The following is a 40664-nucleotide window of genomic DNA, read 5'->3' as shown; positions in this document are numbered from 1 at the left end:
TAGTTTATACGTTGAACCGGAAATGCATGATATCGCCATCCGCCACCACGTATTCTTTGCCTTCAACGCCCATTTTACCGGCTTCCTTAATGGCCGCTTCGGTTTTGTACTGGATATAATCCGGCAACTTGATAACTTCCGCCCGGATGAACCCGCGTTCAAAGTCCGTGTGAATCACGCCGGCTGCCTGCGGGGCTTTCCAACCCCGCTGGATGGTCCAGGCGCGAACTTCCTTCACACCCGCCGTAAAATACGTGATCAGGTTGAGGAGGCGGTAAGACGCTTTGATGAGTTTATCCAGACCTGATTCGTCCAAACCATATTCGCCCAGGAACATCTGGCGTTCTTCGGGATCTTCCATTTCGGCAATCTGGGATTCAATCGCCGCGCAAACGACAATCACCTCAGCGCCTTCGGCTTTGGCGGTCTCTTTTAACTGGTCGGAGAACTGATTTCCGTTGGGCAGGGAATTTTCGTCGACGTTCGCTACGTAAATAACCGGCTTAATGGTGAGCAGGTGCAGTTCACCAACAGCTGCCTGGCGATCTTCAGGCGAAGCCTCCACGCTACGGGCGTTTTGCCCCGCTTCCAAAGCCGTTTTGTATTTCAGCAGCACGTCTAGTTCGGCTTTCGCCTTGGCGTCGCCGCTCGACCGGACAGCTTTCTCGATCCGTTGCAGTTTTTTGTCAACCGATTCAAGATCTTTCAGTTGCAGTTCGGTATCGATGATATCTTTGTCGAAAATCGGGTTCACGCGGCCTTCAACGTGAACAATGTTTTCGTCTTCGAAACACCGGATGACGTGCACCACGGCGTCAACTTCCCGGATATTGGCTAAAAACTTGTTCCCCAGGCCCTGGCCCTGGCTGGCTCCCTTCACCAGACCGGCAATGTCGACAAACTCAATGATGGTTGGAACAACCTTTTGGGGCTTGACCAGGGTTTCGAGGGTATCCAGCCGCTCGTCTGGAACGGTGACCACCCCGACGTTGGGATCTATGGTACAGAACGGGTAGTTGGCCGCTTCGGCTTTCCCGCTCGAGATGGCATTAAATAAAGTGGATTTACCGACGTTTGGCAACCCTACGATTCCACATTGCAGACTCATGAATGGTTAAATTTGAATAAGGGAATGAGCGAATGAGCGATTTTGGCCGGGTTGCTAAGCCGCTGATTGATGGAATCATGCCTGACTTCAACCCTACTAACTATACGCATCGGCTCATTCAGAATTGTTCCGCAAAGTTCGGACATTCAGGGACGAAAAACAAAAAAGCCTCTGATGTTGATCAGAGGCGGACAAAAGAGAGAAGGTTATTGACTTAATCCCACTTAAGTTCACTGCCACCTATATCTTCTAGCTCGTCTTTCACCGTAAATTGGGCGAAGTCAAATTCAGGCATCAGATCAGCTTTGATGTATTGAATTGTCTCCTGAAGAGCATCTGCGAACTTATCGAAATCTTCTTTGTACAAAAACATTTTGTGTTTCTCATACACAAAGCCATCACCCTGCGGGTGGCGGCGGCTTTCGGTAATCGTTAGGTAATAGTCGCTTGCCCGGGTGGATTTAACGTCAAAGAAGTAGGTTCTTTTTCCAGCACGAACGCGCTTGGAAAAGATTTTTTCTTTCTCTTTTTCTTCCACAATCCTGATGGTTTAGAGTGTTTCAAACGCTAAAATAGCGGGATTAGTATAACAAGCAAAAGGAAGCGGGAAAAATATCTTTCAATCATATTTAAGACCGTTGAATGGAAAAACTGAACAAGATCAGTAGGAGAAAAGGGGCGTATACTCTTGTTCCTGAACTTTATCCTGTTATATTTGCAATAAGGGAATTGTGTTTTTCCTATGCGGAGGTGGCGTAAGTGTCTAACGTTCACCTCTTTTTTATTGTTCAACCAAACCAGCCCTGTATGAGTTTAATCATGTCCCTGATGTTGCTTTTCAACAGCATCCAACCGACGGAGATCCACAAGGGTCTCATACAGCGAGGCAAGGCCTCTTTCTACTCCAAGAAGTTCAATGGCCGTAAAACCGCCTATGGTGAGCGCATCAAACCTACCGACTTAACCGCTGCTCACCGCTCTCTACCGCATAATACCATGGTAGAAGTAACCAATCTAGATAATCACAAGTCTGTCGTTGTACGTATTAATGATCGCGGCCCGCATACGAAAGGCCGGATTATTGACTTGGGATATTCAGCCGCTAAAACCCTGGGAATGATCCAGCGCGGTGTTGCAAATGTAGCCATCCGTGTTGTCGGAGCCGACCGTTTTGCCAAGGCAGACTCCGCGCAGCAAGACTCTCTCTATTTGGCTAGTTCTCAATTGATGTTGCAAACAGCAGAGCCTGTTGGCAACAATTAAACGCAGTATGCGTTCTTAACCCAGACATGAGGTGACAGACACTTCAGCCTCATGTCTGATTTTTTTCGCCGGGGCTTTATGAAAAATCAGGTTGATTTACGGAAAATCAGAGAATTTGGTAGCGTCGAATTTCTGGCCCGTCAGTTGGTTGAAGGGTTCATTACCGGGCTGCATAAATCGCCATTCCACGGCTTTTCGGTCGAGTTTGCCGAACACCGGCTGTACAACACGGGCGAAAGTACCCGCCACATCGACTGGAAAGTATACGCCAAGTCGGAAAAAGTATTCGTCAAACGCTACGAAGAAGAAACCAACCTCCGCTGCCACTTATTAATCGACACATCGTCAACGATGTATTACCCCGATCTGGGAAAAGGCACCTACGGCAAAATTACGTTTAGTGTGATGGCTGCTGCCTGTGTGGCTTATTTGCTCCAACGTCAGAAGGATGCCGTTAGCCTTTGCACCTTCTCGGAAGATATCGAGCTTCAAACACCGGTCAAATCGACGCCCTCGCACGTTCACAAAATGTTCATTCAACTGAATGACCTGTTGGAACAGCCACCGCAGCCTAAAAAAACATCAGCCGCGTCGGTGATTCACCAATTAGCCGAAAAAATTAATAAGCGTTCGCTGGTGGTGATTTTTAGCGATATGTTTGAAAATGTCTCAGAGGCTGAGCACCTGTTTTCGGCGCTTCAGCATTTGCGGCACAACCTGCACGAGGTCTTGCTATTTCATGTCACGGATAAAAAAACCGAGCAGGATTTCTCCTTCGACGAGCGCCCGTATGAATTCATCGACCTGGAAACCGGCGAAAAAGTAAAAGTACAGCCTAATCAGGTGCGCGACTCCTACCAGCAGGCCATTCAAAACTTTTACCAGGAACTGAAACTGCGCTGTGGCCAGTACCGCATTGACTTCATTGAGGCCGATATTGCGCAGGGCTTCGATCAGATCCTGTCGGCGTATCTGGTGAAACGAGGCAAAATGAAATAATTTCGTGCCTTTATTGTAACGAGATATGATTCATGCGTCGTTTAGTCGGTTATTTATAAAATAATCAACAATCTTTTCGAAAAGTAGTTTGTGCTAGTGTAAGCTCTCGAGTTCCACTTAAAACTTTTATTAGTATGCACAAATTATTCCAGCGTTATGCACTGGCTTCCACAGTTGTGGTTGCGGCCTTTTTTGCTTCTTGTAGCCGTCCTTATGCCACTTATCAGCGTATGCCAGTTGAGCGGTTCTCCGCGGAAACTCCCAAGCCAGCTACGCAGCCCGTTGTTGCTGAAGCGGTAACGGCTCCCGTCGAAAAAGTAGAAGAGCCTACGCTCGTTGCTGCGGCTGCTCCTGTCGTTAAGACACAGGACATCCAGCAACTGAACGACGCTATTGCCAAAAATAGCGCCGCGTTGGAAGACAAGCGGGTTCAAAAGCGCATGGCTCGTGTGCAAGAGTTACTGACTTCTGCCGCTGCCAAAAGCAACGTAGCCGCTGCTCCGGCTGCTCCTAAAAAAATGAACATGGTTGAGCGGATGATGCTTAAGCGGCTCGACAAAAAGATTCAGAAGCACCTGGCTCCTGAGTCGCCACAAAAGCCAATGCTCAATTCTGGGCTGCTAGCCGCTGGTGCCGTTTTCGTCATTGTCGGTTTATTGTTAACCTTGTTTGCCACAGGAACTGCGGCAACTGTTGGGGTTGTAGGCTTGATTGTCGGGGCAATTATCCTCTTGATAGGCCTTATTTAAAAACATTTTCTCTCTAAAAGCGAGGGCCGGAAAACTCCGGCCCTCGCTTTTATTTTTTAGTACTTGCGGCACTGCCCGCTTTGGCTGTTGGGGTAGGTGCCTTTGGCTTGGCGGGCTGCTGCCGCTGCATAAACTGGAAGTAACTTTCCAGCTCTTCAACGGGTAGACGACGCGCCAGAATTTTTTTGTTTTTGTCCAGAAAATAGACTGTTGGGGTTGAATAAACGTCGTATTTCTGTTCAAAATTGATGCCGGAGCTAGGGCCATACACATGAACCATGCCCTGTAATTTCTGCTCCCGAACAAATTGCCGCCACTTCTCGGGGGTGTTGTTGATCGCTACGGCATATACCTGCATGCCTTTGGCGCGGTGATCTTCAAAAAATTTCTTCAGCTTGGGCGCCGATTCCTTGCAGTGTCCACAATCGGGGTCGTACATAAAAGCAACCACATACTCGCCTTTAACGCTGTGCAGAGCCTGGGGACGGCCCAGGGAATCCTGGGCGCTCATGTTCGGAATGATTTTTCCGGCCAGTAGAGGCTTCAGGATCTGTGCCCGTTTGCGAATGCTGCTCAGCGATGCCGTGTCCGAAAGCGGCATGACACCCGTCAGGTAATATTTCTCCGCCATGTGCACGAAAACGCCGTCCAGTCCAATCACTTTCGACTGCTCGTATTGATTGGTAATGTACCAAATCGTGTACGAAAGCATCTCTTTATTTGCCTTGGCCCGACCAACCAGGTAATCCGCTTCTTTGATCAGTGAATCGACCGTTTGCACGGTTAGTTCTTTCAGGTAACGATCCAGTTTTTGTTGGACAAAGGGAGAGCGGAGCAAGCGTTCGTCCGAGAAATCAAATCCGTCGAAAAAGTGCGATTTGTAGTAATTAAACACAAAAAGCGAGTCGGGGCGGCCATTGGCAAGCTTTGGCGCCGGTGGAACCTCGGGTTCGGCAACCGCTTGCAGCAATTTCACCGTCAGAGACTTGGGGTTTTTCTTAATAAAATCCGTGCGGTAAGTGTTAGACTCTTTCTGAAGGGCGGCAATCTGTGTCTGATTATTTGCTCCGTTCTGATTCCGAATGGCCGTAATTTGCTTATATTGCTTTTGCAGAAATTTCTGATAATCGTAGAAAAGAGCGCTTTCGCCGGGAGCTGCAAACTTGATTGTTCCAACGATGTCGGCTGTGTCGGCTTCAAACGAGAAATTCTGCTCACCAATAACCAACTGCATCACGGGCTTGGCGTCAACCACAATCATGTAAAGACCTTCCGGCAATGTGTTGGCTCCATCGAACAGGAGGCGTCCTTCGGCATCCGACTGGGCCGTGTCGCGTGGGATGTACTGCGTAGGGCCAAAGTAATTCGCCAGGTAAGCGGTCTTATTGGAGAGTCCTTTCAGATGGGCACTAATGCGGTGACTGGCGGCAGGAGCCTGCGCCATCGTCAAGGCGGAGTAACCGATAAAGAAGACTGTTAAACAAATTCGATGAAAGTTTGACATCCTGACTAGTTGATGTAAGATTTTACGTACAAATTTACCCTTTTTAAACGATAGAATTCCCGATTACTGCATTTCTCATGTTCTTCTTTTTGTCTAAAGTTCTGTATTACATCATCATGCCCGCTGGGCTGCTAACCATTACCTTACTGGCTGCGTTGTTGGTGAAGAATCCGCGGTATCGCCGCCGCTGGCTACAGCTTGGGATTGGACTCTGGTTTTTATTGGGGAATGGATTTCTGAGTAATGAAATTGCCCTGTGGTGGGAGGTGCCGCCCACCACGCTGGCGAAGACCACAAAGCCTCGAATTGGTATTGTGCTGACGGGAGGAATTATGCGCTCGGATATTAAACCGTTCAACCGGATTTTTTTAGCCGATCACGCCGATCGGATGGGGCAGGCGCTCTTGTTGTACAAAGCGGGACTAATCCAGAAAATCCTGATTAGCGGCGGCGGAGATCCAATTATTCCGCGTGAGATCGCTAATGAGGGAAAATTAACCGCGCAATTTCTACAGGCAGGCGGCATTCCGGCGAATGCCATTATTCTGGAGAATAAATCCCTGAATACCTACGAAAATGCCCGTTTTACAGCGGCAATTCTCCGTCAAAAGTTCTCTGATAATGAATATGTTCTGATCACGTCCGCCTTTCATATGCAACGAGCGGTGGCTTGTTTTCAGAAACAGCAAATCCAGGTTGTACCTTACTCCGCCGATATAATGGGCCAACAGCGGCTTTATACGCCGGATAACCTTATTCTACCTTCTGAAGGGGCCTTCCGGGACAGCTACCAGCTCTTACGTGAGCTAGTCGGGTACGTCGTTTACAAGCTAATGGGCTACGCCTGAGCTATACGCTCAGGATACGCACCATCCGCAGCATGTCCTCACTGATTGGTTTGGGCAAACGAATGGTATCGCGGAAAGGCGTGTAAACCAACTCGTTGTTGACGACGCCCGCCATTACGTTCTTTTCCCCATTCATCAAGCCTTCCAGCGCGCCCAGACCAAGCCGGCTCGCCAGAATGCGGTCATAGGCCGTAGGAACACCACCCCGCTGGATGTGTCCGAGCGTCGTTACCCGCATATCGACTCCTGAGCCAACGTGCAAACGGATTTTTTCCGCAACCTCGGCGGCGTTTCCTTCTTCGTCGCCTTCGGCCACAATGATGATCGACGAAGACTTGGAGCGGCTCCAGCCTTGTTTGAGCGTTTCAATAACTTCGGGAATGGGAGTTAGTACTTCCGGAACCATCACCATCTCAGCGCCCCCGGCAATACCGGACTGAATTGCGATGTAACCGGAGTCGCGGCCCATTACCTCGATGAAAAATACGCGGTCGTGGGAATCGGCTGTATCCCGAATTTTGTCGATGGCTTCCAGGGCGGTATTGACGGCGGTATCGAAGCCAATGGTGTGATCGGTTCCGTACAGGTCATTGTCAATGGTTCCCGGCGCACCAACGGTTGGAATGCCAAATTCGTCGTAGAAAATGGTGGCACCTGTAAACGTACCGTTTCCACCAATCGCTACCAGCCCTTCAATATTATTTTTTTGCAGTTGTTCAAATGCTTTGCGGCGACCTTCGGGTGTCATAAACTCCTTGCTTCGGGCCGATTTCAGAATCGTACCGCCCCGTTGAACAATGTTGCTAACCGAATGAGAGGTCATCTGGAAAATATCGCCGTTTATCATTCCGTTGTAGCCCCGCCGAACGCCGAACACTTCGATTCCATGGTAAACTGCCCCCCGAACAACTGCCCGGATGCAGGCATTCATACCAGGTGCGTCACCGCCGGAAGTAAAAACAGCTATACGCTTCATGATTTAATTCTATTTTAAGTTCAGGATATACAAAAGAAGAATCGTTGGTTTCTCCTAAATGAGCCGCAAATTTATTTTCATTTTGGTATTAATCGACAAATCTCTTCAAGGAAATGGAAAATTCATCGAAGATTAATCTTTAACACGTTGCTTCCTGTGTCGGCTAAACTGCTTTTTTACGAGTGGATAAGCAAGATAAGTTAGTTTAACAGAAGCAATTCCGATTCCGGCGCCGGCTAATACGTCGCCCCAGTGGTGATGTAGATTGGCTACTCGTAAAACGCTGGTTGCCGTTGCTAAGGTATACCCGGCCACGCTAATCCAGGGACTTTTATGCCGATAAGCCTGGTGCAGCAGCTCCGCACCGGTAAATGAAATGGCAGCGTGGCCAGAAGGAAACGATTTTCGGTCTTCGCCATTCGGGCGGAGGGAGCCAACCGTTCGCTTCAGCCCTTCGGTAACGCCGCCTGCCAGCACGTTTGCCACAATCGTAACGGCAATTTCATCGCCCAGCTTGATATTGGGTTTGACGCCGGCAACCTGCAAACCTACTCGCAAAGCATACGGACTAACAACCAGATAATCGTCGAGGTGGGTGACAACATTCATGGTCTGGAAAGGCTCGCGGGTGCGGCTATCCAGCAAGGCTACACCACCACCAATCAGGACGGAAGGAATAATGAACGCCTTTAATGGAATACGGTGCTGAAGACTATTTCGTTCAAAAGCAGTCGTATCAGTGGCAATGGGTTGGGCAAACGTGCGAAGCAACGTGAGCCAGAACAGAAGAAGAAGCGGAAACTTAAGATGAATGTTTTGTAGGGACATAAATAACGTTGGTAAAAGAATCAGGTATTCAGTCGTTTACGAGCCGCTCTGATCACGATCCGGGCGTGATTCCACAAAGTGGGAACGGTGCCAAAATGCGTGGCCAGTACCTTAAAGCGATCAATGAGCGATTGGCGATGCCGCTGCACCGAGAGTCCGCCGGTCAGGTACTTACAGAGGATGAAAGGTAGATAAACAATTTTATTAGCCGCTTTCAGACAGCGAATTTCCCAGTCAATATCAGCGCTGAGATTATCGATGGGGTATTGGGGTGCTATGATTCGTCGGGCAATAAACGCCTGATGACATACTTTCATACCCATGTCCATGTCCCGCCAGGTTAGGTTTTTAGGCAAGCGATGCGGGGTTATTTCGGAGCGAAGGCCAACGGGCTGTCCTGACTCATTCACGAAAAGGGCGTCGCTGTAATACACGTCGGCCTGCTGCGTATCGATAGCCCGGAGTAGCTGTGGAATAACCTGGCTGTCGTGGACTTCATCGCCCGCGTTCAAAAACCAGACATACTCCCCCGTGGCAGCCTGCAATCCTTTGTTCATGGCATCGTACAAACCCCGGTCAGATTCAGAAATCCAGCGTTGAATGACAACTTCATATTGTCGGATAATCCCTAAGGTTCCGTCTTTCGAGGCCCCGTCGATCACCAGATATTCAACCTCTGGTCTCTGACCATTGGCCAGGATGCTTCGGATGGTCCGTTCCAGATAGCGCTCGGCGTTGTACGTGACGGTGATAATGGAAAGTTTGGGCATATCAGGCTTTAAGCAGGTTTTGGTAAAGCTCCGTAAACTCAGAAGCCATCGCTTCGTAGCTTAACCACGAATGGATGTGGCGCGCCGCATTTTGCCGCATGATGGGCAGATCGGCCTGGGTTAGGAGCCAGTGCAACCCCTGCGCCAAATCCTCGGCAGAGGCAAGCTGCGCCAGATAGCCGGTCTGCCGATGCATAATCTGCTCTGGAATCCCGCCCGTCCGAAATCCCAGAACCGGCGTACCGCAGGCCAGCGATTCGATGATGGTATTTGGAAAATTATCTTCCAACGAGGGAATGAGCAAGACGTCGGCGGCCTGATAGACAGCAATCATTTTTTCTTCCGAAGTAATCGAACCCAGGTTCGTGACGGGCAGCGGCAGGGCATTGACTATTTCTGGATTTGATTTGCCAAAAATAACAATTTCTGTGTCTGGTAATCGATCTTTCTGTAATTGCAGCGCCTCCTGGATGTAACGAAATCCCTTGCGCGGGTCCTGCGTGTTGAAGCTGCCAAACAAAAGTAGTTTTTTGTCGAGGGGCAAACCCAGTTGCCGCCGAACTACCTGCCGATCCTGCGCCGGTTGGAACCGGTTAGAATCAATGGGGTTCGGTAAGACATGCACCGGAAAGGGTTGACCAAGATGGCTAACTTTTAATGACTTAGAAAGCCATTTACTAGGGGTTACAAACGTCAGGGGTGCGTTGTGGTAAAGCTCGACCTTCTTCTCGAAGAGGCGATACGACAAGTCATGCGCTCCCGGATTGCGAAGAAAAGGGCAGTGGTGACAGTGGGTTTGGTAATGCGCACAACCCCGACTATAATGGCAACCGCCCGTAAACGCCCACATATCATGCAAGGTCCAGACAACGGGTTTACCAAGTCGGAAGAGCTTGCTCATGTCTGACAAGCCAAGAAAACCAAACTGTGTCCAGTGCAGGTGCAGAATGTCGGCCTGCTGTACCAGCGGATGGCGGCTAATGTCCGTACCGACCCGCGCTGGCGAAAAGGCAAACCGCTCGGCTTTGCTTTTTTCGTAAGGCCAGAAGCTCAGGCGATCCAGTGCAAAGCGCGCAAAGGCCATTTTTCGTTCTAGCGTTGTTTCGGCCAGTCCGGCCACGTGAGGCTCGGGACGGTCCGTTTGCGGAACCAGCATCCAGGAATTCTGACCCGCCCGCACAAGCGCTTCGTTAAGCCGTCTAGCCGCAATGCCTGCGCCACCCGATGTATGATAGGTGCTTAGTTGCAGGATATTCAGTTTTCGCGCCATGCATGGATATTTAGCTGTAAATCCATCACGGCACTACCCGGATAGCGAAAATCAATGAACGGCGAACGGCGGCGGTGCTGGTTGGTGTCCAGATAATACCGGAAACCCGCTTCCTCCAGAATCGTCATGACGGTCGCCAGCGTTTGCGGATGACCGATGTACGAATGAAATTCCACAAAAAGGTGGTTAACTCGATTGAGCACGTCGCGGCAGTCTTCCAGCACGGCGGTTTCGGCACCTTCAATGTCAATTTTTAATAAATCAATGCGAGATTCGCGGAGCAGGTAATCCCGCAATCGAACTGAAGGAACAATATTTTTGGTTTCGGTCGAAAAAATAGACGAAGAATCAGCCGCTTCGCTACCAAACGAAACGCCTTGATCGTCGGTCCAGACCGCTTTGTTCACGACTTCAACGCCCGAAATGCCGTTCGTTTGCAGGTTTTGTTGCAGGATTTTCCCAATCACCGGGTCCGCCTCAAACGTGATGATGCGGGCTTGTGGGTAACGTTCACGGAAATAAGTCACGCTCATGCCAATGTTAGCTCCGCAGTCGATGATTACAGGCTGGCTGCTGCCCGGCTTGAAATAGTAGAGTTCGTCGGTATAAATTTCTTTGTACTGCCAGACAAAAGACAGCGCGTCAGGCACTTCGAGCTGATAGCGGCTAAAGCGAACAAGCTGGCGGGAGAAGCGTTTACGACCTCCATAAACCAGCAACAGCCAAAGAAAAGTGCGGCCAGTCGGTGAAATGAGTGCCCGGAAAGCATCTTTAAACAAAAAGCGAAATAAGAGCATGGCGCAAAAGTACGGAAACCGCCGCACTTGCCCTACTGGGAAAATAGCGGTGCGGATGGCTAAAAAGTCGGCTGAATCGTAAATACGTCGCAACTCCGTTCTACCTTTGTATCCTTGCACGTTGTGTTGGACATGATTACAAACGATAGTTACAAAGCCCATGAAGACCACATCAAGCGCGTATCGGCGGGTCTGGAAGCGGGCGGTGCCGATTATTCCCTGTTTCAGGAAGGAACGGTAGGACATTTCATTCACCAGCAATTCTGGCAACTGACGCAGCCGCTGATTCAGCCGGGAACGTCGGTGCTAACGGTCGGCGATCTCTACGGCGCCGATGCGGCCTATTTTCTGCGCCAGCGTTGTGAGGCGGTTGCCAGCGACTTGACCGATTCCATTCTGGAGCGGGTGAAAGAGGCGGGGCTAATCCGGCAGTATTCGGTTGAAAACGTGGAAAAGCTGTCGTTTGCGGATAATTCGTTCGATTACGTGTTTTGCAAGGAAGCCTACCATCATTTTCCGCGCCCGGCCATTGGTTTCTACGAAATGTTGCGCGTATGTCGAGAAGCGGTTGTTATCCAGGAACCGGTGGACCCCGTGATTCAGATGCCGATTCTGCTCTTTATACGGAATATTCTGGACCGAATCGATACGGGTTTGCTGCGAAAAATCTGGAAAAACCAGTATTCGTTTGAGGTCGTAGGCAACTACGTGCACAAAATTTCCATCCGGGAATTTGAAAAAATGGCGTGTTCGCTGGGCCTGCCGATGATGGCGTATAAAGGGTTCAATCCCGGCAACGTCGGGGCCGCTGCAACCATTGAGAAACAACAGCGTAAGATCCAAATCAGAAATTTATTAACGGCTACTACGCTTGTTCCGCCGGAGGCGTATTCAGTGGTTATTTTCAAGAAAACGCCAACTTCCGGCGTCCTGCAAAAGCTAGAGGAACAGGGTTATAAGCTGCTGAGATTTCCGCCTAATCCGTATTTGCGCTAAAAGCGCCGTTAGACCTGGGCTGATCGCCCGAAAAAGGAAAAGGCAAGGTGGGGTAAATTTTGTACCTTTGCAAAATTCAATTTTGGGCAACTAGATAAAATGAAAGTTTGCTTCTTAATGGCTGGGTTGCCGCACTACTTCACGCTGGTTTTAAATAAACTGGTGACGGAGTATGGCGTCGAGGTGGCTTTAATCAAACCGGGCCAGCGAAGCGCGAGCCTTGGGTCGGGCGTACACGAAGACACATCGAGCCGCCAATTCCGGTTGTATGAATTGGAAGAATACAAAACTTGGTATAAAAAACCATTTCTGCGCGGGATTCAGGAAGTTCTGGAAAAAGAAAAGCCGGACGTACTAATTGTCAACTGGCCGTATATTCTGCATTTCGCGATGAGTACCGAGTTCTGGGGCTGGTTCAAAGCGACCGGCATCAAGCTGATCAACCGCGATATTCCGTTCAATATTCCGACCTGGGGCAAAGTCAAAGAGTACTACTACGGCGGCCACAACCTGAACGAAGATTTCAGCCTGAGTACCAACATGAGCCTGAAAGGCTACCTTTGGTTTCTGGGCGTAACCGCTGTCCGTCGGGTGTATCTGCGCCGGGCGGCGGCTCATATTTATTACACCGACGAAGCGCGGCAAATCATTGGCAGCTACGGCATTCCGCAGGAAAAAATCTTCATTACGTCAAATTCGCCCGACACCGACGAACTGCTGAAAGCCTACGAGCAGGTTCGATACGAAGACCTGATTCTGCCGCCCAATCCCTATCGGCTGGTCCACGTGGGTCGGCTGGTGAAGTGGAAACGCGTTGATTTGATCATCGACACAGTACAGCGCTTACAGGCCAAATACCCCGGCATCGAACTGGTGGTGGTTGGATACGGACCGGAGGAGGAGAAGCTGAAGCAACACGCGGAAAAGCGGGGCGTAGCTGACCGGGTGAAGTTTGTCGGCGGCGTTTACGATGCCGTGTCGCTGGGTCGTTATCTGCACGCGTCGGCCATTTATGTGCTGGCGGGGATGGGCGGGCTGTCGATCAACGACGCCATGTGTTTTGCCAAACCCGTGGTTTGTTCGGTGGCTGATGGAACCGAAAAACGGCTGGTGCGTGAGGGCCAGAACGGCTATTATTTCCAGAATGGCGACGCTGATAGCTTGACTCAAACCATCGATTCGCTGCTGGCTGATCCAAAAAAAGTGAAGGCGTTCGGCGAACGGTCGTTACAAATTATTCGCGACGAAGTAAATATCCATAAAGTGCTGCAAGAATACGTACGGGCGTTTGAGTACGCCACGGGGCGGAAACACCAGCCTAACGTAACAACCTGAGATGAAAATTTTAAATATTGTGGGTGCGCGGCCCAACTTCATGAAAGTCGCACCGCTGCACCGGGCTTTTCAGCAATACCCGCAAATTCAGTCGAAAATCGTTCATACCGGCCAGCATTACGACGCCAAGATGAGCGATGTGTTTTTCAACCAGCTCGAATTGCCTAAGCCAGACTATTTTCTCGGCATTGGGGGCGGCTCGCACGCGCAGCAAACGGCACGGATCATGCTGGAATTTGAGCAGGTGGTGGAAACGGAAAAACCCGATGTCATTCTGGTGGTGGGCGACGTGACCTCGACGATTGCCTGTGCGTTGGTCGCCGTGAAAATGCACATTCCGGTGGTTCACGTGGAGGCGGGTTTACGCAGTGGTGACCGTCGGATGCCCGAAGAAATCAACCGCATTCTGACCGACAGCATTTCGGATCATCTTTTTGTGACGGAACAGGCCGGACTGGACAATCTGAAACGGGAAGGTGTGAACGATCAGAAAGTACATTTTGTCGGTAACGTCATGATCGATTCGCTCGTGCACTACCGCAAAAAAGCCGCCGAATTGAACACCGTTGGGCAGATGGGTCTGGAGCCGAAAAGCTACGTGGTTATGACCATGCACCGGCCCGCCAACGTAGATGCCGAAGGCGGCTTGCAAAGCATTGTGCAGATTGTGGAAGATACTGCGGTCTACAAAACGGTGCTTTTCCCGATTCACCCACGTACCGAAAACAACCTGAAACGCTTCGAACTTTGGGAGCGCTTAACGGCCATTCCGAACCTGCGTTTGCTGGAACCACAAGGCTACTTGGAATTCCTGAACCTGATGGAAAATGCCGCCATTATCGTGACCGATTCGGGCGGGATTCAGGAAGAAACGACTTACCTGCAAGTGCCTTGTCTGACCTTCCGCGACAGCACCGAACGCCCCGTGACGGTAGAGGTTGGAACAAACCAGTTGCTGGCTGATCTGAATTCAGTAACGGTGCACGAAAAAGTCTTGGAAATCCTGGATGGTAAAGCCAAGCAAGGCCAGATTCCGCAATTGTGGGACGGCCAGGCGGCCGGACGAATTGCGGCCTTTATTAACGAGACTTATCAGGAACCGGCATGAGTGACACCAGCGTTCGCACCGAAGCCCTGCCCGACAATCCGGAAGAACATTACCGGATCAAACCCGGTCTGGCCAATCCCCGGCGGTATTACCTGACAAAACTGCGCGAACTGGTGCAATACGCCAAAACGTCGTTTGTGGACCCATTGACTCGCTCGGGTCGCATTACGCTGGCTGATTTTGGGTGCGGGACGAAGCCGTATGTATCCTTGTTTCCGCCGGAAAATGTCAACTATCTGGGCATTGATCTGGCCTGGAACCCGCACGCCGAAGTACACATTGGCTCCGACAGCCGGATTCAAATGGCCGATAATCAGGTTGATGTGGTGTTGTCGACGCAAGTGTTGGAACACGTTGAAGACCCCGAAGGCTATCTGCGGGAAGCTTGCCGCATTCTGAAACCGGGTGGAACGCTGTTGCTCACAACGCATGGTTACTGGATGTATCATCCCGATCCAACGGATTTTTGGCGCTGGACTTCGGCGGGTTTGCAGAAAATTGTGGCTAGAAATGGGTTTGAGGTGGTTGCTTTTCGGGGAATTATTGGCCGCTCGGCGATGGGTTTGCAACTGTTTCAGGACGGTTTCTTGTTTAAGATACCAAAATGGGCCTGGCCGCCTTTTACGTTTCTGATGCAGTTATTGATTCAGTTATTCGATAAAACGACTTCGCAGGAAACGCGCGATAAAGACGCTTGTACGTACCTGGTTGTTGGAAGGAAAATATAAGCGTATGAAACTTTGCATTGCCTATCCAAACGCGAATAACTACCCGGAGACTTTCATCTATAACCACCTGAAATACCTGGATCCGGCCCTGACGCTGACGGGTGGCTGGCGACCGTATCAAAATAAAGAAGGCGAAAGCATTATTCATATGCCGCTGGCCGAGCCGGTGCGGGTTGGGATAAAACGGGTGATTCCAGCCCTGTATCCCGCTTTTTACACCCGGGCGCTGACGGCATATCTGAACGAGCAGAAACCCGACGTGCTGCTGGCTGAATACGGGCCGACGGGTTGTGGCGTGATGGATGCCTGCCGCAAAGCCAATGTACCTTTGGTGGTTCATTTTCACGGTTTTGATGCTTCGTATCGACCAACAATTGAGGAAAACAAAGACGATTATAAAAAACTGTTCGCGCAGGCCAAAGCGATTATAGCTGTTTCGGGCGATATGGCCGAGCAGTTGATTCAGTTGGGAGCCAGTGCCGAAAAGGTGAAGCTCAATCCATACGGCGTTGACGTTGAGAAATTTTACGGGGCGGCACCCGAAAAAGCCGATAAAATTGTGCTGGCCGTTGGGCGTTTTGCAGGTAAAAAAGCGCCGCATTTAACGATCCAGGCTTTCGATAAAGTACTGGAAACGCACCCCGACGCCCAGCTGGTCATGATTGGCAGCGGCGAACTGCTGGAGACCTGTAAAAAGCTGGTGGACAAATTGCAACTGCGTCATGCCGTGCAGTTTCTGGGCGTGAAGACCGCGGATGAAATTGCCGAATGGCACCGCAAAGCGCGGCTGTTTGTTCAGCACTCGGTCGTCAATCCCGAAAACGGTGATTCAGAAGGGACACCCAACACGGTTCTGGAAGCCTCCGCCGCCGGACTGCCAATTGTCAGTACGCGACACGCTGGAATTAAAGAAGCCGTTGAACACGAAAAAACGGGCTATTTGGTTGAGGAAGGCGATGTTGATGGCATGGCAAAATACATCATTGAGTTGCTTGGTAATCCGAACCGGGCGGCTGAAATGGGGCAGGAGGCCCGCCGAAAAATGGAACGGGACTACGAAATGCACCAGCAGATTGACAAGTTAAAGGCGATTCTTTTTTAAAATAGAATGACAAAAGGTCTTAGAAAAAGCATCATCAGTCTCGCCAACCGCTTCGGCTACGGCGTTACCCGCTTGAAAGATGAGCAGTTGAAACAAGCCGACATGACGGGCGAAAAAGCGTTTATGCGCTTGTATGAGCAGTGTCGCCCCTATACCATGACTTCGCAGGAGCGGCTGTTCGCGCTGCATCAGGCGGTGCAATACGTGCTGAAAGCCAGAATCGAGGGGGATTTTGTCGAATGTGGTGTCTGGCGGGGTGGTAGTTCGATGATGAGTGCCTTGACGCTACTAGCCGAAAAGCAAACCAACCGGAAATTGTATCTGTACGATACGTTCGAGGGCATGAGCGAGCCAACCGAAAATGACGTCAACTTTGTGGGCGACCAGGCGTTCGAAACCTGGGATGGTCGCGATAAATGCCTGGCCGACTTGCCCGACGTGCAGCAGAATATGGGTCGGACGGCTTACCCGGCAGCGCAGATTCAGTACGTCAAAGGGAAAGTGGAGGACACAATTCCGCAGGTATTACCCGAAACAATCGCCTTGCTGCGACTGGACACCGACTGGTACGAATCGACTTATCATGAATTGGTGCACTTGTACCCGCGTTTGGCCAAAGGTGGTGTCTTGATTATTGACGACTACGGCCACTGGCATGGAGCGCGCAAAGCGGTTGATCAGTACTTTGCCGAAAACAACATTCCGTTGCTGCTCAACCGGATCGACTATACGGGCCGCATGGCTGTAAAACTGTAAAATGGGAATCATTATTCGCCAGAGCCTCAAAGCCAGTCTGGGGGCCTACATTGGCGTTGCGATTGGCATTGTAAACCAGCTTCTGGTTTCGCCCGAATTCCTGGAGCCCCACCAGTTGGCTATTTCGCGTATCCTGCTGGAAAACAGCCTGGTTTTTGCAGCTTTTGCGCACTTGGGAACGCCCTTTATCGGCGACCGGTTTTTCAGTTATTTCCGGGATGACAAAACCAAACACAATGGTTTTCTGGGCTTTCTGCTGTCGTTTCCTCTGATTGGCGTTGCCCTGTTTACGCTTGCCTACTTCCTGTTTGAAGAACAAATCCAGAATTATTTCTCCGCCAAATCACCGGAGTTGATTCCGTACCATGCTTTGGTCGTTCCGCTGACTATTTTCTGGATTTATCTGGTCGTGCTGGAAGCCTATTGCCGAAACAATGCCCGCATTGCCATTCCAACTTTTGTGCGGGAGGTGTATTTAAAGCTGGCGAACGTATTTATTGTCCTGCTATTTGGGCTGGGTTGGTACAGTTTTGACCTGATGATCTATCTGCTGGTAGCGTCTTATGGATCAGCGGTTATTATTCTACTATTTTATATTGCGCACCTCGGGCGGTTTTCACTGCGCTTTGACTTCGGCCAGCTACGTAACGGCATGTTTCGGCAAATGGTCTATTACGGCCTATTTATCGTGATGGGCGGGGTTGGAATTAATCTGGTGATGCTGATTGACCGGACTATGCTGTCGCACGGTGAAGGGCTGAAAGAAACGGCTATTTTCATCATTGCGACCTACATCGCCGGGATCATCGAAATTCCCCGTAAATCCATTACCCAGATTTCAACGCCTTTGCTGGCGAACTCCATCCGGGAAGAAAACTGGACGCACGTGCTCGAGTTGTACCGCAAATCATCCTTGAACCAGCTTTTGGTAGGCGGTTTGGCCTTTTTGCTGGTTTTTACCAACATCGACGGCATTCTCGGCGTCTTGCCCAAAGCCGATTTATACAGCCAGGGGAAATGGGTGGTTTTGTTTATTTCGCTCTCGAAGCTGATCGATATGGCGATGGGCCTGAACGCCGAAATGATTACTTATTCCAAGCATTTTCGCTATTCGACCTACCTGGTTATTGTGATGGCGCTGGTAGCCATCGCCGCCAATTCCTACCTGATTCCGCTGTATGGGTTTAACGGCGCGGCCCTGGCGACGGCACTGACCACGTTGCTGTATACTGTAAGCCGGGTGTCACTGGTCTGGGTTTTTTACAAGATGTTGCCATTCACCACGGCGGCGCTGAAAGCTTTATTTGTGCTAATTGTAACGTACCTCGTGTCGCTGATTTTACCGGAGTGGCAGGGCGATTTATTTTTCACGCTAACCAGTATTGTCTTTCGCTCGGCCGTTTTAACGGGCTTGTTTGTGGGCCTCATTTTACTGCTGCGGGTTTCTGAAGACATCAATCACATTGTGGCTTCTTTCTGGGCGATGGTCACGAAGCGAAAGCCAGTCAATTAAAACGCCAGCTCGTAGGCGTATTTAGGACTTTCCAGGCCCCCCAGAAGTCGTTTAAAGAAAGCTAAGCCTTCGTTTCGGACGCCGTAGCTGCTGGCAGTACCCAGATCAAGAAGTGTAATGTTATTTTCCTGGCAATAATTGTATAAAGTTTCGACGAGCAAAACTGTAGGGCTATACGCCAGAAAATCACCGTGATCAGCTCCCATAAAATGGTACAGAATGCCGGGGGCCACGCGAATACCTACGGAAGTTGCAGCCAGCCGATCTTGCTGCCAGACCGCGAATACGTGGCAGACGTCGGGAAAATCCTGGATGAGGCTCCCTAGTTTTTCTTCTGAAATGGTAAGGGGAATGCCCCGCCGCTCACGGGCTTGCCGAATAAATTCAAACAACTGATGAATGTCAGGTTGTTGCCAGATCGCTCCGTGAAATCCCGCCCGTTTACTTTTCCGAAGTGTATTGCGCTTGAAAGACGACAACGATTTCAGCAATGGCTGGCTGGTGACGGGAAGGTGATAATTGAGATCGTCGTAGCTGACGCAATAACCAGACGCCAGAAGTGCTTCGTGCAGGAGCTGCGCGTTTTTGGGCACGTAACAAAACGGATAAGAAAGCAGGCGAATCCCTTTCAACGAGTTGGCCCGGCAGAAGGAAATCATTGCCTGAATGAAATCCGTTAAGACCTTGGTGGGTAAATTGTCCCGAAATTCAATTCCACCGAACGAAGCCGCCGAAGGACTTATCGCCCAACCATTCCGTTCGTATAAAATTCCGTGTAGTTCTGCCAGTCCGGTATGCTGGTTGACAGCGGCAAAATAATGGAGTGGACAGTCCGGTTGATTAAGAAAATGACGGGGCTGAAAAAATAAAAAGTTTTTTTCTATAAATTTTGGAATCTGATCAGCTTGAGGATTAGTCAGTTGTATAATTTTGTGCATTAAATGACGAAAATATTCAGATCAGATGTGACCAAATTTTTTTGTGGGTGTCTAAACCGCACAAGAAACTTAGTAAATAGATAGAGAATATGCTAAAGGAAACCCCAGTAATATTATTTTACTGGGGTTTTTTATTGACTAATCGAAGAAGGATTATTTTTTTGACTGCTTCTTGAGCAAGCGATTATAGACAAGCTGGATAATCCCATCCCGCAATCCTAAGTCTGGAACAATGATGTTGGCGGCCCCCGCCCACTGCATTACCGAGATGTAAATATCAGACGCCGGGATAATCACATCAGCCCGGTCGGCATTCAGACGAAGCTTGTTGATCCGGTCATCCAGACTAAAGCCAGCGATGTAATTTTTCATCCGGATAATCTCGTCCAGCGTGGTGGTATTGTCGGAAAATTTAGTGACCAGATTAAAGATTTTGTTGATGTTTCCGCCGGTACCGACCGCCATGATTTTCTGGCTTTTATCAACATTTTCGTTAATCCAGCTTTCCATTTTTTGCCACGCGCCTTTGGTTTCTTTTCCTTCCAGGAGCCGTACTGAACCAATTTTAAAGGATTTAGAAGCAACTTTCTGGCGATTCAGGTATACGTTTAGTTCGGTGCTGCCACCGCCTACATCGATGTGCAGATACTGCCGCTCGTCCAGCGCCTGGACGACCACGTTGTTGATGATTTCCGCTTCTTTCTGGCCGTCAATAATGTGAATATCGATGCCGGTTGCTTGCTTGATGCGGGCGCTTACCTCGTGTCCGTTCTGGGATTCACGCATGGCCGACGTGGCGCAGGCCATGTAGTCTTCGACTTCGTGTAATTCCATCAAGAGCCGATAAACTTCCATCAGCTTGGTGGTTCGGGCTTCGCTCTCGGGAGTAAGTTTGCCAAATGTAAAAACATCATGCCCCAAACGCAGCGGGAAGCGGACATACTCGACGCGCTTAAAACTAATCACATCGTCGACGTGCAGAACGGTTGAAATCTGCAAACGGGCGGCGTTGGAGCCGATATCAATGGCTGCTAGTTTCAAAATAATGTAAACGAAAAAGTAAATGAAAACGGCCAAATATAGTGTTTTTGCGGTTGAACAGCCTAATAGGCCAACCGCATTCTTCGTAGCAATCCAAAAAATAAAGGTAAAGAATCGTCAGCCTTTCCCTCAAGCAATTGCTCGGTTTCTGAAGACAACATTTGAATAGCGCCACTTTGTTTGTACTTTTCCGGTAATTTATCAAGGCGCCCTAAGAATACCTGCTTTTTCCACCAATTTAAAATACAATGACCTCCAAATTAGTTACTAGCCTGCTGCGACTTGTTTTAATAAGCATGCTGGCAGTTTTGCTGTTTTTTCCCGAGCGACTCAAAATTTCATTTTCCTATCCATTTCATGGCCTGTTCGACAACGCCTACATCCGCTTCGCCAAAGGTGTTGTTTTATTTCTCTTCCTCTACGATTTACTGAGAATTTTTTACTACAACATTGTCAAGAATCCCAAAGCACCGAAATGGCTGATTAACGTGGCCACGCTGTTTGTGCCGCTGCTGGTGTTGCTGGTTTTTCTGGAGATGGTATTTATGACCATTTCGCAGAGCCACGAGGGAAACAGCACGCTGGCCTCAAAAATCTGGTTTGAACGCTATTGGAGCCCGGTTAATGAAAAAGGATACCGGGATGAAGACCATGCCGATTCGCTGGGAAAAACAAAAGTAATGGTCATTGGGGACTCCTTTGCGGCGGGCCACGGAATCAAGAATGTAGAGGATCGCTTTTCCAATGTCCTGGCCCAAAAGCTGGGGGATAAGTACGAAGTCTATAATTTAGGGGTTTCGGGATCAGATACGCGGGATGAATACGAACGCTTTGAAAAATACGGCGTTAAGCCCGATTGGATGGTGTTGCAGTACTTTCCGAATGATATTGAGAAAGCCGCCCGGGACGGAGGCGTTGTCCCCCAGGGCTTTGAGCCTTACTCCGATGTTCCTGGCCCGACCCGGCCTTTATTTGCCCGCTCTTATCTCCTGAACTACATTTACTGGCAACTGCCGCACGGAAACTTCGCGCCTTATCAGGATTACGCCAAACGTGTTTACACCGACACAACGATTCTGAACAGCCACATCCGCGATCTGAGTCGTTTTGTGGATTATAGCAAGAAAAATAACGTTCGTCTGTTCGTGGTTATCTTTCCGTTCTCGCACAATTTCGAGAAAACCAAAATGTATACCCAGCCTGTAGAAACCTATTTTGCGCAGCAGCAGGTACCCATTCTGGAAGTGAGCAGTGTTACCAAAGACCTGGATCCTAAAGATCGGATTGTGGGCCGTAACGACGCGCACGCCAGCCCCCTTGTCAACCAGCGGGTAGGCGACGCACTTTATAAAATGCTTTCGGCCAATGCGACCGCTAAAGCAGATACAATGCGCTAGAAACGAGTTTGTTATTTTAATCAGGGAGGTTTGTTCTGTCCGAAATAATCATTTTGGCAAAACAAGCCTCTTTGTGTATTTTTGCAACAGCTTATCAAGAAAGACGGAGGGATCGGACCCAACGATGTCTTGGCAACCCCTTTTTAGAACGGTGCCACATTCCACCCCGCTCCGCTGGCGGGGAGAGATAAGAGAAATGTCGATCGCTGCGGCGAACTGCCAACTTCCTCTTCTGACGATAAGCCCTTGTCTGTTTTTTGATTGATCATCAACTGTTTAGGTGGGCTTAAAACTATAATTACACTTGGAAAAGATAAAAGACCTTCTGGAGCGTCGGATTCTCATTCTCGACGGAGCAATGGGGACAATGATTCAACGCTATAAACTCGAAGAAGAGGATTACCGGGGGGAACGTTTTCAGAACTGGCCGCATGACGTGAAGGGAAACAACGACTTGCTGTCCATTACCCAACCGCATATTATTCAGGAGATTCATCGGCAATACTTAGCAGCGGGATCGGATATTCTGGAAACCAACACCTTCAGCAGTACATCCATCGCGATGGCCGACTACCACATGGAGGATTTGGCGTATGAGTTGAATTACGAATCGGCGCGGATTGCTAAAGAAACGACCGTGGAGTTCACGCGGCAAAATCCCGCCAAGCCCCGCTTCGTAGCCGGGGCTATGGGACCCACCAACCGCACGGCTTCGCTTTCGCCGGATGTGAACAATCCAGGTTACCGCGCCATCACGTTTGATCAACTGGTGGATTCGTACTACGAGCAGGTGCGGGGACTGGTCGAAGGCGGTTCGGACCTGTTGCTGGTCGAAACGATTTTCGATACGCTCAACGCCAAAGCCGCGCTGTTTGCCATTGACAAATATTTTGTAGACACCAGGCGGGAACCATTGCCTATCATGGTTTCCGGGACGATTACCGATGCGTCGGGTCGGACTTTGTCGGGACAGACGACGGAGGCCTTTTTGTATTCCGTTTCTCATTTGCCGCTCCTGAGTGTGGGGCTAAACTGTGCGCTGGGGGCCGAGCTGATGCGCCCCTACGTGCAGACGCTGGCCAAAGAGTCGCCGTTCTTTACATCGGCCTATCCCAACGCGGGTTTGCCGAATGAGTTTGGCGAGTACGACGAAACGCCGGAGAGCATGGCCGCTCAGATTGAGGACTTTATCAAAGAAGGCTTTGTCAATATTGTCGGGGGATGCTGCGGATCGACGCCGGATCACATCCAGGCCATCGCCCAGGTAGCGGCCAACTACCAGCCCCGCCCTAAGCCACAGCCGGAACCTTACCAGAAACTGTCGGGTCTGGAACCTCTGAAAATTACAGAAACCACCAATTTCGTCAACATCGGGGAGCGGACCAACGTAACCGGTTCGAAAGCCTTTGCCCGACTGATTAAATCCGGTGATTACGATGCTGCTTTGTCGGTCGCCCGGCAACAGGTGGAGAACGGGGCGCAGGTCATCGATATTAACATGGACGAAGGAATGCTGGATTCGGTGGAAGCCATGACCACCTTCCTGAACCTGATTGCGGCTGAACCGGATATTGCCCGGGTGCCCATCATGATCGACTCTTCGAAGTGGGAGGTGATCGAGGCCGGTTTGAAATGCGTCCAGGGCAAAGCCATCGTCAACTCTATTTCGCTCAAAGAAGGCGAAGAAGCGTTTATTCAACGGGCTAAGCTGGTTAATCGATACGGGGCGGCGGTTGTAGTAATGGCTTTTGACGAACAAGGTCAGGCCGATAACTACGAGCGTCGGATTGAAATTTGTGAGCGGGCTTACCGAATTATGGTCGATCAGGTTGGCTTTGCCCCTCAGGACATTATTTTCGACCCGAACATCCTGACGGTTGCGACGGGGATCGAAGAACATAACAATTACGCGGTTGATTTTATCAACGCTACGCGCTGGATCAAGGAAAACCTGCCGTTAGCGAAAGTGTCGGGTGGGGTGTCTAATATCTCGTTCTCGTTCCGGGGCAATGAGGTGGTCCGCGAAGCCATGCACTCGGCTTTTCTCTACCACGCCATCAAAGCGGGTTTGGACATGGGCATCGTCAACGCCGGACAATTGGGCGTGTACGACGAAATTCCGAAAGATCTACTCGAACGCTGCGAAGACGTGCTGCTAAATCGTCGCCAGGATGCGACGGAGCGACTGGTTGAGTTTGCCGAAACCGTGAAGGCGAAAGGCAAAGAAATCGTTCAGGATGAAAGCTGGCGGCTGGAACCGGTCGGTTTACGGTTGAAACACGCCCTGGTGAAAGGCATTACCGACTACATCGACCAGGATGTAGAGGAGGCACGTCAGCAATTCGACCGTCCTTTGCAGGTCATTGAAGGCCCGTTGATGGATGGCATGAACGTCGTTGGCGATCTGTTTGGCGAAGGAAAAATGTTTCTGCCGCAGGTCGTGAAATCGGCGCGGGTGATGAAAAAAGCGGTGGCTTACTTGCTTCCCTACATCGAAGCGGAGAAATCGGAGGGGGCCAGAGCCGTTGGGAAAATCCTGATGGCCACCGTGAAAGGCGATGTGCATGATATTGGAAAAAACATTGTGGGCGTTGTCCTGGGCTGTAACAACTACGAAATCATCGATTTAGGGGTGATGGTGCCGACCCAGAAAATCCTGGAAGAGGCCAAGAAACACAATGTCGATATCATCGGCTTGAGTGGCTTGATTACGCCGTCACTGGATGAAATGGTCGGCGTAGCCAAAGAAATGGAGCGGCAGGGCTTCAAGGTGCCGTTGCTGATTGGCGGGGCAACAACGTCCCGGATTCATACCGCCGTAAAAATTGATCCGCATTATTCGGGACCGGTCATTCACGTGCTGGATGCCAGCCGAAGCGTGCCGGTTGCCGGGCGTTTGACGAGTGAAGCCTCTGAAACGCGCGATCTGATTTTCCAGGAAATTAAAGCCGAGTACGTCAAACTACGCGCCGATCATGCCAAGCGGCAAAAAGATAAAACAACGCTGACGATTGAAAAAGCGCGCGCCAACCGCGTAGCGATCAACTGGGCAGATTTTGAACCAACCAAACCCACTTTCCTGGGTAATCGGTACTTTGACGATTATTCGCTGGCCGACATTGCCAAATACATTGACTGGACTCCGTTTTTCCAGACCTGGCAGCTGCACGGAAAATACCCGAAGATTTTCGAGGATGCCGTGGTAGGAAACGAAGCGAAGAAGCTGTTCGACGATGCGCAGCAGCTTTTGCAGGAAATCATCGATAAAAAGCTCCTGAAAGCCAAGGCAGTGGTTGGGTTCTTTCCCGCTAACTCAACGGAGGACGACGTTTTATTGCATGATTTTGAGGAAGTTGTTAGGCAGATTCCTTGTGAGCGGCACGGGTCGCATACGCATCTGGAATATAAACTGAGCCGCCAGCAAGCGAACGTCAACGGGCAGGGGAAGCTGGATTTAGGGCAGGCCGGGGAGTTAGTATACGACACCAAAGCCGTTTTACACTTTATCCGTCAGCAAAACCAGAAAGCACCGGGGTTGCCTAACTTCTGCCTGTCCGATTTTATTGCGCCTTTGGAAAGTGGGCGGGAAGACTACATCGGTGGCTTTGCCGTTACGGCTGGTATTGGCATCGAAACCTTACTGGAGCAGTATGAGCGTGACCACGACGATTACAACAGCATCATGGTGAAGGCCCTGGCCGACCGGCTGGCCGAAGCTTTTGCGGAGCTGATGCATGAGCGGGTTCGGAAGGAATTTTGGCCCTATGCAACCAATGAGCAACTCTCCAACGAACAGCTGATTAAAGAAGATTACCAAGGAATCCGTCCCGCTCCCGGCTATCCGGCCTGCCCGGATCATACGGAAAAAGCGACGCTTTTTGATTTGCTGGACGCGGGTAAAATCGACATCAAGCTAACCGAAAGTTTTGCCATGTATCCGGCTTCGTCGGTGAGTGGGTTTTACTTTTCGCACCCTGAATCGAAGTATTTTGCTACCGGCAAGATCAATAAAGACCAGGTACATGACTATGCGCAACGGAAAAACATGAGCGTGGAGGATGTGGAACGCTGGTTGGCTCCCGTTTTAAGTTACGACGCCTGAAAATAACTGTCCTAGAGGTGGTTAACACCTCTAGGACAGCTTCTAAAATTGACTATTTCCTAGAAATAATCACGTTCCATAAATAGATGAACAAGTATTTGACTTAAGGGGCTATTTCCCGTAAGTTCCAGACACTTACCTCAAAAGCTATTTATGTGAAAACCTCTATCGCGATTGTTGATGATCATCGGCTATTTGCCTACAGTTTGTCGGATCTGGTGCAAAAATTCGATAATTACGAAGTCACTATTGTAGCTGAACACGGGCGGGACCTGCTAAAATACCTGAATCGGGGCGACCGGCCTCAGCTCGTGTTGCTTGATGTCCATATGCCCGAGATGGACGGCTTCACAACCGCAGCTTATCTAAAGCAGAATTTCCCCGATATCAAGGTCATTGCTTTATCCATGATGGATCAGGAAGATCACGTCGTTCGCATGGTTCAGAGCGGCGCGCGGGGCTATTTGTTAAAAATCTGTCGTCCGGCGGAACTACGGCAGGCGCTGGATGACGTGTGTACCAAAGGCTATCATTACTCGGCTTCGTTAACCGAACGATTGGTGAAAGTTCTGGATCCTGCAAAAAATGATGCGCCGACGGCCTATTTCAAATTCAGCGGTCGGGAGCATGAATTTCTGAAAATGGCGTGCAGCGATTTGACTTACGCCCAGATTGCAGATAAAATGTGCGTCAGCCCCCGCACGGTGGACGGCTACCGGGAATCGCTTTTTGAAAAAATGAACGTAAAAAGTCGGGTAGGGATGGCGATTGCCGCGATTCGCTGGGGCTTTTTTAAGTTGCAAAAGTAAATACGAAGCCTTCAGAGGAGGTCTGCCTGTACTGAAAAAGGACACTGAAATTTTTATCCCGAAAAAACGGGAATCAAGGAGGGAATGCAGCCAGTTATCGCGCATTATCCTCTAAATTTGTCCTGCCCAAAATATAACGCGTAGAAGCGTTTTGGGATCTTTTCTGATCGCAAATGACCAAGATTACTGAACATATTCGCAGAGCGGCTGGTAAAACCATCTTTAGCCTGGAAGTAATTCCGCCTATCAAAGGCGACAATTTGAAAAATCTGCTGGATAATATTGAGCCGTTGATGGAGTTTAAGCCTCCGTTCATCGATGTAACCTACCACCGGGAGGAATACATTGAACGGCCAGAACCAGACGGGACGATCAAAAAAATTGTTACCCGGAAACGCCCCGGCACCGTTGGCATCTGCTCGGCCATCATGCATCGCTTCGGGGTTGATCCCGTGCCGCACGTACTTTGCGGGGGCTTTACAAAAGGTGAAACGGAAGATTTTCTGATTGATTTACAATACCTTGGAATCGATAATGTGCTGGTGCTGCGGGGCGATCCGGCAAAGCCTTACAAGGATTTTAAGCCCAAGGAAAACGGCCATAGCTACGCCAGTGAGTTGGTTGCGCAGGTATGCGACATGAATCGCGGTATTTACCTGCACGAAGGGGAAACGGCGCTGAGCCCGACGGATTTTTGCATCGGGGTAGCGGCCTATCCCGAGAAGCACTTCGAGGCCATCGACTCGGAGACGGATATGCGCTACCTAAAGCAAAAGATCGATAACGGAGCTGAATACATTGTCACGCAAATGTTTTTTGACAATGCGAAATATTTTGCCTTTGTCGATCAATGCCGTGCTGCGGGCATTACCGTTCCCATTATTCCGGGGCTGAAGCCGCTCAGTACGCGCAGGCAACTGGATGTATTGCCGAGTATTTTTTACCTCCACATGCCCGAAGATTTGGTTGGGGCCGTGAAAGCCTGCGAAAATGACCAGCAGGCGCGTCAGGTAGGCATTGAATGGTGCGTTCAGCAGTGCCGTGAGTTGATGGCTAAGGGTGCGCCCGTGCTGCATTTTTATACAATGGGCAAATCAGACAACATCACGAAAATTGCCCGTGAAGTATTTTAAACGAGTTATCGGTTAACGCAGTAAGCAGAAAGGATTCTGTGCTTTATACCCTAAATAATCAGGAATCTAACCAATCAACTCTTTAACGCTTATCAAAGCATGAAGTATTTACTCTTTTTTGGCTTACTAATCACTACTTCACTGGGGTATGCCCAATCGACCAGCGCGGACGAAAAAGCTGTACTGGACGTTGAAAAAGCCCGCTTTGCAGCGCAGGTGAGCAAAGACCTGACGTATCTGGACAAAGTACTGGCCAGCGATTTGGTTTACATCCATTCCAGTGGAAAAACGGATACGAAACAGGCCTTTATTCAATCGATCAAGGATGGTAGTATGCAGTATAATTCGATCGATTCGAAAGAGCTTAAGGCGCGGATATACGGCAAAACGGCCATTCTCAATGGCGTTTGCGAGATAAAAGCCTTCACGAATGGCCAGCCGCTTAACACGAGTTTTCGCTACACGGATGTTTACGTGAAAAACGGCAATCAGTGGCAATTAGTAACCTGGCAGTCGTTGCGTCTACCCAATTAAGCCAGTACGCAGCGTTCGCCTTTGAGCAAATCCAGCCCGCCGTTTTCCATAAACAGGCGGGTTTTTTCATTATCGAAACTTATTCGGTTATTGGCTTTCAGCTCTTTCCGTTTGATGGCTTCCAGAAAGCGCCGGATGTCGTCTTTATTCTCAAGCAGGAGGGGTGGTACTTCGGTAGGGCGGTCGTCATCGTCTTTGGCGACCATCGTAAAATAAGAGGTATTGGTATGCTTAACCGTGCCTTTTTTGACATTTTCGGCAATCACCTTGATGCCGATCACCATCGAGCTGCGCCCCACGTGATTGACCGAAGCCAACAGCGAAACAAGTTCGCCCACTTCGACTGGCTGCTTAAATTCCACCCCTTCGACAGAAACCGTCACGCAGTAAGCACCCGAGTGCTTCGATGCACAGGCAAAGGCAACTTTATCCATCAATGACAGCAAAATACCCCCGTGAATCTTCCCGCCAAAGTTGGCGTAGGAAGGAATCATCAATTCGGTAAGCGTCGTGCGGGAGTGGAAAACGGATTTGGCTTTCATCAGAAACAGAAATTACATTGATTAATGATTAGTCATGATACGTGTTTTTACACAAATACCACACTTAATTCACGAACCAATGTAATTCAAAAAGCGTAAAGCCCGGATATTATTTGAGGCTAGACGGCAAAACTTTCGCCGCAGCCGCACGTGCGAGACGCATTTGGATTCCTGAACTGGAAGCCTTTGCCATTCAAGCCATCGGAGAAATCTAGCTCAGTACCAGCTAGATACAGCAGGCTCTTGCGGTCGACATAAATTTTAATTCCTTTGTCTTCAATAATATGATCGGTGGCTTGCTGCGCCGTATCGAACTGAAGATCATACATCAGGCCAGAGCAGCCTCCGCCCTGAACGGCTACGCGAATGGCGTAATTTTCCGTCAGGCCATCTTTCTGGCGGAGTTCAATAATTTTATCTTTCGCTTTGTCAGTAACAGAAACCATAGCAGTACGTGTCAATTGTGTGCTAAAATAAAAACCCTGCGCCGAAAAGAAAAGTTTCGCGCTGTTCCTGCTAAAAGTCTGGTCAACTTTGGTTAACTCTGCATAAAGAAGCCTTAAAAACGCCAACGAAAAAAAACAGGTTGATTATGCTGACCAACGTAGAACATATTGGCATAGCCGTTAAAAACATAGCGTCTTCTAACGAATTATTTGCCAGGCTTTTGGGCGCGGAGCCTTACAAGTCGGAAGCCGTCGAATCGGAAGGGGTGGCTACGTCGTTTTTCAGGGTGAAGGACACAAAAATCGAACTGCTCGAAGCGACTCGGGAGGATAGCCCGATTGCCAAATTCATCGAAAAACGCGGGGAAGGTGTTCATCACATTGCGTTTGAAGTGGATGATCTGCGCGTTGAAATTGAACGGCTGAGCTTACTGGGCTTTACGTTTCTGAGCGAGACACCGAAAAAAGGAGCGGACAACAAAATGGTCGTTTTTCTGCATCCGAAAAGCACAAATGGCGTATTAGTTGAGTTATGTCAAGAGATAAAGTAACAGGATTATGAAGTACTACAATTCCATTATAGACACGATTGGCAACACGCCGCTGGTGAAACTGAATAAGGTCACAAAAGGCATTAAAGGAACGGTGCTGGCCAAAGTTGAATATTTTAACCCCGGTAATTCGGTCAAAGATCGCATCGCGATTCGGATGATTGAAGACGCCGAAAAAGCGGGCATTCTGAAACCGGGCGGTACCATCATCGAGGGAACCAGCGGCAACACGGGAATGGGTCTGGCGCTGGCGGCTATCGGCAAAGGGTACAAATGTATTTTTACGATGGCCGATAAACAATCGAAGGAGAAAATGGACATTCTCCGGGCGGTTGGGGCCGAAGTAATAGTGTGTCCTACGAATGTAACGCCCGATGATCCACGTTCTTACTACTCTGTGGCGAAGCGGTTAAATCAGGAAATTCCAAACTCCCTATACCCCAATCAGTACGATAACCTTTCCAATACGGCGGCGCATTACGACACGACTGGCCCTGAGATCTGGCGGGATACCGAAGGCGAAATTACGCACTTTGCGGCGGGTGTTGGCACGGGAGGAACCATTTGTGGGACGGCTAAATACCTGAAAGAGCAACAGTCTTCGGTAGTGACCGTTGGGATTGATACGTACGGATCAGTCTTCAAAAAATACAAAGAGACCGGAATTTTCGACGAAGGAGAGGTGTATCCGTATTTAACCGAAGGCATCGGCGAAGATATTCTGCCTCAGAACGTTAACTTTAGTCTAATCGACCATTTTGTAAAAGTGACGGACAAAGATGCGGCGATTATGGCCCGTCGGCTGTCGCGGGAGGAAGGGCTTTTTGTGGGTTGGTCGTGCGGTTCGGCGGTGCACGGCGCACTGGAATGGGCCAAAGAAAACCTCAAAGAAGAAGATGTGATGGTGATTTTGCTGCCCGATCATGGCACCCGTTATCTGGCCAAAATTTACAACGATACCTGGATGAAAGACCATGGATTCCTCGAATCCCGGGAGTTCGCTACTGCGCGTGATATAGTCCGGGGAAAAAATGGCCGCTCCCAACTAACCACCGTTCCCGCCGCAGCGACTGTCAGTGAAGCCATCCGGACGCTAAACAAACAGAGCATTTCGCAGATTCCGGTTACGGACGAAAATGGACACATTGTCGGCAGTCTGACCGATGCCACCATCCTGAATAAGCTCATTGAAGATCCCACTATCAAAGACGTACCCGTTGGTGAGGTGATGGATAAGCCGTTTAAGTTCGTGGGTCTGGACAACACGGTTGATGTGCTTTCTTCGCTGATTGACCGCGAGAACAAGGCGTTGCTGGTCCGGGACGAGCTTGAGCAGGTGCACATCATCACGCAGGCGGATTTGCTGGCCGCGATGACAACATAGATAAATATTTAAGTTTATTAATATATATTTCTTAATCTTGGGTCGCATGCATAAATTAGCAGTAAATTGTCTGTTAATTATTGATTTATAGCCTCCTAAAGTTGAATATATACTCCAAACCGAAGGGAATAGCGTTAGCCAGAAGAGATAGTGAGCCTATTAGGCCGGCGATGGCTGTGAACCAAACGAATTACCTTCCCCAGTTAGACGGCCTGCGTTGTCTGGCCGTTTTATTCGTTTTGCTAGAACATTGGCTTGGCGCTCGTAACATATTGCCGTTGGGCCCTTTAGGCGTAACACTATTTTTTGTCCTGAGTGGCTTTCTTATTACCCGAATCTTGCTGACCAGCAAAGAAAAGCTTGCTGGTCAGCAGGGTGGGTTTAAGCGATACATTAAAACGTTTTATATTCGTCGGACGCTACGCATTTTTCCGCTCTACTACGCGATTCTGATTCTTCTTGCCGTCCTGAATGTGCCACCCGTTCGTGAAACTTTGGTCTGGAGCGCCTTGTATGCGACCAATATTTACATGATTATTCATAGAACCTGGCTTGGGAGCATTGATCATTTCTGGTCGCTGGCGGTGGAGGAGCAAGTGTATCTGGTCGTACCATTCGTACTTTTCTTCTTACCTAAACGCCTGGTACCCTGGCTGGTAATAGGGACCATGTTGGTTAGTTTTGCTGTTCGGTATATGGTTTATCGGTGGCCACTCCCGTTGATGGTATCCTACGTCGCCACGCCGGCCTGTCTGGATTCTTTCGGGTTGGGCGCGCTGCTCGCTTACTGGTATTTATATAAGCCCACGCTTTTTCAGAAAATATTTAGCAATACCTGGTTAATTATCAGCAGTGTAGCTTTATATAGTTGTCTGTTGGCCTTATCTATGAACAATGAGTCATTTCACAAAGTGTATCCGGCTTTGTGGGATCGTTTTTGTGCTTCCGTCATGGGGGCTTTTATCATAGGGGGAGCTGTTATTGGGTATAAAGGAGTGGGAAAATGGCTACTGGAAAACCCATTTAGCCAATATATAGGAAGGATTAGCTACGGTTTGTACCTCATCCATGCTTTTGTTTACAACGCCTTTTATATGAACTATGATTTTGTGTTAATGAGCCCTTGGAATGAATGGGTAGCGGCTATACCTGCCCTGGATAACTGGATTTTGTTGAAACTCGCCTACTGCCTGAGTATAACCGTTGTTCTGGCCAGCTTATCCTGGTATTTACTGGAAAATCCAATCAATCGCCTGAAAGATAAGCTGACGTAAAAGAGCAAGTTATCGCCGGTTATCTTCCCCTTCCACCATGCTCAGGTAGCTCCAGTAGCGGCTCTCGGCAATTTCTCCTTCACCGACCGCATCTTTGATGGCGCAACCGGGTTCGTTGATATGCAGGCAGTTATGGTAGCGACATTGGTTGAGGCGCTCGCGCATTTCTGGAAAATAATGGCTGATTTCTTCTTTTTCTATGTCGGCCAGTCCCAGTTCTTTGATACCGGGCGTATCGATGATAAAGGTGTTCGGAGCCAGTTCAAACATTTCGGCGAACGTGGTGGTATGAACGCCTTTGTTGGCAAAAGTAGATACTTCGTTGGTTTTCAGATGTAAGTCCGGCGAAACAGCGTTGACAAGTGACGATTTTCCGACGCCAGAATGCCCGGAAAGAAGCGTGATTTTCTGGTCTAGCAACGCCCGAAACTCATCAACTCCTCTTTTTTCGGTGGCGGAGGTAGCCAGCGTCGGGTAACCAATTTGCTCGTAGAGTTGCTGGATCTCCTGTTGGTATTCTACACCTTCTTCGCTCAAAATATCCGTTTTGTTGAAAACTAGCGTCGTCGGAATGCGGAACGATTCAGCGGTTACCAGAAAGCGGTCGATAAAACCCAGCGATGTACGGGGAAATGTCAACGTTACAATTAAAACGGCCTGATCAAGATTAGCCGCCAAAATATGGCCATGCGCCGTTTTATGGACAGATTGCCGAATGATGTAATTGTCGCGTGGCTCAATATCAGTGATGATGGCTGTGTTTTCCGCTTCATCCTCAAGCTCGTACCGCACCCGGTCGCCAACGGCTATCGGATTGGTTACCTTCAGCCCTTTAATTTTAAATTTTCCTTTTAAGCGGGCGCGGTACGTATGTCCGTTCTCGCTGCGAACATCATACCACGAACCGGTAGATCGTATAACTAAGCCGATAGCCAAGGGTAAATCAGTCAATGAGTGAGTAATCCTGTATAACTTCCATAACCTTTCCGGTTGCGCCAATGTTCCGCAGCACATACTGACGACTGATTTCAGTTGCCTTCTGATGGGCTGCCTGATCCTGATAAAGCCGCCGAAAAGTAGCTTCCAACTCAGCCGTGTCTGCTACCGGAAAGGCACCGCCTTCCTGCACTAAATCAATGGCTTCCTGAAATTTCTGGTAAGATGGACCAAAAAACAGGGGCATTCCGAAAGTCGCCGCTTCCAGAATGTTGTGCAATCCCTTCCCGAAAGCGCCGCCAACGTACGCATAGTCACCATATTGATACAAAGAAGAAAGCATGCCAATGTTATCAATAATCAGTACGGTGCTTGAGGCTAAAGAGGCTGATTCGAAGCCGGAGGTCTGGGTTTCCGAATACCGGATGCTAGTCCCTCGCAACTGTCCGCGCCAGCGTTCTATCTCGTCGGTATGAATTTCGTGCGGCGCAATAATTACTTTCAGCGGCTGGTCAAATCGGTTTAAAAAAGGAATCAGTACGTCCAGATCGGCCTGCCAGGCGCTACCAATTACTACCAAAGGCTGATTCCCTTTAAAAAGCTGAGCAACCGGTATTTCTTTCTTATTGGCGACAATTTGCGCTACCCGGTCGAAGCGCGTATCGCCCGCCAGGGTAAGGTTCGTAAGGCCAATGCCCTTCAGTAAATCCAGCGACTGTTGATTCTGAACCAGAATGTGGTCGAAATAGGTCAGCAATTTCCGGTAACCGCCCCCATACAGTTTAAAAAATACCTGACCAGGCCGAAAAATAGCCGAAAAGGAAATGGTCGGCACACGGCGCTGGTGCAGCTCCTGAAGGTAATTGAGCCAAAATTCGTATTTAACGAAAAAAGCAATACGCGGTTTGACCAGACCCACAAACTGCTTTGCGTTCTGAGGCATATCCAGTGGCAGGTAAAAGATATAGTCTGCCCCGGCGTAGTTTTTTCTAACTTCATAGCCCGAAGGAGAGAAAAACGTAAGCAGAATTTTATAGCCTGGATAACGCTCTCGGAAGGCTTCGATGACCGGTCGCCCCTGTTCGAACTCGCCCAGAGAAGCCGCATGAAACCAGGCAACCGGTGCCGTATTGCCCGCTAAGCGCGTTTGGATGGAAGCAAGTAAATGACGCTGACCTTCAGCGGATTGTCGTGCTTTGGTATGAAAAGGGGCCGCCAGGCGGATAGCCGCTCCGTATAACCAGATGGACGTATTATAGAGCAGTGAAAACAACGTGTTGGAAAGTGCTGATCAGAACACAAAGCTACAAATTACCACCTTACGCCGCGATAGTCGAAACTTTTCAGAGCCGAAAAAGCTTATCAGTCTGTAGTTATGTGTGTATTTGAGCTATGAACTGGAATAAACTGCAAAGCGAAGACCAATTAGAAACCATCAAGCAGGAATCGGCGCAACAGCCGGTTTTGATTTTTAAACACAGCACGCGCTGTTCCATTAGTTCAATGGCCCTGAGTCGGCTGGAACGCAGCTGGAACGACGCAGCAGGGATCAAACCGTATTACCTGGATTTGATTACTTATCGCTCGGTTTCCAATAAAATTGCGGATACGTTTGACGTGGATCATCAATCGCCGCAGGTACTTTTGATTCAAAATGGTACCTGTGTTTATGATGAATCGCATATGGGCATTTCCTTCGATACCTTGAAAGACCAGGTAGCGTCGGTTTAAACAGCCTGACCAAGTGGCGGTATTTCCCGAAAATTAAGAAATACCGCCGGTTTATGTTAGCCCCGAAGCGTAATTTTTGAGCGGTGGCAAACACCCCCGATGGGCGGATTAAATTTAGAAACGCTCACTTCAACCGATTCGATGGCTGGATACCGATTTCGAATCTCCTCGCAAATCGAGTGAGCAATGTGCTCCAGTAGGCGCGCAGGGCGCTGCATGACCGCTAAAGTGATGCGGTATAATTCTTCGTAATTGACCGTCATGCTCAGGCGATCCTGGCGGGCGGCCTCGGTAAAGTCGGTGGCTACAGTAATATCTACCGAATATTTATTACCGATCTTCTGTTCTTCGTCGGAAAAGCCGTGATAGGCGAAAAATTCAAGTCCTTCCAGTGCAATGGTTCCCATGAGTGGGGTGAGTCTTTAGCCCACCTTTCTTTGTGTCGCAATTTTTGACAAAGAAAAGAAAAAGGCGGGGTTGGCCCGCCTCTGCTTTAAATTTGATCGAAGAAAGATCCGCCACTTTTCGGTTTTTCGGCGGTTGCTTCGTGAGCTGGCTGTGGCTCTTTTTCGTCGGCAGGAACGTCATCATCGGTCGAATCCTGCGGCAACGTATCGTTATCGTTCGTAGACTCTACAAAAGGAAAGCCTGCTTCGCCCGCTTCGTCAGCCTGGGCCGTCACCGGATCACCAATGTCCGTCGAAAGTTTATTTTCCTCTGCCGATAACGATTCGTTTTCTAGGTCGGGTGCTGTTGGGTCAACAACTAGTTCTGATGGGTCCTTCGCTTCATGATCTGCCTCATCGAGCCGGGGCGCGGTTGGGTCAACAAGCAACTCGTCTGAAATCTCCGGTGTTTCCCCTGATACGCTTAATTCCTCAATTTTGGACTGTAAGGATTGCTGGTTAAATTTCTTTTCAAACCGATCCACGCTTTCAACGGCATTGGCTGCCAAGGTGCGGATTTGGGAAATCAGACTTTCTTTATACCGTTCCATTGCCTTGAAGTCATACTCCATGGTTTTCAGGTCGGTTAACACGTTGTCTTTGATGTAGCGAGCCTGATTTTCAGCATCCTGAACCATCAGCGTAGAGCGTTTGCGGGCGTCGGCCAGTTGCTCATCGGCTTTTTGCTTGGCTTCGTTCAGGTATTGTTCTGCTGCCCGTTGCGCCTGTTCGGTGATTTGTGAACTAGTATCTTCCGCCGTTTTGAGCATTTTGAACAGCGTCTGCTGAATCTCCTTAAGCTCATTGCGTTCTTTTTCGGCTAATTCCAACTGCATTTTGAGCATTTTCTGTTCGCTCAGAACGCGCTCCCATTCCTGTGATAACGAAGCCAGAAAAGCCTCCACTTCATCAGTTCGGTAGCCACGCATGGCTTTTTCAAAGGAGTGCTGGCGTATCTCGATGGGCGTAATTTTCATAACAGCTCGGGTTGAAATGACCACATAACTAGTGGTTTTATTGAAAAATAAGAGTGGATGGTCAAAAATATCAATATTTTAATCAGAATAACAGTTGGAATATGCGAAAAAAAGATAAATAGTTTACTTACCGGGAAACCTCCCAGACCGAAATTAATTTATCGTCGCCGCAAGAGACAAGCTGTTGATGAAACGATGACCACCAAAGTTTATTGACCGAGGTGCCGTGTCCAGCGTGGCGCGCCCGGTCGATCACCTTAAGGAGCCTGAACGTCTGCGCATCCCACACCTTGACCGACTTATCCATGCTGCACGTAGCAAATAGAGTGCCGTCTGGATGATAAGCGATGTGATTTATGGCAAAAAGATGCGCCGGAATGGATTCTAGCGGCTTATAATGCTGCGCTACATCCCAGATTTTCAGATGCGCGTCCCGACCAGCCGACAACAAATAACGACTATCCGGAGAGTAACAAACCGTAAAAACTGAGTTTGTGTGCGCCGCAATGAGGTGCTTCAGTTCTAGACTCTGTAAATCAAAAATGCGGATATCATTGTCGCTGTAACCAACGGCAAATTCGTTTTTATCGGGTCGGATGGAGATGGAACGGGCACTTTTGTTTGAGGCTTTCAGGTGCTTCCTGACCACGGGGGGCGCCTCGGGCAGGGGAGACGTATCCAATACAATCACGACCCCATCTGACAGGGCAAGCAGCGCCAGATCATCAATTAGCTGAATGTCAAAAATGGCGGCTGTCGTGAGTTTAACCGAGTGGGTTTCACGTTGCTGGTCAGGCTGAATGAGGTGAAGGCCTTCGTAGTTTTGGCCTACCCACAACAGCTCGTGCGTTTCGTCGTAAGTAATGGCGTACACCGAGGAAGGAATGCGGGCAACCAGCCTTCCCAGATCGGGCTTGTCCAGGCGCCAGCGCACCACCTGTCCATCGGCTCCAGCCGAAAAAAATTGGGCCGGCTCAGAACCAGGTGCCAGGGCATAAACACAATCGCGGTGGCCGGCAAAGGTGTCAACTTTTTTTATGAGCATGGGCGAGATGTTGGCGGCAGACCGGTACTGACTGCTATTTTTACAACAAAATTAATCAGATTCAGGAATGCCCCTGCAACAAACGCTATTACTGCACGATGATTGTGTAGCTGTTTTGTGGAAAATTGAGGAAGAGGAGGCTACGTTGCGGGCCTCATTGCCCTTGACTGCCGTTGAGCTTGCCGAACTGGATTCAATCCGGCATCCGGCCCAGCGTACCGAATGGCTGGCCTGTCGGGCTGCTGTTTGTGAACTCGTGGAAAGCCAGGGAATGATCTATGCTGGAATGGCTAAAGATGAACACGGAAAACCATTTCTGATCGGGCAAGAGGCGCACGTTTCGATTTCGCATACGTTGGGCTGGGCGGCGGCAGTATGGCACCCGGAGCGAGCGGTAGGGATTGATATTGAGCCTTTCCGAAGCCAGTTTGGCCGCGTTGTGCCAAGAGTGCTGTCAGATGATGAAATTGCGGATGCCGGTGGAAATCTGTCCCGCCTGGCCGTCTATTGGTGCGCAAAAGAAGCGCTGTATAAACTGTATGGTAAGCGGCAACTTACTTTCCGGGAGCACCTCCACGTTGAGCCATTTGAAGACGGAGCCGAGTGGTTGGTTGGCCATGTGCGTTTGCCGGACTATGTCGCCAAATTAACCATTCGGTGTTATTTAGCCGGACCCGGTTTGGTTGCCGTGGCTTTGTGAGAATAAAAAAAAAGCCTGAGCCCTATCCTCAACAGACAGAACTCAGGAAAAAAGTTTACTTGTTGGTATAATCGGACAAAGGTGGCTGCGCATCTTCATCCTGAATTGACTCCATGATCTTTTCTACTTCCTTCATCCGATCCGTATCGCCCGTTTTTTCAAAAGCGAGCATCAGGTTTCGGAGCACCCGCCGGATGATGTCCACATTCGGGCAGGGCTGGTAGAACGTATCGGTTGGTTTGAGGTTTAACTGGCCAATGTAATGATCAATGTCAGACTTGGAAAAAACCAAACCCCGGTTAAAAACATTGATGTAAAACTGCGTCGTCCCTTGTTTATAGGTCAACACAAACAAGCTGGGCAGATTTACTCCATAAACCGGCATCCCCAGTTTCTGGGCAATCAGCATGTAGATGGTACAAAGCGAAATCGGATTTCCTCGCCGCGTATCTAACACAATGTTAATCATTGAATTAGAGGGAGAGTGGAAGTGCTTTGTATTCGCTGCAAACTTCAGTTTATTGAAAAAAACATGGTTGAGCGTTTTAATCTGATCAACCGGATGCATGTCTGAACGGGCTTCCAGCCAGACCTCGTAGTAAAGCTGTTCAATATCGCGGCGGAGTTTGTCAAGGGACAAATCCGGGTACTGATAGGTAGCAATAATCCAGAGTCCTTCCAGCAAATCGATGCTGCCGCCTTCTTTCCAGACGCGGATTCGTTCAAGAACGGATTGGTATTGCAAATCATGAATTAGCTCTTCTATTTTTTTCTGAACAACCGGATTAAAACTCCCTTCCCACTCACTTTCGAGGTAAGGAATCATCTGGCCACCCAGCTGGCGAATACGCTGTTCAACGTGTTCGGTTATCTCCTGATCTTCGTCGTCCAATAACGAAATCAACGCCTTAATTTCACTATTATTTATCATGCGCGTTCACGGGAATCGGTTCGGCGTTACAACTTCACAAGGATCGTATGCAGGGACGACCCAGCCCTAAGATAAAAACAATTTTCAGAAGCCTCCTGAATTTTATACTTTTGCCATCAAATAGCAAGAGTCATCCTAGTTTTGTAACAAAATTTTACAAAAAAGATTTTCGCTAGTCAGTACATTTTCGGTCTGGGAGTTGATTGATTCGGCGGTCATGAACAGGCCCAACTCAACGATAGAATTTTTTCAGAAACCTCTAACAAATGAAAATACTAGTTACTGGCGGCGCAGGCTTCATTGGCTCGCACACGGTGGTAGAGCTCGTTAACGCTGGTTATGAGCCTGTCATCATCGACAACTTCTCTAACTCTGAGCATTCAGCGCTCGAAGGACTTCAACAAATTCTGGGTCGGGATGTCATTTGCTACGAGAACGACTGCAATGACCCGGATGCGCTGGACACCATCTTTCAGAAAGAGCAAATCACCGGAATTATTCATTTTGCGGCCTACAAGGCAGTAGGCGAATCGGTGGCTTCACCGATGAAATACTACCGGAACAACCTCGATTCAACGATGTTGCTGCTGGAAAAAATGGAACAGTACGGGGTAAAAAACTTTGTTTTTTCGTCGTCCTGCACCGTGTATGGACAGCCGGAAAAACTGCCGGTGACGGAAGAGACGCCCCGCCTGCCAGCACAGTCGCCCTACGGAAACACGAAAGCGATTTGCGAAGATATCATCCGGGATGTAGTTCGGGCAAATGCGCCGATCAAGGCTATTTCCCTGCGTTATTTTAATCCGATCGGGGCACACCCATCCGCTCTGATTGGTGAGCTACCTTTGGGTGTACCAAGTAACCTGGTGCCTTTCGTAACGCAAACAGCGGCGGGGCTGCGCGAAAAAATTACCATTTTTGGCGATGATTATAATACGCCCGACGGCACTTGCATCCGGGATTATATCCACGTGGTTGACTTGGCTAAAGCCCATGTTCAGGCGCTGCGTTTGCTAGATAAGCAGACAGAAGGCAACTATTACGATGTATTTAATGTGGGTACAGGACAGGGCAACACCGTGCTGGAACTGGTCCAA

The 40664-nt window shown here is 49.3% G+C and carries 40 protein-coding genes and 1 riboswitch (1 of these 41 cut by a window edge); of the genes, 22 read left to right on the top strand and 18 right to left on the bottom strand.

From position 1 onward, the window contains the following. Window positions 1–4: 4 nt before the first annotated feature. Window positions 5–1108, bottom strand: coding sequence for a redox-regulated ATPase YchF (gene ychF / locus L0Y31_RS21000; RefSeq protein WP_234735046.1), 1104 nt, complete (start codon window positions 1106–1108; stop codon window positions 5–7). 214 nt (window positions 1109–1322) lie between these two features. Then, window positions 1323–1646, bottom strand: coding sequence for a DUF3276 family protein (locus L0Y31_RS20995; RefSeq protein WP_234735045.1), 324 nt, complete (start codon window positions 1644–1646; stop codon window positions 1323–1325). Window positions 1647–1915: 269 nt separating this feature from the next. On the opposite strand from L0Y31_RS20995, the gene L0Y31_RS20990 reads away from it, so the two are divergent. From L0Y31_RS20990 to L0Y31_RS20980, 3 genes are all read left to right on the top strand, one after another. Beyond that, window positions 1916–2371 (top strand): septal ring lytic transglycosylase RlpA family protein, encoded by a 456-nt coding sequence (locus tag L0Y31_RS20990; RefSeq protein ID WP_234735044.1) that lies wholly within the window; start codon window positions 1916–1918, stop codon window positions 2369–2371. A gap of 51 nt (window positions 2372–2422) precedes the next feature. Then, window positions 2423–3370, top strand: a complete 948-nt coding sequence (locus tag L0Y31_RS20985; RefSeq protein WP_407084049.1) for a DUF58 domain-containing protein — start codon at window positions 2423–2425, stop codon at window positions 3368–3370. A 134-nt stretch (window positions 3371–3504) separates the two neighbouring features. Further along, window positions 3505–4119: a hypothetical protein gene (locus L0Y31_RS20980; RefSeq protein ID WP_234735043.1), complete on the top strand. Its 615-nt coding sequence runs from the start codon at window positions 3505–3507 to the stop codon at window positions 4117–4119. A gap of 49 nt (window positions 4120–4168) precedes the next feature. On the opposite strand, the gene L0Y31_RS20975 is transcribed toward L0Y31_RS20980, so the two are convergent. After that, window positions 4169–5623 carry a redoxin domain-containing protein gene (locus L0Y31_RS20975; RefSeq protein WP_234735042.1) on the bottom strand — a complete coding sequence of 485 codons (1455 nt, stop codon included), beginning with the start codon at window positions 5621–5623 and terminating at the stop codon, window positions 4169–4171. 77 nt (window positions 5624–5700) lie between these two features. Here L0Y31_RS20975 and L0Y31_RS20970 point away from each other — a divergent pair, with 77 nt between their 5' ends. Further along, window positions 5701–6471, top strand: coding sequence for a YdcF family protein (locus tag L0Y31_RS20970; protein WP_234735041.1), 771 nt, complete (start codon window positions 5701–5703; stop codon window positions 6469–6471). Window position 6472: 1 nt separating this feature from the next. Here the strand turns inward: L0Y31_RS20970 and pfkA are convergent, their stop codons facing one another. The 5 genes from pfkA to L0Y31_RS20945 form a co-directional block, all read right to left on the bottom strand. Next, window positions 6473–7447 (bottom strand): 6-phosphofructokinase, encoded by a 975-nt coding sequence (gene pfkA, locus L0Y31_RS20965; RefSeq protein WP_234735040.1) that lies wholly within the window; start codon window positions 7445–7447, stop codon window positions 6473–6475. Window positions 7448–7579: 132 nt separating this feature from the next. Continuing rightward, window positions 7580–8275: a phosphatase PAP2 family protein gene (locus tag L0Y31_RS20960; RefSeq protein ID WP_234735039.1), complete on the bottom strand. Its 696-nt coding sequence runs from the start codon at window positions 8273–8275 to the stop codon at window positions 7580–7582. A 20-nt stretch (window positions 8276–8295) separates the two neighbouring features. Continuing rightward, window positions 8296–9045: a glycosyltransferase family 2 protein gene (locus tag L0Y31_RS20955; RefSeq protein WP_234735038.1), complete on the bottom strand. Its 750-nt coding sequence runs from the start codon at window positions 9043–9045 to the stop codon at window positions 8296–8298. A 1-nt stretch (window position 9046) separates the two neighbouring features. Next, the gene (locus L0Y31_RS20950; protein WP_234735037.1) at window positions 9047–10315 is read right to left on the bottom strand and encodes a glycosyltransferase family 4 protein; all 1269 of its coding nucleotides are present in this window, start codon (window positions 10313–10315) and stop codon (window positions 9047–9049) included. Continuing rightward, window positions 10300–11232, bottom strand: coding sequence for an FkbM family methyltransferase (locus tag L0Y31_RS20945; protein ID WP_310587122.1), 933 nt, complete (start codon window positions 11230–11232; stop codon window positions 10300–10302). Before L0Y31_RS20945 ends, L0Y31_RS20950 begins: the two co-directional genes overlap by 16 nt. Before the next feature lie 12 nt (window positions 11233–11244). On the opposite strand from L0Y31_RS20945, the gene L0Y31_RS20940 reads away from it, so the two are divergent. From L0Y31_RS20940 to L0Y31_RS20910, 7 genes are all read left to right on the top strand, one after another. Continuing rightward, window positions 11245–12108 (top strand): class I SAM-dependent methyltransferase, encoded by an 864-nt coding sequence (locus L0Y31_RS20940; protein WP_234735036.1) that lies wholly within the window; start codon window positions 11245–11247, stop codon window positions 12106–12108. A 99-nt stretch (window positions 12109–12207) separates the two neighbouring features. Continuing rightward, complete coding sequence (locus tag L0Y31_RS20935) at window positions 12208–13443, top strand: glycosyltransferase family 4 protein (RefSeq protein WP_234735035.1); 1236 nt, start codon at window positions 12208–12210, stop codon at window positions 13441–13443. A gap of 1 nt (window position 13444) precedes the next feature. Beyond that, on the top strand, window positions 13445–14551 hold the full coding sequence (gene wecB / locus L0Y31_RS20930) for a non-hydrolyzing UDP-N-acetylglucosamine 2-epimerase (protein WP_234735034.1): 1107 nt from the start codon (window positions 13445–13447) through the stop codon (window positions 14549–14551). Continuing rightward, entirely contained in the window at window positions 14548–15279 is a 732-nt protein-coding gene (locus tag L0Y31_RS20925) for a class I SAM-dependent methyltransferase (protein WP_234735033.1), read from the top strand. Before wecB ends, L0Y31_RS20925 begins: the two co-directional genes overlap by 4 nt. Window positions 15280–15283: 4 nt before the next feature. Beyond that, on the top strand, window positions 15284–16381 hold the full coding sequence (locus tag L0Y31_RS20920; protein ID WP_234735032.1) for a glycosyltransferase: 1098 nt from the start codon (window positions 15284–15286) through the stop codon (window positions 16379–16381). Window positions 16382–16387: 6 nt separating this feature from the next. After that, window positions 16388–17137 carry a TylF/MycF/NovP-related O-methyltransferase gene (locus L0Y31_RS20915; RefSeq protein ID WP_234735031.1) on the top strand — a complete coding sequence of 250 codons (750 nt, stop codon included), beginning with the start codon at window positions 16388–16390 and terminating at the stop codon, window positions 17135–17137. A gap of 1 nt (window position 17138) precedes the next feature. Continuing rightward, window positions 17139–18650, top strand: coding sequence for a lipopolysaccharide biosynthesis protein (locus L0Y31_RS20910; RefSeq protein WP_234735030.1), 1512 nt, complete (start codon window positions 17139–17141; stop codon window positions 18648–18650). Here L0Y31_RS20910 and L0Y31_RS20905 read toward each other — a convergent pair. Then, window positions 18647–19588 carry a GNAT family N-acetyltransferase gene (locus L0Y31_RS20905; RefSeq protein WP_234735029.1) on the bottom strand — a complete coding sequence of 314 codons (942 nt, stop codon included), beginning with the start codon at window positions 19586–19588 and terminating at the stop codon, window positions 18647–18649. The two genes, L0Y31_RS20910 and L0Y31_RS20905, sit on opposite strands and share 4 nt — an antisense overlap. A 153-nt stretch (window positions 19589–19741) precedes the next feature. Then, the gene (locus L0Y31_RS20900; protein WP_234737083.1) at window positions 19742–20629 is read right to left on the bottom strand and encodes a Ppx/GppA phosphatase family protein; all 888 of its coding nucleotides are present in this window, start codon (window positions 20627–20629) and stop codon (window positions 19742–19744) included. A gap of 296 nt (window positions 20630–20925) precedes the next feature. Here L0Y31_RS20900 and L0Y31_RS20895 point away from each other — a divergent pair, with 296 nt between their 5' ends. The 5 genes from L0Y31_RS20895 (at window position 20926) to L0Y31_RS20875 (ending at window position 28604) form a co-directional block, all read left to right on the top strand. Continuing rightward, on the top strand, window positions 20926–22026 hold the full coding sequence (locus L0Y31_RS20895; protein WP_234735028.1) for an SGNH/GDSL hydrolase family protein: 1101 nt from the start codon (window positions 20926–20928) through the stop codon (window positions 22024–22026). Between the two features lie 88 nt (window positions 22027–22114). Further along, window positions 22115–22220: riboswitch (SAM riboswitch) on the top strand. Between the two features lie 110 nt (window positions 22221–22330). Then, complete coding sequence (metH, locus tag L0Y31_RS20890; protein WP_234735027.1) at window positions 22331–26128, top strand: methionine synthase; 3798 nt, start codon at window positions 22331–22333, stop codon at window positions 26126–26128. Window positions 26129–26283: 155 nt separating this feature from the next. Then, a complete protein-coding gene (locus L0Y31_RS20885) occupies window positions 26284–26937 on the top strand; it encodes a response regulator transcription factor (protein ID WP_234735026.1) in 654 nt (217 codons plus the stop codon). A gap of 173 nt (window positions 26938–27110) precedes the next feature. Beyond that, window positions 27111–28070 (top strand): methylenetetrahydrofolate reductase [NAD(P)H], encoded by a 960-nt coding sequence (metF, locus tag L0Y31_RS20880; RefSeq protein ID WP_234735025.1) that lies wholly within the window; start codon window positions 27111–27113, stop codon window positions 28068–28070. A 99-nt stretch (window positions 28071–28169) separates the two neighbouring features. Next, window positions 28170–28604 carry a nuclear transport factor 2 family protein gene (locus L0Y31_RS20875; RefSeq protein ID WP_234735024.1) on the top strand — a complete coding sequence of 145 codons (435 nt, stop codon included), beginning with the start codon at window positions 28170–28172 and terminating at the stop codon, window positions 28602–28604. Here L0Y31_RS20875 and L0Y31_RS20870 read toward each other — a convergent pair. Beyond that, window positions 28601–29146, bottom strand: coding sequence for an acyl-CoA thioesterase (locus L0Y31_RS20870; RefSeq protein ID WP_234735023.1), 546 nt, complete (start codon window positions 29144–29146; stop codon window positions 28601–28603). The two genes, L0Y31_RS20875 and L0Y31_RS20870, sit on opposite strands and share 4 nt — an antisense overlap. Window positions 29147–29265: 119 nt before the next feature. After that, on the bottom strand, window positions 29266–29592 hold the full coding sequence (locus L0Y31_RS20865; RefSeq protein ID WP_234735022.1) for a HesB/IscA family protein: 327 nt from the start codon (window positions 29590–29592) through the stop codon (window positions 29266–29268). Window positions 29593–29738: 146 nt separating this feature from the next. On the opposite strand from L0Y31_RS20865, the gene mce reads away from it, so the two are divergent. The 3 genes from mce (at window position 29739) to L0Y31_RS20850 (ending at window position 32801) form a co-directional block, all read left to right on the top strand. Next, the gene (mce, locus tag L0Y31_RS20860; protein WP_234735021.1) at window positions 29739–30143 is read left to right on the top strand and encodes a methylmalonyl-CoA epimerase; all 405 of its coding nucleotides are present in this window, start codon (window positions 29739–29741) and stop codon (window positions 30141–30143) included. A 7-nt stretch (window positions 30144–30150) separates the two neighbouring features. Further along, on the top strand, window positions 30151–31527 hold the full coding sequence (locus L0Y31_RS20855; protein ID WP_234735020.1) for a cystathionine beta-synthase: 1377 nt from the start codon (window positions 30151–30153) through the stop codon (window positions 31525–31527). Between the two features lie 170 nt (window positions 31528–31697). Next, a complete protein-coding gene (locus L0Y31_RS20850; RefSeq protein ID WP_234735019.1) occupies window positions 31698–32801 on the top strand; it encodes an acyltransferase family protein in 1104 nt (367 codons plus the stop codon). Between the two features lie 9 nt (window positions 32802–32810). On the opposite strand, the gene rsgA is transcribed toward L0Y31_RS20850, so the two are convergent. Both rsgA and L0Y31_RS20840 read right to left on the bottom strand, forming a co-directional pair. Then, window positions 32811–33737, bottom strand: a complete 927-nt coding sequence (gene rsgA / locus L0Y31_RS20845) for a ribosome small subunit-dependent GTPase A (protein WP_234735018.1) — start codon at window positions 33735–33737, stop codon at window positions 32811–32813. Between the two features lie 7 nt (window positions 33738–33744). Beyond that, window positions 33745–35010 carry a 3-deoxy-D-manno-octulosonic acid transferase gene (locus tag L0Y31_RS20840; RefSeq protein ID WP_234735017.1) on the bottom strand — a complete coding sequence of 422 codons (1266 nt, stop codon included), beginning with the start codon at window positions 35008–35010 and terminating at the stop codon, window positions 33745–33747. A 119-nt stretch (window positions 35011–35129) separates the two neighbouring features. Between L0Y31_RS20840 and ytxJ the strand changes: the two genes are divergently transcribed. Then, entirely contained in the window at window positions 35130–35468 is a 339-nt protein-coding gene (ytxJ, locus tag L0Y31_RS20835) for a bacillithiol system redox-active protein YtxJ (protein ID WP_234735016.1), read from the top strand. 56 nt (window positions 35469–35524) lie between these two features. On the opposite strand, the gene folB is transcribed toward ytxJ, so the two are convergent. The 3 genes from folB to L0Y31_RS20820 form a co-directional block, all read right to left on the bottom strand. Continuing rightward, a complete protein-coding gene (folB, locus tag L0Y31_RS20830; protein ID WP_234735015.1) occupies window positions 35525–35875 on the bottom strand; it encodes a dihydroneopterin aldolase in 351 nt (116 codons plus the stop codon). Between the two features lie 86 nt (window positions 35876–35961). Then, window positions 35962–36891, bottom strand: coding sequence for a DivIVA domain-containing protein (locus L0Y31_RS20825; RefSeq protein ID WP_234735014.1), 930 nt, complete (start codon window positions 36889–36891; stop codon window positions 35962–35964). A 127-nt stretch (window positions 36892–37018) separates the two neighbouring features. Continuing rightward, on the bottom strand, window positions 37019–37936 hold the full coding sequence (locus L0Y31_RS20820; protein ID WP_234735013.1) for a WD40 repeat domain-containing protein: 918 nt from the start codon (window positions 37934–37936) through the stop codon (window positions 37019–37021). Between the two features lie 67 nt (window positions 37937–38003). On the opposite strand from L0Y31_RS20820, the gene L0Y31_RS20815 reads away from it, so the two are divergent. Continuing rightward, window positions 38004–38636, top strand: a complete 633-nt coding sequence (locus tag L0Y31_RS20815) for a 4'-phosphopantetheinyl transferase family protein (protein WP_234735012.1) — start codon at window positions 38004–38006, stop codon at window positions 38634–38636. 55 nt (window positions 38637–38691) lie between these two features. Here L0Y31_RS20815 and L0Y31_RS20810 read toward each other — a convergent pair whose 3' ends face one another. Continuing rightward, window positions 38692–39564: a transglutaminase-like domain-containing protein gene (locus tag L0Y31_RS20810; protein ID WP_234737217.1), complete on the bottom strand. Its 873-nt coding sequence runs from the start codon at window positions 39562–39564 to the stop codon at window positions 38692–38694. 269 nt (window positions 39565–39833) lie between these two features. Between L0Y31_RS20810 and galE the strand changes: the two genes are divergently transcribed. Beyond that, window positions 39834–40664, top strand: the 5' portion of a protein-coding gene (gene galE, locus L0Y31_RS20805) for a UDP-glucose 4-epimerase GalE (RefSeq protein ID WP_234735011.1). It continues 186 nt past the right edge of the window; 831 of the gene's 1017 nt are visible here — the first part of the coding sequence; the start codon lies at window positions 39834–39836; the stop codon falls past the right edge of the window.

Source organism: Tellurirhabdus bombi, from assembly GCF_021484805.1.
Classification (GTDB): domain Bacteria; phylum Bacteroidota; class Bacteroidia; order Cytophagales; family Spirosomataceae; genus Tellurirhabdus; species Tellurirhabdus bombi.
This window is presented reverse-complemented; position numbering and strand designations above follow the sequence as displayed.

Excerpts from the sequence above, each read along its gene's own strand:
- ychF (WP_234735046.1), bottom strand. The coding sequence starts at position 1,108 with ATGAGTCTGCAATGTGGAATCGTAGGGTTGCCAAACGTCGGTAAATCC.
- L0Y31_RS20990 (WP_234735044.1), top strand. The coding sequence starts at position 1,916 with ATGAGTTTAATCATGTCCCTGATGTTGCTTTTCAACAGCATCCAACCG.
- L0Y31_RS20985 (WP_407084049.1), top strand. The coding sequence starts at position 2,423 with ATGTCTGATTTTTTTCGCCGGGGCTTTATGAAAAATCAGGTTGATTTA.
- L0Y31_RS20980 (WP_234735043.1), top strand. The coding sequence starts at position 3,505 with ATGCACAAATTATTCCAGCGTTATGCACTGGCTTCCACAGTTGTGGTT.
- L0Y31_RS20975 (WP_234735042.1), bottom strand. The coding sequence starts at position 5,623 with ATGTCAAACTTTCATCGAATTTGTTTAACAGTCTTCTTTATCGGTTAC.
- L0Y31_RS20970 (WP_234735041.1), top strand. The coding sequence starts at position 5,701 with ATGTTCTTCTTTTTGTCTAAAGTTCTGTATTACATCATCATGCCCGCT.
- pfkA (WP_234735040.1), bottom strand. The coding sequence starts at position 7,447 with ATGAAGCGTATAGCTGTTTTTACTTCCGGCGGTGACGCACCTGGTATG.
- L0Y31_RS20960 (WP_234735039.1), bottom strand. The coding sequence starts at position 8,275 with ATGTCCCTACAAAACATTCATCTTAAGTTTCCGCTTCTTCTTCTGTTC.
- L0Y31_RS20955 (WP_234735038.1), bottom strand. The coding sequence starts at position 9,045 with ATGCCCAAACTTTCCATTATCACCGTCACGTACAACGCCGAGCGCTAT.
- L0Y31_RS20950 (WP_234735037.1), bottom strand. The coding sequence starts at position 10,315 with ATGGCGCGAAAACTGAATATCCTGCAACTAAGCACCTATCATACATCG.
- L0Y31_RS20940 (WP_234735036.1), top strand. The coding sequence starts at position 11,245 with ATGATTACAAACGATAGTTACAAAGCCCATGAAGACCACATCAAGCGC.
- L0Y31_RS20935 (WP_234735035.1), top strand. The coding sequence starts at position 12,208 with ATGAAAGTTTGCTTCTTAATGGCTGGGTTGCCGCACTACTTCACGCTG.
- wecB (WP_234735034.1), top strand. The coding sequence starts at position 13,445 with ATGAAAATTTTAAATATTGTGGGTGCGCGGCCCAACTTCATGAAAGTC.
- L0Y31_RS20925 (WP_234735033.1), top strand. The coding sequence starts at position 14,548 with ATGAGTGACACCAGCGTTCGCACCGAAGCCCTGCCCGACAATCCGGAA.
- L0Y31_RS20920 (WP_234735032.1), top strand. The coding sequence starts at position 15,284 with ATGAAACTTTGCATTGCCTATCCAAACGCGAATAACTACCCGGAGACT.
- L0Y31_RS20915 (WP_234735031.1), top strand. The coding sequence starts at position 16,388 with ATGACAAAAGGTCTTAGAAAAAGCATCATCAGTCTCGCCAACCGCTTC.
- L0Y31_RS20910 (WP_234735030.1), top strand. The coding sequence starts at position 17,139 with ATGGGAATCATTATTCGCCAGAGCCTCAAAGCCAGTCTGGGGGCCTAC.
- L0Y31_RS20905 (WP_234735029.1), bottom strand. The coding sequence starts at position 19,588 with ATGCACAAAATTATACAACTGACTAATCCTCAAGCTGATCAGATTCCA.
- L0Y31_RS20895 (WP_234735028.1), top strand. The coding sequence starts at position 20,926 with ATGCTGGCAGTTTTGCTGTTTTTTCCCGAGCGACTCAAAATTTCATTT.
- metF (WP_234735025.1), top strand. The coding sequence starts at position 27,111 with ATGACCAAGATTACTGAACATATTCGCAGAGCGGCTGGTAAAACCATC.
- L0Y31_RS20875 (WP_234735024.1), top strand. The coding sequence starts at position 28,170 with ATGAAGTATTTACTCTTTTTTGGCTTACTAATCACTACTTCACTGGGG.
- L0Y31_RS20870 (WP_234735023.1), bottom strand. The coding sequence starts at position 29,146 with ATGAAAGCCAAATCCGTTTTCCACTCCCGCACGACGCTTACCGAATTG.
- L0Y31_RS20865 (WP_234735022.1), bottom strand. The coding sequence starts at position 29,592 with ATGGTTTCTGTTACTGACAAAGCGAAAGATAAAATTATTGAACTCCGC.
- mce (WP_234735021.1), top strand. The coding sequence starts at position 29,739 with ATGCTGACCAACGTAGAACATATTGGCATAGCCGTTAAAAACATAGCG.
- L0Y31_RS20855 (WP_234735020.1), top strand. The coding sequence starts at position 30,151 with ATGAAGTACTACAATTCCATTATAGACACGATTGGCAACACGCCGCTG.
- L0Y31_RS20850 (WP_234735019.1), top strand. The coding sequence starts at position 31,698 with ATGGCTGTGAACCAAACGAATTACCTTCCCCAGTTAGACGGCCTGCGT.
- ytxJ (WP_234735016.1), top strand. The coding sequence starts at position 35,130 with ATGAACTGGAATAAACTGCAAAGCGAAGACCAATTAGAAACCATCAAG.
- folB (WP_234735015.1), bottom strand. The coding sequence starts at position 35,875 with ATGGGAACCATTGCACTGGAAGGACTTGAATTTTTCGCCTATCACGGC.
- L0Y31_RS20825 (WP_234735014.1), bottom strand. The coding sequence starts at position 36,891 with ATGAAAATTACGCCCATCGAGATACGCCAGCACTCCTTTGAAAAAGCC.
- L0Y31_RS20820 (WP_234735013.1), bottom strand. The coding sequence starts at position 37,936 with ATGCTCATAAAAAAAGTTGACACCTTTGCCGGCCACCGCGATTGTGTT.
- L0Y31_RS20815 (WP_234735012.1), top strand. The coding sequence starts at position 38,004 with ATGCCCCTGCAACAAACGCTATTACTGCACGATGATTGTGTAGCTGTT.